The organism is Flavobacteriaceae bacterium HL-DH10 (genome assembly GCA_031826515.1).
GTDB lineage: Bacteria > Bacteroidota > Bacteroidia > Flavobacteriales > Flavobacteriaceae > Thalassobellus > Thalassobellus suaedae.
Genome location: CP134536.1, coordinates 57,672 through 115,342 on the forward strand (window position 1 = coordinate 57,672; position 57,671 = coordinate 115,342).

Annotated in this window: 39 protein-coding genes (2 of these 39 cut by a window edge); 23 read left to right on the forward strand and 16 right to left on the reverse strand. The window is 32.3% G+C overall.

The features are described 5' to 3' along the window. The 4 genes in view from RHP49_00175 to RHP49_00190 are tightly spaced (at most 18 nt apart) and all read right to left on the reverse strand, a layout consistent with a single transcriptional unit that may run on beyond the window. A protein-coding gene (locus RHP49_00175; GenBank protein WNH12690.1) for a glycoside hydrolase family 88 protein crosses the window boundary here: on the reverse strand, positions 1–131 show its 5' end (the start). It extends 991 nt beyond the left edge of the window; only the first 131 of its 1,122 coding nucleotides appear in the window; its start codon is at positions 129–131; its stop codon lies beyond the left edge, outside the window. An 18-nt stretch (positions 132–149) separates the two neighbouring features. Then, positions 150–2,891, reverse strand: coding sequence for a glycosyl hydrolase (locus tag RHP49_00180; protein ID WNH12691.1), 2,742 nt, complete (start codon positions 2,889–2,891; stop codon positions 150–152). Between the two features lie 9 nt (positions 2,892–2,900). Then, positions 2,901–3,617: an oligogalacturonate lyase family protein gene (locus RHP49_00185; protein ID WNH14445.1), complete on the reverse strand. Its 717-nt coding sequence runs from the start codon at positions 3,615–3,617 to the stop codon at positions 2,901–2,903. Then, the gene (locus tag RHP49_00190; protein ID WNH12692.1) at positions 3,617–4,162 is read right to left on the reverse strand and encodes a hypothetical protein; all 546 of its coding nucleotides are present in this window, start codon (positions 4,160–4,162) and stop codon (positions 3,617–3,619) included. The genes RHP49_00185 and RHP49_00190 overlap by 1 nt, the downstream gene beginning before the upstream one ends. Positions 4,163–4,585: 423 nt before the next feature. Between RHP49_00190 and RHP49_00195 the strand changes: the two genes are divergently transcribed. From RHP49_00195 to rhaM, 10 genes are all read left to right on the forward strand, one after another. Next, entirely contained in the window at positions 4,586–7,699 is a 3,114-nt protein-coding gene (locus RHP49_00195) for a TonB-dependent receptor (GenBank protein ID WNH12693.1), read from the forward strand. Positions 7,700–7,732: 33 nt separating this feature from the next. Then, a complete protein-coding gene (locus RHP49_00200) occupies positions 7,733–9,715 on the forward strand; it encodes a RagB/SusD family nutrient uptake outer membrane protein (protein WNH12694.1) in 1,983 nt (660 codons plus the stop codon). Between the two features lie 418 nt (positions 9,716–10,133). Continuing rightward, positions 10,134–13,103 (forward strand): TonB-dependent receptor, encoded by a 2,970-nt coding sequence (locus RHP49_00205; GenBank protein ID WNH12695.1) that lies wholly within the window; start codon positions 10,134–10,136, stop codon positions 13,101–13,103. A gap of 34 nt (positions 13,104–13,137) precedes the next feature. Next, entirely contained in the window at positions 13,138–14,739 is a 1,602-nt protein-coding gene (locus RHP49_00210; protein ID WNH12696.1) for a RagB/SusD family nutrient uptake outer membrane protein, read from the forward strand. A gap of 143 nt (positions 14,740–14,882) precedes the next feature. Beyond that, on the forward strand, positions 14,883–17,309 hold the full coding sequence (locus RHP49_00215) for a glycoside hydrolase family 31 protein (protein WNH12697.1): 2,427 nt from the start codon (positions 14,883–14,885) through the stop codon (positions 17,307–17,309). 348 nt (positions 17,310–17,657) lie between these two features. Next, on the forward strand, positions 17,658–18,935 hold the full coding sequence (locus tag RHP49_00220) for a DUF4861 domain-containing protein (protein WNH12698.1): 1,278 nt from the start codon (positions 17,658–17,660) through the stop codon (positions 18,933–18,935). A 12-nt stretch (positions 18,936–18,947) separates the two neighbouring features. Further along, positions 18,948–20,339 (forward strand): glycoside hydrolase family 88 protein, encoded by a 1,392-nt coding sequence (locus RHP49_00225; protein ID WNH12699.1) that lies wholly within the window; start codon positions 18,948–18,950, stop codon positions 20,337–20,339. Between the two features lie 22 nt (positions 20,340–20,361). Then, positions 20,362–21,729, forward strand: coding sequence for a sulfatase-like hydrolase/transferase (locus RHP49_00230; protein WNH12700.1), 1,368 nt, complete (start codon positions 20,362–20,364; stop codon positions 21,727–21,729). Between the two features lie 13 nt (positions 21,730–21,742). After that, the gene (locus RHP49_00235; GenBank protein ID WNH12701.1) at positions 21,743–22,750 is read left to right on the forward strand and encodes a family 43 glycosylhydrolase; all 1,008 of its coding nucleotides are present in this window, start codon (positions 21,743–21,745) and stop codon (positions 22,748–22,750) included. Then, the gene (gene rhaM, locus RHP49_00240) at positions 22,751–23,074 is read left to right on the forward strand and encodes an L-rhamnose mutarotase (GenBank protein WNH12702.1); all 324 of its coding nucleotides are present in this window, start codon (positions 22,751–22,753) and stop codon (positions 23,072–23,074) included. A gap of 51 nt (positions 23,075–23,125) precedes the next feature. Here rhaM and RHP49_00245 read toward each other — a convergent pair whose 3' ends face one another. From RHP49_00245 to RHP49_00270, 6 genes are all read right to left on the reverse strand, one after another. Beyond that, a complete protein-coding gene (locus tag RHP49_00245; protein ID WNH12703.1) occupies positions 23,126–23,509 on the reverse strand; it encodes a T9SS type A sorting domain-containing protein in 384 nt (127 codons plus the stop codon). A 127-nt stretch (positions 23,510–23,636) separates the two neighbouring features. Continuing rightward, positions 23,637–23,948 carry a hypothetical protein gene (locus tag RHP49_00250; GenBank protein ID WNH12704.1) on the reverse strand — a complete coding sequence of 104 codons (312 nt, stop codon included), beginning with the start codon at positions 23,946–23,948 and terminating at the stop codon, positions 23,637–23,639. Positions 23,949–24,139: 191 nt separating this feature from the next. Next, positions 24,140–25,642 (reverse strand): rhamnogalacturonan acetylesterase, encoded by a 1,503-nt coding sequence (locus RHP49_00255; GenBank protein ID WNH12705.1) that lies wholly within the window; start codon positions 25,640–25,642, stop codon positions 24,140–24,142. A gap of 20 nt (positions 25,643–25,662) precedes the next feature. After that, positions 25,663–28,527 carry a glycoside hydrolase family 2 TIM barrel-domain containing protein gene (locus tag RHP49_00260; GenBank protein WNH12706.1) on the reverse strand — a complete coding sequence of 955 codons (2,865 nt, stop codon included), beginning with the start codon at positions 28,525–28,527 and terminating at the stop codon, positions 25,663–25,665. Between the two features lie 7 nt (positions 28,528–28,534). Then, positions 28,535–29,842: a rhamnogalacturonan acetylesterase gene (locus RHP49_00265; protein WNH12707.1), complete on the reverse strand. Its 1,308-nt coding sequence runs from the start codon at positions 29,840–29,842 to the stop codon at positions 28,535–28,537. Between the two features lie 93 nt (positions 29,843–29,935). Next, complete coding sequence (locus RHP49_00270; GenBank protein WNH12708.1) at positions 29,936–30,982, reverse strand: GntR family transcriptional regulator; 1,047 nt, start codon at positions 30,980–30,982, stop codon at positions 29,936–29,938. Positions 30,983–31,245: 263 nt separating this feature from the next. Here RHP49_00270 and RHP49_00275 point away from each other — a divergent pair, with 263 nt between their 5' ends. The 8 genes from RHP49_00275 (at position 31,246) to RHP49_00310 (ending at position 43,577) form a co-directional block, all read left to right on the forward strand. Continuing rightward, positions 31,246–34,656, forward strand: coding sequence for a DUF4450 domain-containing protein (locus RHP49_00275; protein ID WNH12709.1), 3,411 nt, complete (start codon positions 31,246–31,248; stop codon positions 34,654–34,656). A 4-nt stretch (positions 34,657–34,660) separates the two neighbouring features. Continuing rightward, positions 34,661–35,734 (forward strand): glycoside hydrolase family protein, encoded by a 1,074-nt coding sequence (locus tag RHP49_00280; protein ID WNH12710.1) that lies wholly within the window; start codon positions 34,661–34,663, stop codon positions 35,732–35,734. A gap of 20 nt (positions 35,735–35,754) precedes the next feature. Then, positions 35,755–37,911: a hypothetical protein gene (locus RHP49_00285; protein WNH12711.1), complete on the forward strand. Its 2,157-nt coding sequence runs from the start codon at positions 35,755–35,757 to the stop codon at positions 37,909–37,911. A 150-nt stretch (positions 37,912–38,061) separates the two neighbouring features. After that, entirely contained in the window at positions 38,062–38,403 is a 342-nt protein-coding gene (locus RHP49_00290; protein ID WNH12712.1) for a galactokinase family protein, read from the forward strand. Continuing rightward, positions 38,331–39,209: a galactokinase gene (gene galK, locus RHP49_00295; protein ID WNH12713.1), complete on the forward strand. Its 879-nt coding sequence runs from the start codon at positions 38,331–38,333 to the stop codon at positions 39,207–39,209. Before RHP49_00290 ends, galK begins: the two co-directional genes overlap by 73 nt. A gap of 23 nt (positions 39,210–39,232) precedes the next feature. Beyond that, positions 39,233–40,252 carry a UDP-glucose--hexose-1-phosphate uridylyltransferase gene (locus RHP49_00300; GenBank protein ID WNH12714.1) on the forward strand — a complete coding sequence of 340 codons (1,020 nt, stop codon included), beginning with the start codon at positions 39,233–39,235 and terminating at the stop codon, positions 40,250–40,252. A gap of 237 nt (positions 40,253–40,489) precedes the next feature. Then, positions 40,490–42,055: a hypothetical protein gene (locus tag RHP49_00305; protein WNH12715.1), complete on the forward strand. Its 1,566-nt coding sequence runs from the start codon at positions 40,490–40,492 to the stop codon at positions 42,053–42,055. A 172-nt stretch (positions 42,056–42,227) separates the two neighbouring features. Beyond that, positions 42,228–43,577: an erythromycin esterase family protein gene (locus RHP49_00310; protein WNH12716.1), complete on the forward strand. Its 1,350-nt coding sequence runs from the start codon at positions 42,228–42,230 to the stop codon at positions 43,575–43,577. Positions 43,578–43,850: 273 nt separating this feature from the next. Here the strand turns inward: RHP49_00310 and glyA are convergent, their stop codons facing one another. Further along, complete coding sequence (glyA, locus tag RHP49_00315; GenBank protein WNH12717.1) at positions 43,851–45,122, reverse strand: serine hydroxymethyltransferase; 1,272 nt, start codon at positions 45,120–45,122, stop codon at positions 43,851–43,853. 203 nt (positions 45,123–45,325) lie between these two features. On the opposite strand from glyA, the gene fahA reads away from it, so the two are divergent. After that, positions 45,326–46,609 (forward strand): fumarylacetoacetase, encoded by a 1,284-nt coding sequence (gene fahA / locus RHP49_00320; protein ID WNH12718.1) that lies wholly within the window; start codon positions 45,326–45,328, stop codon positions 46,607–46,609. Between the two features lie 208 nt (positions 46,610–46,817). Then, positions 46,818–47,993, forward strand: a complete 1,176-nt coding sequence (locus RHP49_00325; protein WNH12719.1) for a hypothetical protein — start codon at positions 46,818–46,820, stop codon at positions 47,991–47,993. Between the two features lie 206 nt (positions 47,994–48,199). Here RHP49_00325 and RHP49_00330 read toward each other — a convergent pair whose 3' ends face one another. The 5 genes from RHP49_00330 to RHP49_00350 all read right to left on the reverse strand — a co-directional run bounded on the left by RHP49_00330 (position 48,200) and on the right by RHP49_00350 (position 53,597). Further along, entirely contained in the window at positions 48,200–49,201 is a 1,002-nt protein-coding gene (locus RHP49_00330; protein ID WNH12720.1) for a glycoside hydrolase family 43 protein, read from the reverse strand. Positions 49,202–49,285: 84 nt separating this feature from the next. Then, the gene (locus RHP49_00335) at positions 49,286–49,684 is read right to left on the reverse strand and encodes a gamma-glutamylcyclotransferase family protein (GenBank protein ID WNH12721.1); all 399 of its coding nucleotides are present in this window, start codon (positions 49,682–49,684) and stop codon (positions 49,286–49,288) included. A 23-nt stretch (positions 49,685–49,707) separates the two neighbouring features. Next, positions 49,708–51,486, reverse strand: a complete 1,779-nt coding sequence (locus tag RHP49_00340; protein ID WNH12722.1) for a DUF885 domain-containing protein — start codon at positions 51,484–51,486, stop codon at positions 49,708–49,710. 76 nt (positions 51,487–51,562) lie between these two features. Continuing rightward, on the reverse strand, positions 51,563–51,952 hold the full coding sequence (ytxJ, locus tag RHP49_00345) for a bacillithiol system redox-active protein YtxJ (protein WNH12723.1): 390 nt from the start codon (positions 51,950–51,952) through the stop codon (positions 51,563–51,565). Between the two features lie 37 nt (positions 51,953–51,989). Then, entirely contained in the window at positions 51,990–53,597 is a 1,608-nt protein-coding gene (locus RHP49_00350; protein ID WNH12724.1) for a family 16 glycosylhydrolase, read from the reverse strand. A 266-nt stretch (positions 53,598–53,863) separates the two neighbouring features. Here RHP49_00350 and clpB point away from each other — a divergent pair, with 266 nt between their 5' ends. The 3 genes from clpB to RHP49_00365 all read left to right on the forward strand — a co-directional run. Further along, positions 53,864–56,476 (forward strand): ATP-dependent chaperone ClpB, encoded by a 2,613-nt coding sequence (clpB, locus tag RHP49_00355; protein ID WNH12725.1) that lies wholly within the window; start codon positions 53,864–53,866, stop codon positions 56,474–56,476. A gap of 162 nt (positions 56,477–56,638) precedes the next feature. Beyond that, positions 56,639–57,235, forward strand: coding sequence for a TetR/AcrR family transcriptional regulator (locus tag RHP49_00360; protein ID WNH12726.1), 597 nt, complete (start codon positions 56,639–56,641; stop codon positions 57,233–57,235). Between the two features lie 29 nt (positions 57,236–57,264). Continuing rightward, on the forward strand, positions 57,265–57,671 hold the 5' portion of the coding sequence (locus RHP49_00365) for an acyl-CoA thioesterase (GenBank protein WNH12727.1). 91 nt of this gene lie beyond the right edge of the window; 407 of the gene's 498 nt are visible here — the first part of the coding sequence; it begins with the start codon at positions 57,265–57,267; its stop codon lies off the right edge, out of view.

Here is a 57,671-nt window from a genome sequence, read left to right on the forward strand (position 1 = left end):
TGCCATTTATTCATAAAATATTGATTAGCAAGTTGCATGTTTTCTAAAACTTTCTTCTTGTCTGAAATTTGACAAAAAGCTGTTTGTAAACTTAAAACTGAAAGGCAAGCAATTAATATGTGTTTTTTCATTTTATAAAAGTATGTAAATTAATTCATTTTTAAAGCTGTTAGTGTTACTGGACCAAGAATACCGGATGGCATAGGGTTCCATTTTGTAGCATCAAACTTATTATAGTCCTTATCTACCATATTTATTTCATAGAAATTTTTCCATTCTTCACCTCTAAGTTCTTTGGCACGAATTCTATTTGCTGATAAATTGGTAACTTCAAGCGTCATTTTGTTTTTGCCTTTTTTAAGTTTACCAATATTGATTTCAAATGGATTTGCCCATAATGTTCCCAAATAAGTATCATTAATCCAAACTTTAGCGCTTTCTCTAACATCGCCTAATTTAAGTAACCAATTTTCTGCAGTTGCATCTGGATTCTCAAATTCAATAGTGTATTTAGCCGTTCCAGAGAAATTTTCAGCGTCTTTACTTAAAGTAGTCCAAGATGTTAACTCAGAAATAACACCATTTTTTGGTAAAGCTGGACCACCTCTTAAAAATGAAATATTCCAGTTACCTTCAATATTATAAGAAGAATTACTTTCTTCAAAATAATTCCAATCCTTTACAGAAGTATTTTTGTTCGTTTTTAAAAATAAAGATTCGCCTGGTTTTATCTGTACTTTAACTAGCGTTGTGTTTCCTTCATTTTTTATTTTTGCTTTACCAAAAACAGACGAATTTGGATTGAAAATAATGACTTCTTCAAAGTTACCATTTATAGGAATAAATTGATTAACAGCTCGAGAAGTGTGGTTGACTAAGTAATAAATTTTATCACCATTATTATCGCGTCTAATAAATTTTAAACCAGTTTCTACTAATTTTTCTGGTCGAACATTAGCTTCATTTAAATCAGAAAAAATATCTTCTGAAGGATAAATAATAGATTTATTATCTGAAATCATTTTTTGCATGGCTTCATTCTGTTCAGCATAATTCTTAAATCCAGGAACCGATTTTGGAAGATTTTGAAAAATAATTTTAGCGCCTTGTTTCTTTAATTCTATTAACTTTTTTAAAGTAGCTAAAGGCATATTTGTTGAAGTAGGAACTACTAACGTTTTGTAATTTCCGCCTGGTAATTTTATTTTTCCATTTTCAAAAGTGGCTGTTTCAATAAAATTATCTGAAACAAAATCCAAACCATACCCTTTTTCCATAAGGCTTTTAGTGGTTTCATAAAAAGGTTGATTATGCAACCATTCATCTAAAGAATGTATTTTAAACTGAAAAAATAAATTGTTATTTAAATACGAATTCCAAACATCATAAATAGGCCAATACAATAGGTTTTCGTTATCAGGATTACCTGATTGTAAAAACGATTGACAATTGGCTATGTAGTTGAATAATTGACTTTCATCTTCACCTAAAGCAAGATTAGGATTGAAATTTACCGAAGCATAAAATTTCCACCCTGGCCATTGCGCGCGTTCTGGGGAATACGTTGTTCCATGCAAAAACACATGGTTTACACCGTTTAACAATAAATCTTCAACTTCTGGTTTACACTGTGATAACGCCACTTTAAAATGGTCACGCAACCAAGTAAAAGTTTCTGATGACGTTAAAGGTTTTCCTGAAATATGTGCCGCCGATGAAGAAAATTTCAGCATAACGGGATCTGCGTCGCCTTCTCTTATATCTTCTTTTTCTCTTCGTAAACCAGGAATGTCGTAGGGCATAGAACCGAAAGTTTCACATTCAGGAATATCAGCCGAAGCATATAAATCAATTAAATTACCTGGAGAACCATGTGCTTGTAATCTAGATTTAAAATTGTGTTTGTTTGCCCACTGCGTCCAAGGATTATCAAACTTATATAATAATAAATTTGATAAGGTTTCTCGGTAATCACTCTTAACTCTATTTCCCTCATTGGTATCTTCTTCAATTAATAATAATGGTAAATAGGGTTTTAAATCGTAACCTCTATAGTGTTCGAACGCTTCAAAAAATTTAGGTGTAAAATTGGTACCGTAAACTTCATAACTATCATTAAAAATAGAGCGAATTTTTCCATCGAAACCAACAAATGCTTCATCAAAAGACTTAACATATATATTTAATGCGTCTTCAGAATAATGATCTAAAGTAAACCCTTTAGCTCCTGGTGCTGCGCGTTTAACTTGCTGACCTGTTTTACCTGTAAAAACAGCATAAATAGTATAATTATCATCTTCTGCTTTCCAACTAATTGTATTGTCTTTTAGCAACGATGTTAAATCTATATAAGCACCTTTTTCTCCATAAGCCAAAAGATAATTAAGTGTTGCTGGTTGTCTTTCTTTAGGGTTTTCTACTTTAATTTCCTTTGAAAAAGTATGTCCTTTTTTTACATCATATTTTTGAGTGATGAGTTTTGTAGCTGCAAACTCTGGGGTAACTTGCGGTCCGCCATAAGGCCAACCAGTTCCCAAAGTTAAATCGACTTGCATACCCAAACTATCGGCAATTTTAGTAGTATAGCTTAGCATACTCATCCATTTAGGTGATAAATAATCTATAAAATTAGCTTCTTCGCCTTTAACACCATAAATAGGTGCTATTTCAACACCGCCAATGCCTACTTTTTGTAAATCAATTAAATTTTGTTTTATGTTAACCGAATCTACAGCACTTCCCATCCACCACCATCGCGTCCATGGTTTTTGTTGGTTTGTGATTTCTGATAACATTGAATTTTCAATATCGCTGCTACGCTCTTGAGATTTGGTGCAGGCAACTATTGAAAGCGTAAGTAAAATTAGAATAAAGTAATTTCTATTAAGCATCGTTTTAATTTAGTTTTGTTTTTTTATGTCGACAGCATATATCTGAGTATTCCCCTCAAAATTAGCTCTAAAAATAATTTGTTTTCCGTTAGGTGAAAAATGTACATTAGGTTCTAAATCATAATTATGATTTTTCATATTAACCAACTTAGTAGAAACCAAACTATCTCCCTTGGGTATAAAATGATAAAGCCACATACCATCTTCTGCATGAGCTACTTGACTTTCATCGCCACCATCGCCAGCAAACGTTTTCATATCTGGTGATATATTATAATGGATAGACCATTCATCTCTTTTTACCCCATAACGTTTTTCTTCTCCTGTTTTAAGATTTTTTCCTGCCAAATAGAATGTTTCTCCTCTTGGTATTTGTAAATCAAACCAAATAATTTTACCATCAGGACTAAAAAATTCATGACCAGCAATTTCTCTATGAACCGTTCTTTTGTGGATAAGTTGATTCTTTTTTGTTTTGATATTGATGTTCCAAATACGATCTACTTTATGCCATGGTCCTTCGTGGCAATACATTAAAATATCTGGGTCTGTTGGTGAAAACTGAATGTGATTTAACCAGGCATTTTCAGAATATATATTATTAAATTCTTTAGTATTTACATCTATAGTAATTAAACTTCTTTCAAGTTTTGCTTCATAAATTTTATCAAAATAACTCGATTTCTTTGGATTCTTTTTAAAAATCTCATTCTCTTCTTTTGTAATTAAAGCCCCCCTAAAAGGGTTTCATCAGCATTTAAACTAGTAACAGATCCAATAACATCATCATCAAATTTATAGATAAATTCTGTGTTGTGCGTATCGATATGAGTAGCAAATACACTATCTTTAATCATGTAAAATACTTTTCGTGTTTTAGCGCCAATTATTTCTCCTCTTTTATTTCCTTTTTGATCTGTTATTTGATCAATTTCTTTTGTCTTTAAATTGACCGATAAAAATTGATTGCCAGTTTCTGAACTTCCAGAAAAAATCATCAAATCGTCTGTACCGTTTTTTGATTTTAAAAATGGATTGTTATGAAAATAGAAACTTCTGTTACCTCCTACTCTATCAACTAATTTCTGTACTTTATGTCCTGTTGAAGCGTCAATCCAAATTTTAGTTAAAGAACTAGCTTTACTTGTTTCCTTTACAGGAATTTGTTCTTGCTCATTGGTTACTAAAACAGCCCCCCTATTTTTACATGAAAAGCACATAAAAAGAAAAGTAAAAAGCCCTATTTTTAAAATTTTTATACCAGAATTCATTTAATATCTACATACTATTCAGTAAAAATATTATCCTTTATTACAAATACCATCCTGTTGCATCCTGTGAACTAAAAATTATATCTAATTTAGATTTAAAAGTAAAATATTCAGTTAATCATATAAAAACAATAGTTTTTCTTTTATAAATCATACATGATGACCATTTCTATGAATTACTAAAATGACAATTTTATTAGATTTATTTTTAATATTTAATAAATTTCATGTATTTTTATTTCATAATGTATTATTTTTTTTCCATAACCCTTATAATATCTTAAATATGTGATTTTTAGAATTTTATAACAACAAAAACCGCAAACAATGATAAACACCTAATAATTAACAGGTAAGAGCAGGATGCCTTAATCATGTTTTATCTATAAGTTTGAAATAATTAACAACTAAACTAAATTTTTTATGAAAAACAAAGTTACTCTACTAATGAGTATAATTTTGTGTACTTTAATGTACACGTTCAGCTATGCTCAAGAAAAAAATGTAACAGGAACTGTTACAGATCAATCTAACCTCCCTCTACCTGGGGTTAATGTTATTGTTAAAGGAACTAGCCAAGGAGCAAGTACAGATTTCGACGGGAATTATAGTATAAGCGTAGCAACGGGTCAAACGCTTGTATTTTCTTACATAGGTTTTAAAACAACAGAAAAAGTAATAGGAAGCGAAAGCTCTTACAATATTGCTATGGAATCTGACAATGCGCAACTAGATGAAGTAATAGTTGTTGGGTATGGAACCCAAAAGAAATCGGATGTAACTGGTGCAATGGTTAGTGTAAGTGCTGAAGACATTACCTCTAGACCTGTAAATAATGCTGTGGAAGCCATTCAAGGAAAAGCTGCTGGTGTTGACATTAGTTCAAACGAAAGACCTGGACAACTTGGAAGTATTTCCATTCGTGGTGTACGTTCATTAACAGCATCTAATTCACCTCTTTATGTGTTGGATGGGATTCCATTAATAACAGGAGGAATTGAAAACGTAAACCCTCAGGATATTGAATCTATTGATATCCTAAAGGATGCATCGGCTACCGCTATTTACGGTTCGCGTGGTGCTAATGGTGTTGTTATCATTACAACTAAAAGGGGTAAAACAGGAAAAATGACGATAAGCATTAATAGTTCTTTACAATTAAATAAAAATCGTGAGTTTGCTCCAAGGATGAATGCCAGTGAATTTATTGATTATCGCCGTTGGGCTTATTATTATCAATCTTATAATGAGGAAACTGATACTTATGGACGACCTAGGGGTGATCAGCCAACTCTGGCTAATGATGAGGAAATATTCCCAGGTGATGACGTAGCTTTCGGCAATATTGAAAATGGATGGACAGGAGGAACCTGGGATCCTTCTGGAGTTATATCAACAGATTTTACTGATTTTATTACCCAAACAGCAATTACAACCCAAAACACCCTTAGTGTTAGTGGAGGAACAGATAAAATGAAAGCGTATGGGTCTTTTGGTGTTACTGATAATGAGGGTGTAATTGTAGGTCAAAGTTATAAGCGCTATAATGCTAATGTAAGTATTGACATTACACCTACTGATTGGTTTTCATTTGGTGGTAATATCAATGCAGCACAGGAAACCCAAGAATATGGTCAATCGACTTCTGGAAGTAGTGCGGTATCTGCTAGAGGTGGATTATACGATAGCGCCCTAAGCCTTTTTCAATATGCACTTCCTTATGATGCTAATGGTGATAGGGTTGAATTTCCTGGAGGGGATATTTCCTATAGAACGGTTATTGATGAGGAGAAATACTCTCAAGACCAACGTGTTTCGCTTAGGGCTTTTGGGAGTTTTTATGCCCAAGTAGATATAGGAGCCATTTTTCCTTTTTTAGAAGGTTTAAAATACCGTACAAATTTTGGTCCTGATATATCAAACTATCGTCGAGGTGTTTATGTTGATGGACAATCAGTAATTAGAACAGGTTCTAGTTATGCCTCTTTAGAAAAAAGACAAAGGGCTTCATATACATTAGATAACCTGTTATATTATGACAAGACCATTACAGACCATAATATTGGTGTTACATTGCTACAGAGTCAAACAGTATTTGATGAAGAAAGTAATTATATGGATGCGGAAAATATTCCTTTTGCAAGCCAAAAATGGAACGCATTAAACAATGATAATGTTACTATTGCTGGCTTCGATTCAGGTATTAGTGAAAGACAATTGTTGTCATACATGGCTCGTGTAAACTATAGTTTTGCTGACAAGTATTTATTAACTGTATCTGGCAGGTACGATGGGGCTTCCCAATTGGCCGACGGAAATAAATGGGCGTTTTTCCCAAGTGCTGCCCTAGGATGGCGTTTAGACAGGGAAAGCTTTTTGGAAAATTCCAGTTGGATCAATCAATTAAAATTACGTGCAGGTGTAGGTGTTACAGGTAATTCTGCAATTGATCCATATTCAACTCAAGGTGGGTTGTCACCGTTATTTTATGCTTTTGGAGGGTCAACTTCTGCTGGGATAACACCAGGTGTAACAAGAATTAATAATACAAATTATACACTTTTAGCAAATAAAAATTTGGGGTGGGAAAAAACAACCCAGTATAATTTCGGATTAGACTTTTCGTTATTAAATAGAAGGGTGTCTGGATCATTAGATGTTTATATGTCTAATACAACTGATTTGTTACTTCTAAAACAGATCCCAACAGTTACGGGTTATGATGCCACCTATGCCAACATTGGAGAAACAAAATCAAGTGGTATAGATTTAACACTTAGTACTGTTAATATTGAAGAGAGTGATTTTAAATGGTCAACCGATTTGAGTGCTTCGTACCAAACAAATGAGATTGTAGAATTATCTAATGGTAAGTTTGACGATATTAATAATGAATGGTTTATTGGTGAGTCTCAAAATGTTATTTACAATTATGAATCAAATGGTATTTGGAAAGAAGCGGATGCTGCCGAAATGGCTTTGTTTAATGCAAACGGGAGTAATTTTAGAGCAGGAAATGTTCGTCCAGTAGATCAAAATGGAGATTATATTATTGACCCCAATAACGACCGTGTTATTATTGGTAGTGAAATCCCTAAATATATTTTAGGTCTTACAAATACATTTAATTATAAAGGACTTGAATTATCTATATTTATGTATGGTAGAATGGGTTATACCTATAACGCAGGAGGCGAAGACTTAGGAGGTAGAGGAAATAATCGAAAAGTGGATTATTATACTGTAGCTGACGAGAATTCCGACTATCAAAGACCATTTTATACTCAAGGCAACGGAGATTCATATTCTTCGACTTTAGGATACCGTAGTGGAGATTTTGTGAAAATCAGAAACATATCTCTAGGCTACAATTTCTCTGATAGAATTACTAGTAAATTAGGTCTTTCTAAATTAAGAATATATGCCCAAGCAACTAATCCTGGATTCATTTTCAAAAAAGTAGATTGGATTGACTTGGATGTAAGAAGGTCAAATTCACTTAGAGGATTTACAACTGGAATTAATCTTGAATTTTAAGCTATGAATCAAAATAATTTTAAGAAAAAAAATATGAAAAATTATATAAAACATTTTAGTAAAGTATTCACTGCTTTAATTGTTATAAGCAGTGTACTTACCTCTTGTACAAAAGAGTCATTTCTTGATGAGGATTTACAAACTCAAAGAGGTAATGAATATTACAATACTGAACAAGGTATTTTAGAATTGTCAGTTGGTGCATATCAAAGAACTTTAGCTGATATTTTTTCAGGAGAAGAACAATTTGCAACCACCAATTATGGTGTCGATGAATTCCATGTTGGTGGTGATCAAACCAACGACCCATGGAATAATTATGATTCTAGATTTGGTCCTATTGTTCAAACAACTAGAACACAATCACAGCATGCTTGGGATAGATATTATGTTGCTATTGGGTTGACAAATCAATTAATTGAATCGGCCACTAATATTGAGTCTACAGACCCTCAAATTAAGAGTGTTGCACTTGGAGAGGGTTATTTTTTAAGAGCCTATAATTATTTAAAACTGGTTAGACAATATGGCGGTGTGCCATTAAAGCTTACCGTAAGTACTACACTTGAGTTGGAATTTACACGTGCAACAGCTGAACAAGTATTAGCACAGGTAATTGAAGATTTCACCCAAGCCTATAATTTATTGGATAATTCGGCTCCTGCTCCTCAAAAAATAACTAAAGATGCAGCTGCTCACTTTTTGGCAAAAGCATACTTAACACGTGCTAGTGAAATTAATGATTCTTGGAACTCTGCTACAAAAACTGCAGATTTACAGCAAGTGGTAACTTTAGCTGATCAAGTGATTGCCAATCATCCATTAGCATCAAATTTTCAAGAGATATGGGCATATACTGAACCTGATGGTCCTAACGAATTTTTGCCCGAATTAATTTTATCAGCTCAATTTAGTAGGACTATTCATGTTGCTTATAATAATTTTAGTCATGTTGCTTTTACGGCACGTTATGATGATTTAGGTGTGATGAAACGTGATCTTACAGGAATGCGTCCTTACAGTCGTTTAGCACCAACTTATTATACGTATGATGTTTACGACCATGTAAATGATTCTCGTTTCTGGAAAACGTTTAGAACTAAGCATAGAGTAAACAAAGGCGGTGATTTTGGTGACGATGAAACAATACCAAAAGTTAATTATACAGCAGGTGTTGATTTAGGAATACTATACATTATTAATGACCCTAGTGATACAAGATTTGCAAATACAAAAAATAATAACGATCCTAGTATTTTATACAACGGGAAAAGTATTCCGCATGTTTATGTTGCTCATGCTGCTGATGGTATTGGTTTATTGGCAGATCCAAGATTTCCTTCATTATCAAAGCATTTTGATTCTTCTAGAAACTCTGTAAACGATAATAGAGGTATGCGTGATGAGATTTTGGCACGTTCAGCTGATACTTATTTAATGGCAGCAGAGGCCAAAGTTCGTTTAGCAGCTGCAGGATCAGGATCTTATTCTGATGCTCTTACTTATATCAATAAAGTTCGTAATAGAGCTACTTATAAAAGTGGAGAGGATAGAGCCTATTACACTGATGGTGCCGAAGCATATCCAACTTCTACTTTTTCACAGCCTTTTGAATCTAATTCTTATATGAACGAGAATTCATATTACGAGTCTAATGACATTCCTGTAACTACTTCTACGACAGATTTAACAATAACAGATATTGCAAATTTACCTGCTGAAGATGAGGCTATTATTTCTACATTAGGTTATTCTAGCGAGTATGACAGAATGCTTTGTTTAGTATTAAATGAGCGTACTAGAGAACTTTGTGGTGAATGGCACCGTTGGGAAGATTTAAGTCGTACTTTAACATTGGTTGATAGAGCAAAAGCCTACAATCCTGGAGCTGCTCCTAATATAAAAGACTATCATGTTTTAAGACCTATTCCACAACCTTTCCTTGATGCTGTATATGCTAATGGAGAACCTCTGAGTGCTTCAGCAAAACAAGAAATGCAAAACCCTGGGTACTAAAAAAAATAGTTTGTTTTTTTAACTTGTTTAAGCGCTATAGTAAATATTTACTATAGCGCTTTTTTTAATTAGACTATAACTCATTATTAGTCTTTCTGATATAATATACTTGTACATATTAAAAAATAAATAAAAGTGTCCGATATCATAATAATTAAAAACATATTATACAAATCCAAATAAAATATCCAAAAATAAATTATTATCGATTATTAAGACTCTCTAATATAATCTATTAATTAAAAACATATTAATTTTAAAGTAAATTAATACTATTTTAAAATTAATATGTTACTGAAAACCAATTACTTATGTTATTAAAAAATTAACCTATTGATAATTAACAGGTAAGAGCAGGATACCTTAATTATGTTTTATCTATAAGTTTGGAATAATTAACAACTAAACTAAATATTTTATGAAAAACAAAGTTACTCTACTAATGAGTATAATTTTGTGTACTTTAATGTACACGTCCAGTTATGCTCAAGAAAAAAATGTAACAGGTATTGTTACAGATCTATCAAACCTCCCATTACCTGGAGTGAATGTAATAGTTAAAGGAACACAAAATGGAGCTAGTACAGATTTTGAAGGAAACTACAGTATTTCTGTAGCTACTGGAGAAACATTAGTTTTCTCTTATTTAGGTTTTAAAACTATTGAAAAAGTAGTTGGAAATCAAAATTCCTATAACATTTCAATGGAAGAGGATAATTCGGAATTAGATGAAGTTGTAGTTGTAGGTTACGGTTCTGTAAAAAGAAAAGATGTAACTGGGGCTGTGGCATCCATTAAGTCTGAAAGTTTTATTGATGCTTTACCTGTTAGTCCAGAACAACTTTTACAAGGAAAAATTGCTGGTGTTAACATTGTACAAAGCAGTGGACAACCTGGAGCCTCATCTACTATAAGAATTAGAGGAACGAGCTCAATATCAGCAGGAAACGATCCGCTTTATGTTATTGATGGTGTACCATTACAATTTGGAAGTGCAAATAATCAAGTTAGAACTGTAACTTCAGGATCTTCTCCTCTATCGGAAGAAGCTATTAATCCATTAAGCTTAATAAATCCAGCAGATATTGAAAGTATTGATGTTTTAAAAGATGCATCAGCAACTGCTATTTATGGTTCTAGAGGAGCTAATGGAGTTATTGTTATTACTACAAAAAACAAAGGCAAATATGGAGATTTCTTAACTTACGACTCTTATTTAGGAGTATCAAGTGTTCCTGAATTACTACCTTTTTTATCTGCAGATGAATATAGAGATTATGCAAATAGCAATGGTTTACCATTATCTGATCAGGGCGTTAATACAAATTGGCAAAAAGAAGTGTTTAGAACTGCTATTACACAAAATCATAACATTTCCTTTGCAGGAGGTTCATCCACTACAAATGTTACAGGTTCTTTAGGTTACAATAACCAAGAAGGGACAATATTGAATTCTCAACTTAAAAAATACACAGGAAGATTAAATGCTAATCATTCTGCTATTGATGATAGGTTAAAAATTGGTATCAATTTAACATATGCTAGCATCGATGATCAAAGAGCAGCTGTAAATTCAAACATTGCAGATGAAGGAGGTAATATATTAAAAGATGCACTTCGTTGGGCACCAACATTACCTGTTAGAAATCCAGATGGTAGTTATTACCAAATTGGTGCATTAAGAGTAAATCCTGTTTCTTGGGTTGATGTTTCAGATGAAAGTGATACGTCTTTATTATTAGGAAATTTAAATACTTCCTTTGAAATAATAGATGGTTTAAAATTATCATCTAACATAGGTCATTCAAGCGAAAATGTAAGTAGGTTTACAAATATTCCATCTACACATCCAGCTGGAGAAGGGCAAGGAGGCACGGCTTCTATTAGCAAATATAAAAACTCTAATGTATTAGCAGAAACAAACCTTACTTATGATAAGCAAATAAATGATGACAATCATATAACTATTTTAGCTGGTTATTCCTATCAGAGATTTGAAACAGAAAACACGTTTACTTCTGCCAATCAATTTGTAGCAGATGCAACACAATGGAATTTAATTCAGTCTGGTACCATACAGTCAAATACATCTTTTAAAGATGCTAATCGTTTGTCTTCTTATTATGGTCGTTTAAATTACAAGTTAAAAGATAGATATTTGGTTACTTTTACTTTAAGACGTGATGGTTCTAGCCGATTTGGAGCGAATAACAAATGGGGAACATTCCCTTCTGGAGCAGTTGCTTGGAATATAGCTGATGAAGATTTTATGGCTGATTCAAAAATTAGCAACTTAAAATTAAGAGTTGGTTATGGTGTAACTGGTAACCAAGAAATACCTAATAACTTATATCGAGAACAACTTTCTATTGCAGGTTCTGCTATTTATGTTTTTGGTGGACAAGCAATACCAAGTGTTTTACCTACAAATTTTCAAAATCAAGACTTAAAGTGGGAAGAAACAAGTCAATTAAATTTTGGTGTAGATTTTGGCTTATTCAATCAGAGAGTAACAGGTTCAGTTGATTATTATTTAAAGAAAACTAAAGATTTATTATTGCAGTTTTCTACAGCAGCACCTTCAGTAGTTCCTACACAGTGGGCAAATGTAGGAGAGGTTGAAAACAAAGGTATTGAGATAAACTTAAATGCTGATGTTATTGATAATGAAAATTTTAAATGGTCTACAAACCTAAATTTTGCAACAAATAAAAACGAAGTAATTAGTCTTTCAAATGCTAATTTTCAAAGAGATGAAATAAGAACCTCTAGTGGTTCTGGGGTTGTTGGTAATAATGCTAATACTCAAATAATAAAACCAGGATTACCTTTAAATACATTCTACGGATGGCAATTTACAGGTTATGATGCTGATGGATTGGAAACATATCTTGACGTAGATGGTACAGATGGTGCTGATGAAGTAGCAATTGGTGATGCTAATCCAGATTGGACATTTGGTTTCAATAACACTTTTAATTACAAGAAACTTGAGGTTTCTATGAATTTTAGAGGTGTTGTAGGTAATGATATTTACAACAATACAGCTGCTGAGTTTTCATATATTAGTCAAGCACCTGGAGTAAATGTTCTTAAATCTGCGTTAAATACTGGTGCAAGCAGAACACAAACTGCTCAATATTCTTCACAATGGTTAGAAGATGGTAGCTATTTAAGATTAGATAATTTAACTGTTGGTTACAATTTCGATGTAGATAAGGTTAATTTTATTAAAAAGGCTAAAGTTTATGTAACAGGAACTAATTTATTTGTTATTACAGGATATTCAGGCTATGACCCAGAAGTTAGAACGAGATCGATAGGTGTAGATTATCTTGTTTATCCAAGACCAAGAACTTTCCAAATAGGAACTAGTATAACATTTTAATTAGAAACCTATGAAAATTATAAAGAAATATAGTATGAAAAATATACAAAAAATAACAAAAAAGGTAAAATTACTTAGCTTTAGCTGTTTATTAGTGATTTTATCAGGATGCAGTCTAGAAGAGGAAGTATATTCTATATATACACCAGAAACCTTCTATTCAAATGAGACACAAGTTTTATCATCCCTATCTGGAATCTACCGAAACTTTGCTCGTACAACTGGTATGGGTGTTGAATATAGATGTTTAGAACTTCCTGGAGATCAAGTAGTAGTACATGAAAAGATCCAAGGTTGGTGGGGAGGCGCCAATTTTGCAGAATTAATGGAACATACTTGGACACCTAGCCATAGTTACATTGCTGGGGCTTGGGATTCTTATTTTAGAACCGTGGGACAAACTAATGCGCTTATAGCATCATTAGAGGGTTCTGCTTTATCAGAAGCTGAAATTGCTGGTCCACTTGCAGAATTACACTCTTTACGTGCTTATGCATACTTCTTCTTAATGGATTTATTTGGAAATGTTCCTATTTTTACACTTCCAAAAGTAGATGCGTTAAACTTACCTGAACAAAATACTAGAGCTGAGGTTTTTGATTTTGTTACTTCAGAATTAATTGCAGCTGCAGCAGATTTACCTACTAAAGCAGAAGCAGGTAGTAGCTATTATGGTAGGTTTACTCAAGAAGCAGCCTATGGTTTACTTGCAACAGTTTACTTAAATGCTGAAGTTTATACTGGCACGCCGCAATTTGATAAAGCTTATGATTATGCGCAACTAGTAATAGATTCAGGATCTTATCGTTTATTAGATAATTACTTTGATAATTTCACTTATAATAATGATAATAATGATGAGTTCATATTTGGTGCTGTTTACTCTCCGGACATCGCTGGTGGTGTTGGTCACCCTTTAGTACAAAAAGTACTTCCTGGAATTCAAGGTGGTTTATTCGGTTTACCATATACACCTCAAAACGGTTTCGGAACAAGACCTTCTGTTCTTGCTTTATATGAAGATGGTGATGATAGAAAAAATCTAATAATCCCTTATGGTAATTTAATTGATCCTAGAAACGGTGAAACTGTTATGGTAGAGCGTATTGTTCCTGATAACAATTCTAAATTATACGATCCAGAAGTTTCAACAGAAGGACCAGTGCCTTATGAAATTATTCCAGCTACAGGAATCCGATTACAACCAATGAATGCTGGTTTAAAATGGGTTAAATGGGGATTAGATCCTAATACTAATGGAGGTAATGCAGGTAATGATATTGCTTTCCTTAGATATGCAGATATATTGTTAATAAAGGCTGAAGCATTGGCTAGAGGTGCTAAAGGAGGTACTTTGGAACAGGCTAGAACAATTGTTAACGTAGTAAGATCTAGAAGTTATGGAAGTAATGTGGGTGATTTAGCTACTTTAACTTTAGATGATATTTTAGACGAAAGAGGTAGAGAATTAGCCTTTGAAATGCAAAGAAGAAGAGATTTAATTCGTTTTGGTAAATTTGGAGATGCATGGGAATTTAAATCCGCATCAGATTCTTATAGAACATTGTTTCCAATACCAAAAACAGCACGTGAGGCTAATCCTAAATTAAAACAAAACCCTGAATACCCACAATAATATTTTTTTAAGTTTAAAAAAAGCGTTATGATAAACTTATCATAGCGCTTTTTGCTTTTTAAACAAAAATACAGTATAGCACAGGATGCTTTTAAAATAGTAAACAAATATCTTTGAATTTAAACATTATTATTTTTTCTCATATGAAGTATATTTTTTTGATTATTACCTCCTTTATGATGCTTTTAATAACCATAAAAACTAATGCTCAAAAACATATAGGTAATTATGAGAATCTTATTTCTGAAAAAGAAAACATAATAAAACTACAGACAGAAAATGGATTGGTAATCATAGAACTTTGTACACCATCAATTATTAGATTTAGAACGAGCTGGGATAACACCTTTGAAGCTAACGAACCATGGATGGTTTCTAATTATAATTGGGAGGTTGTAAACTACAAATTAGAAGAGACTGAGTCTGTTCTTAACATTACTACTGCCCTACTTCAATTAAAAATTCAAAAACACCCTTTTAGAATTCAACTTTTCGATAAAAAAGGGAATTTATTATCATCAGAAACAAATAACAGTTTAGGCTCGTTTCAAGAGAACAAAACCATTAGTTCTATAAAACAACTACAACCAGATGAACATTTCTTTGGTTTTGGTGAGCGCATGGATTTCTTAGACAGGCGAGGAAAAAAAGTAAGATTAGATGTTGGTAGAGGCATTGGAAGACCTCATATTACTGGAGCATATAATGTGCTCAAAGCAAATTATTGTCCAGTACCGTTTTTTATGAGTACAAAAGGATACGGCATTTTTTTTCATAATGCACATCCAACTACTTGGGATATGGGCTTAACCAACTCAAATAATTACAGCTTTAGTGCTGAAGGAGGCGAACTCGATTATTATTTTATTTACGGACCAACGTTTACTAATATTTTAGATGGATATACTTCTATAACAGGAAAATCACCATTACTACCAAAGTTTGCTTTAGGACTTCAAGTTGGAACATATAGCGGAGGAACTTGGGGACATGAAGAAGAAACATCAACGGATTACGTAGTGGCTTTAGCCCAAAAATTTAGAGACTTTGAGATTCCACTGGATATTTTACATCTAGATTCAACATGGCGTATTTTTGGTGAAAATGGAGGAAAAGGAGCTACAACCTTCGAGTGGAGAGAAACCTTTAAAAACCCAGAAAAAATGTTTTCAGATTTATACGATTTAAATTTGAATATGGTAGGTGTGCATTTAAGACCAAGGTTTGATAATGGTAAAAAATTGCGGCTGCTAGATGCTGCAAGAAAAAAAGGATTTGTTTATCCTGAAGAAGATAACCCAGGTGAGTTTGTTAATTTTTTCGATCAGGAATCGGTAAACTGGTGGTGGGAAAATGGTGTTATGCGAGTAGCTGAACAAGGTGCTATGTTTTTAAAAACAGATGAAGGCAGCGCCTTTGGTAGAAAAGCAAACGAAAGCAATAAAACTGGTCCACAAGGCGAATCTATTAAAGCTTTACATAACCTATTTCCTATAGCTTATGCCAAAGCGCCCTATGAGAAATTTCAAGAGTTTAATAAAATACGAGGTATGAATCAAACTCGGGAAGGATATGCTGGTATCCAACGCTATCCATATATTTTTGCTGGAGATTGGCCTAGTGAATGGCAATATTTTGAACCTGTTATTAAAGCTGGATTAAATATTGGTCTTTCTGGTGTTGGCAATTGGTCTCATTGTATGGGAGGTTTTGAGCATGTTGCCGATCCTGAATTATATATTCGATGGTGTCAATTTGGATTATTAAGTCCTATTGCGCATTTATTTGGAATGGAACACCCTAACTATAAAGAGCCTTGGAATTATGGAGACGATGCGTTACGTATTTTTAAACAATACGATAAAATGCGTTATAGCCTAATCCCGTATTTATATAGCTATTTGTATGTAAATCATAAAAAAGGAACGCCATTAATGCGTGCTTTAGTATTGCATTATCAGGATGATGAAAACGTTTATAACATCACAAACCAATACATGTTAGGTGAAAGTTTAATGATTTGTCCGGTGACTGAAAAAGGAGCACAAACTCGGGTGGTCTATTTACCAAAAGGACTTTGGACAGATTACTGGACAGGAAAAACCTTTGAAGGTAAAAAGCACTACAATGTGTTATGCCCAATTGATAAACTTCCAATTTTTATAAAAGAAGGCGCTATTATTCCAACTCAAGAAACTTTAAATTATATAGGCGAAAAAGAAATTAAAAAATTAATTTTAGATGTGTATCCTAATGCTTCAAACACATTCACTTTATACAATGATGATGGTAAAAGTTTAGCATATCAAAATGGTTATTTTAACACCACAGATATCGCAACTCAAGTTTCAGAAAACAACATTATATTAAATATTAATGCTGCCAAAGGAGAATTTAAGGGTAACGAAATAACCTATACCATAAAATTTCATTTAGATAAAAAACCTACTTCTGTTCTTGTAAATAATAAAACCTATTTGATGAAAGACAACCAGTTTCAGGATGGCGTGTTAACAATCTCCCCAAAAACAACTAATAACGATAAAATCACAATCTATATTAATAAATAAATTGTTTTTTAGCTAATACTAAATAAACCATTATAAGTTTTTGTTATGATTACTAAACCAAAAATATTTGCAGTCATTTTGCTTTTCATATGCTTAATATCAAAAGCTCAAGAAATAGAAAGTATAGAAACTAGAAATTTTCAAGTTTTTCAATTCCCTTCAAATATGATTCCTAGAATAGACGGTGATACTAAAGATTGGGAAATAGTACCAGAAAATTATTCTAAAAGATGCAGGGAAATATGTTGTAGTACTAGAAATATAAGGACCAAAAGGAACATCTAAATTGTCAAAAGTTTGGAATGTAGCAGTAAAATAATTTAATTATACAACTAATATAAATAACACATGAAAAGAAACATTATCTCATTAATAGTTATTGCGCTATGCTTTTTTGCTTGTAAAAAAGAACATTTAACAGAAATTATACTATCCAATAATTCTGATTTTGATTTAACGGATAAACCCATTTCTATAAAAAGAGACCGCTTATCTACAGACAGTATTAATAATTATCCTTTACTAATTAATGTTTTAGATACTATACCGTCTCAACTTAATGATTTAGATGAAGATGGTAATTGGGATGAACTATTTTTTGTTGCCAATTTTTCGGCTCAAGAGGAAAAAAAATTAACACTTAAATGGGTTAATAAAAAACCTAATTATGTAGTTAGAACAAGTGCCCGGTTTGGCAAAAGAAACTCTTCAACCACACCTGTACAACCAAAAACTTCTGAAACAATGTTAGCTAACGAATTACCAAAAAGTTTAGGCTATCAACAATATCAAACAGATGGTCCTTCTTGGGAAAATGACAAAGTTGGTTTTAGGCATTATCTAGATGGGAGAAACGCAAAAGACCTCTTTGGAAAAAAAGTATCAACGATGTCTCCAGAACACGTTGGTATTAATGCAGAAGGTGCTGTAGAAGACAATTACCATGTTATGGGAAATTGGGGTAGAGATATTTTAGCAGTAGGAAATTCAATTGGTATTGGTGGATATGCATTAGCCACAGAAACAGAATTAATGAGACTTGGTGTTACTGTAGACGATTCTATAAACAACATTGAAAAAACGACATTTAAAATTCTTGTAGAAGGTCCGATAAAATCTATTTTAAACTATAACTATGAAAATTGGAAACCCAACGGAGAGAATAGAAATTATTCTGTAGAAGAATACACTACAATTTTCCCTGGTATATATGGATATAAAAATACGGTATCTATTTCTGGTATTCAGGGTGATGAAAATCTAGTAGTTGGTCTGGTAAATATCAATAATGACAAACCACTATCTATAATTGATGAAAATGAAAATTACATCGTACTTTACACACATGATAAGCAAACCTATGATAAAAAGTGGTGGTTAGGAATGGCATTAATTGTTCCTAAAGAATTATATCTTGGTTATACTGAAGCCCCAAAAACAGGACCACTTTCCAATACTTATTTAGCAAAACTTAAAGTTGAAAACAAACAACCTGTAAGTTATTATGCTATTGCGGGTTGGGAACTTAGTGACACACGTTTTATTGATGAAGCCTATTTTATAAATTATTTAAAAAAACTAACCAATCAACTTTCTGTAGAAGTAGACATGATAATAACTAACTAAAAACTAAAAAAAATGAATCTAAAAAAATTTTCAAATAACATAATACAAAAAAAGAGTCTAATATTTTTATTAGCAATATGTTTTGTTTCCTGTACAACGTCAGTAAAAAAAGAAGAACATGAGCCTCAAAATGACACGACTGCTCCATTACATGCCCTGCAACCAGATTACCCAACACCATATGGTGTTAAATCTGCTACAGATATTAAAACAACTTTAGATAGAGTATATTCATTTTTAGAAACAAATACGGCTTCTAAACTTATAGATAGTAAAACAAATAAGGAAATAACTAATATAGAAAACCTTAGTGAAACTACTATTTTTGAGACAGGTGCTTTTAGACTTACTAGTTATGAATGGGGTGTTACCTACGCAGGAATGTTAGCTGTAGCAGAGGCTACAGGAGATAAAAAATATGCTGATTATACAAATAAAAGATTACAAATTTTTTCGGATATAGCTCCTTTTTACACAAAACAACTAGCAAATAACCCCGAGTTTTCGTCTCCAATAAAACAATCTCTAAAGCCTCATGCTTTAGATGATGCAGGTGCTATTTGTGCGGCAATGATAAAAGCAAAAAGAAATGGTCTTGATGCTGAATTACAACCATTAATTAATAATTTTATAGACTATATTAGTAATAAACAATTTCGTTTACCTGATGGAACCTTAGCAAGAAATAGACCGCAACCAAATACATTATGGTTAGACGATTTATTTATGGGAGTTCCAGCACTTGCTCAAATGGGAAAACTAACAGGAGATGTTAAATATTATGATGATGCCGTAAAACAAGTTCGTCAATTTTCAGAGCGTATGTTTAATTCAGAAAACGGATTATATATGCATGGTTGGGTACAAGCTATGGAAGAGCATCCTCAATTTCATTGGGCACGAGCAAATGGTTGGGCAGTCATGACACTTGTAGAATTATTGGAAGTATTACCTAAAGAGCATGAAGGCTATAATGATGTATTAAAACAATTGCAAGCCCATATAAAAGGTCTCGTTAAATATCAAGATGGTACAGGCTTTTGGCATCAACTTATAGATAGAAATGACACCTACTTAGAAACGTCGGCAACAGCTATTTATACTTACGCAATTTCAAGAGCTATAAATAGAGGTTATATCGATAAAATGGTATATTCACCAATAGCATTATTAGCTTGGAATGCTGTTTCTACAAAGGTAAACACAAAAGGTCAAGTAGAAGGAACATGTGTTGGCACAGGTATGGGCTTCGACCCTGCTTTTTATTATTATAGACCTATTAATGTTTATGCTGCACATGGTTATGGCCCTGTATTATTAGCTGGTGCTGAAATTATATCTTTATTGAAGCATAACGAATTTGAAATAAATGACAGCTCACTTCAATTAAAAATTAAAAATTAAAAATTATTTAATATTAATGTTAATGTTAAAATCAATTAATTATCTTTTTCTTTTACCATGCTTATTGGTATTAAATTGTAACCAAAAGACTGTACAAAAAACTAAAAAAAAGAATCCTAATATTCTAGTCATTATAGCAGATGATGCAGGCTGGAATGATGTAGGTTATAATGATTCGGAAATTAATACTCCTAATATCGATTGGTTAGCTAATAATGGCATACAACTTAGTCGGTTTTATGCCAATCCTACATGCTCACCATCAAGAGTGTCTCTTTTAACTGGAATGCCAGCAAGCAGAATTGGTATCGTAGCACCTATTAGCGGAAAAAGCAAAAAAACACTTCCTGATTCTATTACCACATTACCTCAAGTATTAAAAAAGCATAACTATGAGAATGCGTTATTCGGAAAATGGCATTTAGGATTGGATATTTCAAACGGACCAAATGCCTTTGGTTTTGATTATTCATACGGATTTCTTCATGGGCAAATAGATCAATATACGCATAGATATAAGAATGGCGATGCTAGCTGGTATAGGAATGACAAAATGATTGAAGAAGATGGTCATACTACCGATTTATTAACCAAGGAAGCTATTGAATGGCTAACGAAGAAACGTGATACCACTAAAAACTTTTATGTACAATTGGCTCATAGCGCACCTCACTTCCCCTTACAAGAAGAAGATAAATGGAAAACACCTTATTTAGAAACTATAAAAGATAGTTCAAGAAGAGATTTTGCAGCCGCCATGTCACATATGGATCATAGTATTGGAAAGGTTTTAAAAACATTGAAAAAGCTAAACTTAGAGGATAATACTTTAGTGATTTTTATGAGTGATAATGGCGCTATGGAAAATTGGTTTCCAACGTATCAATATAACGGCGCACATGGGCCAAATCCAGTATTAGGAAGTAATAAACCTTTACGAGATTGGAAATCATCCAACTATGAAGGCGCCATTCGCGTACCCGCAATTGTATATTGGAAAAACCATTTAGACTCAGAAAAAAACTCAAATTACATGTCTGTTTCAGATGTTATGCCAACTATACTTTCACTAATTAATGCAGAAATACCTAAAGATGTTGAAGGCGTTAATTCATGGTCTTCAATTTTAAATCCTCAACAAGAAACAACACATGATATTTATGTTCGCGGACATAAACAAGAAAGTTTAATACATAAACCTTGGAAAATTATTAGAACTCGTCATAAAGATAATTCTCCTGCAACATATCAACTTTATAATATAGATTTAGATCCTGAAGAAAAAGACAATAAAATTGATGAAGAAACTTCCATTTTGGCAAAAATGAAAATATTACTCCAAGGTCAATTTATCAAAGATGATAAAACAGTAAATGTTGAATTAAAATAAGCTTGATGATTGAATGAAATTAAAATTCATCTATTTAATATTACTATTAATTTGCTTGTCTTGTAAAACAAATAATACTAATAACAAATATAAAATAGCAGATAAACCTTTGTTTCGAGACCCTATTTTTGATGGTGCTGCCGATCCTTCAATCATTTGGAACAAAAAGGAAAAGAAATGGTTTATGTTTTACACTAATAGACGTGCAAATGATAGCTCTGCAAGTGGTGTAGCATGGGTACATGGCACTAAAATAGGCATTGCAGAATCTAATGATGGTGCCCATTGGAAATATAAAGAAACTTGTAATATAAATTATGATATAAAAGAAGTCACGTATTGGGCTCCCGATGTATTAGAATATAATGGAATATATCATATGTATTTAACTATTGTTCCAGGTGTTTTTGAAGATTGGTACCACCCACGACATATAATTCACCTAACGAGTAAAAACCTTATTGATTGGGAGTTTCAATCTAAATTAAAATTAGCTTCAGAACGTTGTATAGATGCCGATGTATTCCGATTACCAAATGGTACATGGCGTATGTATTACAACAACGAGAATGATGGAAAATCAATTTATTATGCAGATAGTGAAGATTTATATCATTGGTTAGATAGCGGAAAAAAAGTAATAAAAGATCGAGGAGAAGGACCAAATATGTTTTACTGGAAAGGGAAAAACTGGATGGTTAATGATGCATGGAAAGGATTAGGTGTTTATTCTTCTCAAGATTTTATAAATTGGAAACGTCAAGAAAAAAATATTTTACAAATTCCAGGAACTGGAAAAGACGATATGGTAAAAGGTGGTCATCCAGATGTTATTGTTCAAGGAGATAAAGCCTATGTGTTTTATTTTACACATCCCGGACGAACACCAAAAAATGCAGAAATAGACTCTTACGAAACAAGAAGAAGCACTATTCAAGTTGCCGAATTAGAATACGATAACGGAGATATTATTTGCAACAGAAATAAACCCGTATATATTAACTTAAAACCATCTGAGTAAATGAATGATACAATAAAAAATGCTTTCAAAATGAAATTAAAACCTGGTTTTGAAGCAGAATATAAAAAACGACACGACGAAATATGGCCAGAACTATCTGCTTTACTTTCTGAAACGGGAATACAAGATTACAGCATCTATTTAGATGAAGAAACATTAATTCTTTTTGCTGTTCAAAAATTAAGTAAAAGCTTTGATAAAGATTATTTACCCAACCACCCTATTGTAAAAAAATGGTGGGCATATATGTCAGATATAATGGAAACTAATCCTGACAATTCGCCCATTGAAAAACCTTTAAAAGAGGTTTTTCATATGGACTAATAATCAATAAAATATTTAACAGTGAAACACTTAATGTTTAAGAACTCTAAACTAATCAATACTAATTATTTTGCTAGTTCTTTGTGTATCCCTTCCGTTTAAAACTAACAAATAATTACCTGATGCTAATTTATTTCTACTTAAACTAATCGCATTTCTGCCTTGTGAATAAGTCTTTTCAGGAATACTAAATACCTTAACTCCCATCATACTATATACTGACAATTTTATTTTAGAAGCTTGATTTAAATTAAAAACAATATTGGTTTCACTTGAAAAAGGGTTCGGATAATTAGAAACACCTTCAAACTTATTAATATCATTTACGCTTAATGTTGAAGATTCAAAAGGTCCTATATCTGGTGCAGGGCCATTAAATAATAACCCAACATCTACTCCACTATCAATTAAATCACTACCTGGAACAAGTTTCATAAAATCAATGTCAGGCAAGCTACCATCAGCATTCTCTAGAGTAGAATCTGCATTATAAAATGAATCACAATTTAAAATGGTGTTTTTTACTAGCTCCTGTTCCTAATTGCAATCCTGTGTCTTTACATTAGCTAAACGCACAAAACTCAACTAAATTATTATGTCCATTAATAAACATCCCGTTATCTCCATAACCAAAAACATCAATTCCTTTTATATACCAATATGAGCCTGATAATGATATATCACGATTTGATGAACTTTCGGCCATTGAAGAAAAATCAAATAAGGGTTTTGATGTATTGTCTGGATGTGATAAAAAAGAAATTAAATTTCCGTTTGAACCATTTCTAGTTATTGAAAACTTTGAATAAAATGTATACGTTCCTTCTAAAACATAAATAACATCGCCTGCTGAGGCACTTGAAAGAGCTGACAAAACTTGCTGAGGATTACTTACAGTAATTTCAGTTGTGGATACTATAAAATAATTAAAAAGAATTACAGTAATTAATAATTTATCTTAACCCTTGTTTTTTTTATTATCTATTTATAAATAGTTAACACTAATAAGTTTACTGTTTTTTTGACAATAAGTACTTTTTAAAACCAATAAATAACTATATTAAATTACTTATTAATATAAACACAACCTCGTAATCCAACCTCTTTATGTTTTTTTAGTATTTCAGCAAAAGTTTTTGCTGTAAAGGTTGCACCCTCTAAACCAGTATGCGTGTGGTCTTTTGGAAAAAACGCCTTAACTTTTTCTTTTCCTAATTCTTGATACTTTTGTGCAACAGCATGACTCAAGTCAATAAAAATGGCATCTTCCTTTTCTGCTGCTTCTTTTGACCACTTAATATAAGTATCATGTCTTTGCTCCACGACTCCATTTGGCCATTCATTTCTGGGCGTTAAACTTAAAACAACAGGAAGCGCTCCTTTTTCTTTAGTTTCTCTAATCATTTTTTTCATGTACCACCCGTAAGTATGTACTATTTCTAAAATACTATCTCTTTGAACTTCCTGCGTTTCATCTCCCATGCCTTTCAAAGAGCCTCTAAATTTTGCTTTATCAATATTTCCTGCATCATTATGTCCAAATTGAATAAAGACAACATCGCCTTTCTTAAATTCTTTTTTAGCAGCATCCCACAAGCCTTCAAATTCAAATGTTCTAGTGCTTCTTCCTCCTCTTGCCTTGTTAATAATATTTACTTGCATGGTATCACAAAATTGAGGAAAAGCCATGCCCCAACCTATGGCGTTAGGATTACTACTATTTGCCATTGTTGAATCGCCTATTAGAAAAATATTTTTCTTTTTTGGTAATACAACTCTAGGAGTTTCAAGAATATATTCTTTTAAAGGATTACTTGTTTGCTTTAATTCATCAGCAATAATTGATGCCGCCATTACAGCGCCTCTTGCAGATGTATGTGTATGATCGCGTTTATAAAAAAACGTACCAGTGACATTATCTTCTCCGTATTTTTCTAATTCGGATGCCATTTTATCATTTAAATCAATAAAAGTGACGTCATTTCTTTCGGCAATTTGTTTTGCCCATAATCCATAAGACTTGTTATTTCTAGGAACTTTACCTTCTTTCCAATCGTTTCTTGGAATAGGCGACATAATTATTGGAATAGCTCCTTTTGCTTTAGCGTCTTTTACAATTTTTTCTATATACCAACCATAACTATGTACAATTTCATGGTCGCCTGTAATCATATTATCAATCTCTTCAGTTTCATTACCAACGCCTTTTATAGTGCCTCTAGCCCTAATAGTATCGTTTACAGGTCCATTATCATTATGTCCAAATTGAATTAACACATAATCTCCTTTTTTAAGTTTGTTATTTACAGTATCCCATAACCCTAAATTTTGATAGGTTCTGCTACTTGTCCCCCCTAAAGCGTGATTTTCTACTTTTACTTTTGTTGAATCTAAAAACTGACTAATAAAATCTCCCCATCCCCAAAGACCACTGTACCCATCTCCTTTTCCGTTTTTCACCGTAGAATCACCTACAGTATAAACGGTTGGTTTTATTTTACTTTGTTGTGCACAATTAGAAAATGAAATTGTAAAAAAAAGAATAGCTAAAAACTGAAATGCTTTCATAAATAAATTATAATGTTTAATTAATTATCTCTAAAATCGAACCAAAGTGTCATTGGAATTCCATCGTCGCCACTTTTGATTCTAATATTGGTTGGTTGACTTTCGGGTCCTTGATGTTCTAAAGGTTTAAAAGCTCTCATAGCAGGTATCTCATACATAAATGAAATATTTCCTTCTGGAAATTTAGGCTGAGGAAACGTTTTTGAAATGGCTTTTTCAGGAAGATCTGGTGTAAATAACCTTAAAAACAATTTATCATTTTCACTAAAGAACCTAAAATTTCCATTTTGAGTTTTAAGGTTTCCTGCAATAAAATTAGCATGATACCCTTTAAATTCAGGATATACCAAATTCTCAAAACTCTCTCCTGTTATTGTTTTATTATAATCTTTCTCCCAAAGTCCAAGTGTTGTTCCTTTAATTCTGTTTTTCCAAACGTGATATGGTCCATTACCAAACCACTTCATGCCTTCTACACCTTCTTCAGGAAAATCGAACGTAACACCAAATTTATTAATAGCCCCTTCAAAAAATGCCCCGTCAAAACCATTGGTTCGTCCTGCATTTTTTAATAGGATTAATTCTAATTTTAATCTTCCATCATTAAAAAGTGTCCACTTTGCTGAATGAATACCTCCTGAATATTTAATATTACAAATGGCTGCTTCTTCATTCTCTTCAATAGTAACGTCTTCAACTTCCGCTTTCATACCAATAGGCTTTGGTCCATTTACAAAAGGTACATTGCCATTTTTATTTTCAATATTTAGGATTTTACCAGAAGTCGCACTCAACTTTACGGTAATACTTTTACTCTCTAAAAGCACTTCATTATTAGATTTAGAAGCTTTAGCAGATTTTTTGACTTTTTCTTTAGTAATAAACTTGTTTGCTAAATATGGTGCATGATGTATAGGCCATGACCAAGTATAAATGTCTCTACCGTGTTTATCTTGCGCTGTTATCTCTAACCAATCACCTTCAAAGAAATTTTCTGGAACATCAAAATGAACTTTTCTGGTTTCTCCTGGCTCTATACTTGCTATTGAAATTGGTTTTGAAGCTATTACTTCTGCTTTTTCATCAGTATATAAAATACTTTCATTGGCTTTTAGAACGCGGTATTCCAATTTACAATCTTCAAGATTTGTATAAATATATTCGTTTGTAATTAAAAACAATCCATCAAATGTTGATGTTATTAGTTTAGGTTCAAATTGAATAGGCGACCATACTTCTTTTACTGTAAAGAAACTTCCCTCTTTTTCTCTATGCGGTCCTAAAACACCATCGGCTGCTAAGTTTCCTTTAGAATCATATTTTTGTTCACCGGTCCAATCGCTTCTTAAAACAGCTTCATCAAGCATTGCCCAAATAAAACCACCTGCAAATAATGGACTTTGCTTATACCGCTTCCAAAAATCTTCTAATCCTGCTCCTATTCCATTATCATAAGTACCATGCATAAACTCGGTTGGAAAAAACACATTTTCACCATTATTAAAACGATGCATACCTGTTAAATAGGTTGGGTAATGATGAGTGTCCCAACCATTAAAATCTGACCAAGGGTGAATAACAATTCTTTTTTGCGGATCGTAATCATGAAAAACATGGTCTATTTCGTAATTCCATCCACCTTCATTACCATGATCCCAAATGATTACAGATGGATGATTCACATCTCTTTGTACCGTTTCCTTAATTAAGTTAGTCCCCGTTTTAGTATCATACCCATTTTGCCAACCAGCTACTTCGTTTAAAACAAACAAGCCCAAAGAATCGCAAACTTCTAAAAAGTGAGTGTCTGGTGGATAATGAAATCGAACCGCATTCATATTCATATCTTTAAGTAAATTAACATCTAACTCACTAATAGCCTTATCTGTACTTCTGCCAGATTCAGGCCAAATGGTATGCCTGTTAATCCCTTTCATGATAATTTTTTTACCATTAACGTAAATACCATCTTTTTTAAGAAACTCTAGAGTTCTAAAGCCTATTTTTGTTTTAGAGGTATGAAGGCTTTGTCCATTATTTTTAAGTGACAAGGTTAAAGTATATAAATGAGGTGATTCTGGATTCCATGCTTTTACATCATCCCATTTGGCTTCAATAGTTTGAAAATCTTCATCATCTTTTAAAGAAATTGTAACCGTTTTAAAGGTTTCATTACTTCCAATCGGACTTATATTCGCTTCTATTATTGAATTATTCGGAATATTTTTTAAATTCAAATCCGCTCTCAATGAACCATCCATTTTAGCATCAACAGCTACATGTTTTATAAAAGATTTAGGAGAGACTTCTAACCAAACAGGACGATAAATACCTCCAAATAACCACCAGTCTGTTTTTCGTTCTGCATTGTTTACAGACCCATTACTTGAGTGTTTTGATACATGAGCCTCCAAAAGGTTTTCTCCACCATAATTTACCAATGATGAAATATCATATTTGAATTCATAAAAGCCACCTTGATGAATGTCTCCTGCCGATTTTCCGTTAATTTTAACTTCGGTATCGGTCATGGCGCCTCCAAAAACGATAACAATATTTTTTCCTCTATAATCCTCTGGGATATTGAATTTATATTTATAAAACCCTTCTTCTTTACTCGGTTCTTTTTGATTTAATTCTTTATACCATCTACCATAAGTATACTCACCAAAACCTTCTAATTCCCAGTTAGACGGCACATTTATAGTACTCCAAGTTTTACTATTATTACCATCGGTACACATAAACTCCCATTGTACTGGGTTTTTAAAATCTTTACCCGATAAGTATATTTTTTTTGTTTCTTGAGCAATCCCGTTCCAACATAAAAGTATGGATACAAGAGTGAGTAAAAATTTGTTTTTCTGTGTGTTTTGTTCTATCATAATTTCTTTAATTACCGTCTGGTTTTTTAATTTCAAATCTTGAACTCATTGGCACCGTCCAATCACTTATATTATCTGGTTTCTTTGGATTATAATCTGGAATATTGGGTTTTAAATATTTTGCAAGTTCTAAATTTAAGTCTTTAATACCTTGTACAACACTTTTAGCAATTTCATTAGCTCCAAAACTATTAAAGTGGGTGTTATCTTCTAATGCTTTTATTTGCCTTGGAAATGTAAGCGCAGGGTACTGAACAAAAGCCTTTCTTGAAGGTTCCACTCCCCAACTTTCGTACATATAAGTTGTCATTTTTGTAACATCTATTAAAGGTACTTGCATTTCTTTTGCTACTTTTCGCATAGCATCAGGGAAATCGCCATGGGTAGGTTTTAATGTCCCATTTTTATTAAAAGCTCTTCGTTGTGTGGGCGTTACTAACACAGGTATACCTCCTTTATTTCTTGCTTCTGTAATATACTCTTTTAATAATTTACTATAAGATTGCCAAGGCCCAATGCCTTCACCTCTTTGTTTTTCATCGTTATGTGCAAATTCTATAAAAAGATAATCACCTGTTTTCATTAAAGACACTATTTTCTCTAATCGTTTTACTCCTTTAAAACCACTTAAAGAGGAACCTGACTCGGCATAATTAGCAATGACAACATCCTCTGAGAAATAATTGGTAATAAATTGTCCCCATGAAGCCCAAGGTTCTACATCTTGATCTGTTACTGTAGAGTCTCCAGCTAAAAAAACAGTTTTAACAGCTGTAACAGAACTGATTTTTAAACTTTTAACGCTAGGTGCTCCTAAAAACTCTAGCGTTAATTTATCATCCCAATTCAGCTGGTTTTTATCTCGATCTTTTACCTTTATTGATGCCTGTTTATTAATTTTTGGAGATCTAACATTTACTGTAAAAACATGTTTAGAGGTTTCATTTTTTTTCAATTTTATTTCTTTAAGCATTAACCTTCTAGATTCAGCTTTTATTGAAGTATTTGAACTTTTTTTACCACCAATAACAACTTCTATTTTATAATTTCCTTCTGGTAATTTTACTGAAAAATAAACAGACGTATCACCTGCTATAGATTTCTTATTAAAAACAACGTTTTCTACAGATTGATAATCAAACCCATAACCCAATGCATTATTATACAAGATAGGCTTATCAATAATGGTTCCTGAGGTTTCACAAAGCTTTTTTCCAAAATAAAAATTTTTAGTTATATCGTTAGTTTGAGCAAACATATTATGAGATAAAACAAGACAGAATAGAAATAAAATACTATTGTTAATGAATTTCATAGATTAATTTTCGACTAAAATATCTCCAAAAAAAAAAAAGATCCATCCTGTACTATGATGAATCTTTAATATTTTATTTAAAAATTTTATTTTTTAAACAGAATTTCTTTCAATATATTCAAAAATATTTTTAATTTTTTCTTTCTTATTATTCAATACTAAATCAGCTGCAGATTCGCCCATAGCCTTAAATCGAGTACTGATTACATTTATTCCTAAAAGATCTTTTAAAGACGTATCATTGTATGAGATTATACCAACATCATTTCCTAAAGTTAAATTCTTTTTACGTATTTGTCTTACCAAATTAACCAGATCATTTTCTTCGATAATGACATAAATATCTTTACTATCAAGATCCATATCGTCATACACTTCATTTAAAATTTCAAAATCAAAATTATATTTTGAGCAAAACTTTCTAAAGCCATGAACAATCCTTTTAGGATAAGGATAAACCGATTTAAAAGGATATACCAATACTAACTTATCATATTTTCTAAATTTATCTACACCTTTACTTAGTGCCTCATAAATATCTTCTTGAAAATCCTGATATACAGCTCCGTAATTTCCTTTAATTTCTAATTTATCATTATCTAAAATCACCAATTTATCTTTGGGGATTTTTTCAATAGCATTTTGTACTATACTTGTTGTACTTACATGATTAGAATCATCAGTTTTAAAATGCGGCATGATTATATAATAATCATAAGCACCAAGGTTCTTTTCTAAAGTTCTAGCAAAAATAGATTCTTCACAGTGATAGACAGATAAAGTAACATGTCCGTTTATTCCAATGCTATTTACAAATGAATTAAAAATCATCATTTTATAAGAACTTAGCTTATTTATCATGAAGAAAATTTGAATCTTAGAAATCAAATCTGTTTTAGCTGTATAATATCCCTTTCCTTTAACAGAGATAATCACTTTTTGTTCTTTGAGTATTTTATATGCTTTTTCTACAGTATCTCTAGATAAATAACAAGATTCACTTAACTCATTTATAGACGGTATTTTTTCACCAATTTTTAATTTCCCTTTAGAAACATCATTAATTACAGAATCTACAATTTGCTTATATTTAGGTATACGGGATGATTCATTAATTTTTATTTCAATTAATTGAGACATAAATTATAATAGTAATTAGTTGTAGTTTTAGTTGCAGCCAATATAACAAAACTTATATGAAATTGTTGTCGATTCCATAATTAATAATCCGTTTTCTTAAAAAATAAACATCAATTTATGTGATTGTCATTTATATAATATAATAAGACGTAATAAAAAGTATTTCCTGAAATTTTGTTAACATGTAAAAGCATGTATGTACAGGATACTCAACTATTTCTAATATTTTAACTTTATCGTTATATTCCTAAAAGAAATTGTTAATGCGTCTTTATAAAAAACTTTATTGTTTACTTTTTTTTCTTCTAATTACATTAACATCATCTACCCAAGAGGTAACAACCAATTCTAAAAAGATTCACTATGCTCCAGATGGTGACAATTTTATTTTAAAAAATGGTGCTAGAAAATTCAATAGAGCTTTGTATGGTACTAATACTGGTTTTAGAGTAGAAACTGGTGATTTACCAGAATTTGCACTTTACATGCCTAAAATGGGTGGTAATTTTAAATTAGGAATTGCAACCAGATCTACAAGTAAATGGATTACAGAAAGTGATTCTATTACAACGTGTTATAACTCTGGAACCATGCTATATGAAATTCATGATACTTTATTACAAAAGGGCGTTATTAAAATACAAGTTGTTGCTCATGCCGAAAACGAAGCCATGATTTTAAAAGTTGAAACTGAAAACATACCTAAAAACACTACACTAATTTGGCTATTTGGAGGTGCTAGCGGAAAACGGTTTCATAGAGAAGGTGATATTGGAGCAGATCCAGAATCTGTATTTTATTTAAAACCTGAATATTGTACAAATAATCAATATACGATTCAAAAGGATGGTTTTCTTTTAAATTATGGCTCAGAAAACAACAAAGAAAAAACAGGAAATAATAGAACTATTGTTGGAAGCTTTCCAAAATCGGAAGTCAAACTTGTGGAAGCTCACCTTCAGAAATCACCTAATGAATTATTAAATTCTGAAGCAAAAAAAGCCCCTGCTATTTCTGGCAGAATCCCATTAAGCAGCCAAGATGAGTTCATTTGGAAAATAGAAAAAAATGACACATTTATTTCCACAAGTCAAAAACAATTAGAAACAGAATTTAAAGAAGGCATACAAAAAGTTAAAACTTTAGCTGCAAGAGTTAAGCTAAAGACGCCTAATAAATACATAAATACTTTAGGAGGCGCTTTAGCTATTGCGGGTGATGCTATTTGGGAAAGTCCAGCCTATTTACATGGTTCAGTCGCATGGCGCATGCACTTAAATGCATGGCGTGGTGCTTATGTTGCCGATCCTCTAGGTTGGCATAATAGAGCTGAAACGCATTTTAAAGCCTATGGAAATTCGCAAATTATAGAACCCGAATCAGGTCCTGTTGTATTAGATAGTTCTAGAAATTTTGCTAGACAAAAAGAAATATTAGGAACCGCCATGTTTAGTCGCGGTTATATAAGCAGACACCCAAACAAAAATACGGTAGCACATCATTATGATATGAATTCAGTATTTATTAATCAATTACTAAGGCATTATCAATGGACCGGTAATTTAGATTTCATGAAAGAAATATGGCCTGTTGTTCAGCGTCATATCGCATGGGAAAAACGAAATTTTGATGCTGATAACGACGGACTCTATGATGCCTATGCTGCTATATGGGCAAGCGATGCTTTACAATATACAGGTGGTGGTGTTACATACGCTTCAGCTTATAATTATTCTGCAAACTTGTTAGCTGCAAGTATTGCTAAAGTATTAAATGAAAATCCAGAACCTTATATTGAAGAAGCTAATCATATTAAAGCAGCTATTGAAACAAAACTATGGGTTGCAGAAAAAGGCGTATTTGCCGAATACAAAGATTTATTAGGCAATCAATTAGTGCATGATAACCCTGGTCTTTGGACTATTTATCACAGCTTAGATGAAGGTATTGCAAATGCATTTCAAGCCTATCAATCTTTAAGATATGTTGATACAGAAATTCCGCATATTCCTGTAAAAGCAGAAGGGTTACCTTATACCGATTTAGAATTAGTATCCACTTCCAACTGGCAGCCCTATACATGGTCTGTAAACAATGTAGCTCTAGCAGAAAATTTACATGCCTCTTTAGCTTATTGGCAAGGTGGCAGAAATGAGGAAGCTTTCAAATTATGGAAAAGTGCTTTAATTGAAAGCATGTATTTAGGGGCATCACCAGGTGGTTTTCAGCAATTATCGGCTTATGATGCTATTCGAGGTGAATTGTATCGCGATTTTGCAGATCCTATTGGTATGGCCGCACGTTCTTTAGTAGAAGGTTTATTTGGAATACAACCCAATGCTATAAAAAACATGTTGACTATAACTCCTGGTTTTCCTAAAGATTGGAAAGAAGCGTCTTTAGAGGTTCCAGATCTTTCTATCGCTTTCGCGGAAGAAGAAAACGTTTCGAAGTACCATATCGTTTCAAAATTTAAACATGAAATGACACTTCAATTGTGTTTCAATGCACCCTATGAAGCGATTAACTCTATTACAATCAACAATGAGAATGTATCGTGGAAATTAAATGAATCTGCCATCGGAAGTCCTAAAATCAGTATTGAAAGTCCATATCAGGAAACATACAATATTGAAATAAACTGGAAGGGTGAAACAATAGAAACCCCAACATTCGAATTCGTTGGAGCTTATGGAAAACCTCTTCAGTTTAAAACTTCAAAGGCTAACATTGTAAAAATTTACGATCCGCAAGGTTCTATTTTAGAAATAAACAGAACAAATCAACAATTAGATTTCAAAATAAATGCTAAAGAAGGACATAAAACCGTCTTCATTCAGCTAAAACAAAACAACATGCTTTGGTGGCAACCTATACATTTAAATGTTAGTCCTAAAGCAGACAAAAATTCTAATTTTCAAAATTGGAATCATAAGCTTCCAACAAGTACCAAATTTGAAATGATTCCATTAGAATCCATTTTCAATAGCAAAATAACCGATATTTTCGAACAACAATATTTAACACCAAGACCAACATCTCCTACGCTTCAATTACCAACTCAAGGTATTGGAAACTGGTGTTATCCTTATATAAAACCTATTATTGACGATTCTGGATTGCGAGCAAAAGCAGGCGAGAACAATATGATTATTAGTCCGCAAAACATTCCGTTTCAAACCCCTTCCAAAATCAGTAAAAACAATATTGCTTTTGTGTCTCAATGGGATAATTTTCCAAAATCCATAGAAATTCCGCTTTCAGGAAAAGCTTCTCATGTCTATTTTATGATGGCTGGAACAACTAATCCCATGCAAAGTAGGTTTACAAATGGTATTATAGAAATATCATATACCGATGGAACTGTTGAAACTTTAGAATTAAAAAATCCAGAAAATTGGTGGCCTATAGAACAAGATTATTTTGTAAACGGATTAGCCTTTACAACCGATGCACCAAAACCTCCCAGAGTATATTTAAAAACAGGTGAAATTAGTAGAACATTTAAAAATTTTAAAGCTATAAAAGGCTTTAGCGATTACGGAATAGAAGGAGGTGCAGCAACCCTTTTAGATTTACCTTTAGATCAAAATAAAACATTAAATTCACTTAAACTTAAAGCTATTGCAAATGAAGTTGTTATTGGCTTAATGAGTGTAACGTTAGTTAAATAATAAAATGAAAAGGAAGGATTTTATTTCTACAACTATACTTGCAACTTTGGGTGTGACAATACCCATGCAGGCATATCCTTTTCTTGATATTAATCAGAAAACCCCAAAGCTTTCTGATTTTGAAAAAAGGTTAACCCCAGTTGGTAGAGCATTAGAGTTTGAAGGTTATTATGTTTGGTGCAACAGTCCAATTCAGGGTCCAGATGAAAAAACCCATGTGTTTTTTTCTCGTTGGCCAAAAATTAAAAGTATGAGCGGATGGACAAATAGTTCTGAAATAGCTCATGCTGTAGCAGATAAACCTGAAGGCCCATATAAATATGTAAGTACTGTTTTAGCACCTCGTGGTAAAGGGTTTTGGGACGCTACAACATGTCACAATCCAAGTATTCATTTTGTAGATGGCAAGTATGCTTTATTTTTTATGGGAAACTCTAACAGAAAACTAAATACACAACGTATAGGTTTAGCAACTGCCGATTCTCTTTATGGTCCATGGAAAAGACCAGATGAACCATTATTAAATCCAGGAAAAGAAGGTGAATGGGATGACCATTGCACAACCAACCCTTCTTTTTTAAAACATCCAAATGGAGAATATTGGATGTACTACAAATCATTTGATACTGAAGGATATATTCATCCAAAATTTAAAATTAGAGGCAATAGAAAGTATGGATTAGCCATTGCAAAAACACTTGAAGGTCCTTATATTAAATATGATGGTAATCCAGTTATTGATTATCATAAAATGGGAAATAACCAACAATGTGAAGATGCTTTTGTCTGGTATGATGGTAAGTTTAAAATGCTTGCTAGAGATTTGGGTGTTTATGGTATTGATAAAGGACTTTATATGGAATCAAAAGATGGCAAAAACTGGTCTGAACCACAAATTGGCTATCAGGAATTAAAAAAATATGTAAAACAACCTCCAGCTCCTAAACATTTAAATCGCTACGGAAGAGCAGAACGTCCACAAATATTATTTCAAAACGGAAAACCAACCCATATGTTTACAGCGTCACAGGGTGGTAAATATGAAACCTCATCTGGTTTTATTTTTAAAATAAACTAAATAATAAAATAATTAAAATAATGAAAAAAACAAATCTCCTTTTTCTTTTAACCCTTGCATTTATAAGTATTTATTCTTGCAACAAGAGTGTTAAAACACCTCAAAAAATAGATAGAAAAGCAGTAGTTACAAGACATAATGTTCAAATAAAGCAAATAGATACTCTAGGTTCTTTATCTGTTGGTAATGGTAGATTTGCTTTTACAGTTGATGCAACTGGGCTACAATCTTTCCCCGAGCATTACGCTTTAGGAGTTCCATTAGGTACCCAATCAGAATGGGGTTGGCATACCTTACCTAATTCTGAAAACTTTGAATTTAGTGAGACTTTAAAAGGTTACGATTTTAATGGAAACCCTAACAGTTTGTATGCGATTCAAAATAGAGAAGTTGAAAGAAATATGGCTGCTGCCGATTATTTTAGAGCTAACCCACACCGTTTACAACTGGGAAATGTTGGTTTAGAAATATTAAAAGAAAATGGTGCACTTGCAAAACCTGAGGATTTAAAAAACATAAATCAAGAACTAAATTTATGGACTGGTAAAATTGAAAGTCGTTTTACTGTAGAAGGTGTCCCTGTAAAAGTTATTACTTACGGAAACTCTAAAACAGATGGTATTGCTACAAAAATTGAATCTCCCCTATTACAAGAAAAACGCATTAAAGTAAAATTACGATTTCCATATCCAACAAATCAATTTGCAGATCGAGGTGTAAATTACTCAAATAGTGATATGCATCAAACCAATGTAGACAAAAAAGAATCAGGCAAAGATTTTGTTTTTAATAGAACTTTAGATAATGACACCTATTTTGTTGAAGCTAATTTTAACACCAAAGCAACGGTAACAAAAATTGAAGATCATTATTATACGCTATTACCAGATGCTGAAAATAGCTTTGAAGTTGCAGTTAATTTTTATCAAAATAAAGAACAGTACGTTTTAACATATAATGAAACCGAAGAAAATAGCATCACAGCATGGGAAACATTTTGGCAATCTGGAGGCGCAGTAGATTTTTCTGAATGTACAGATTCAAGAGCTTTCGAACTTGAAAGACGTGTAGTACTATCACAATATCTAACACGTGCTCAGTGTGCAGGAAACTATCCAGTGCAAGAAACAGGATTAACCTATAATAGTTGGTATGGCAAACCGCACATGGAAATGTATTGGTGGCATGCAGCTCATTATCCGTTATGGGGCAGAACACCTTTACTAGAAAATAGCATGGGTTGGTATTTTTCTGCTTACGATAATGCTAAACTAATTGCAGAAAGACAAGGTTATAAAGGCGTGCGTTGGCAAAAAATGACCGATCATGATGCTGGTGAAGCACCATCAAATGTTGGGTCGTTTTTAATATGGCAACAACCTCATGTTATTTATTTAGCTGAAATGATATACCGTAACAATCCTTCAAAAGAAAATTTGGAAAAGTATCAAAAATTAATTTTTTCTACCGCAGAGTTTATGGCTTCATATCCAAATTATGATGCTGAAAATGACAGATATATTTTAGGAAAAGGCGTTATTCCCGCTCAAGAATGTTTTAATAAATTAGAAACTTTTAATCCACCTTGGGAATTAGCATATTGGAAATGGGGATTACAAACAGCTCAAAAATGGCAAGAACGATTAGGTTTAGAACCTCAAAAAGATTGGCAAAAAATTATTGATAAATTGTCGCCAATGGCTCAAAAAGACGGTGTGTATTTAGTTGCCGAAAGTGTTCCTAATTCGTATGATTCTACTAGCGAGCATTTAATTGATCATCCTGCTGTATTAGGAGCTTTAAGTGCTTTACCACATAATAATTATGTCGATTTAGAAGTTATGAACAGAACATTTGATTTGGTAGATAAAGTTTGGACATGGAATCATACTTGGGGATGGGATTTTCCGCTTGAAGCTATGGCTGCAACACGTTTAAATAGACCTGAAGATGCGATTAAAGGGTTATTAAGAGATGAAATTACAAACACCTATTTGCCAAACGGACACAATTATCAAAATGAAAGACTTACATTATACTTACCAGGAAATGGAGGTATTCTTTCTGCTGTTGCTCTAATGTGTGCTGGTTATGATGGAAATACTATTACAAACCCTGGGTTTCCAAAAGATGGGACTTGGAATGTAAAATGGGAAGGCCTACACCCTATGCCTTAACAACAAATCACATATAATCATTAATCAAAAAGCTACTAAAAAGAGTAGCTTTTTTTAGATTTTATAGAAAACATTTATTTTAAATAAACGTATTAATTACATTTATTATTATATTTGCATAGAAAAGTTATATCAACTACATTAATAAAAATGAACAACGCACTAATTAAAAAAGTAAAAGACAGCTTTATTAATACATACAATTTAGAACCGATTATGGTTTTTTCTCCAGGTAGAATTAATATTATTGGTGAACATACTGATTATAACGATGGATTTGTCTTTCCTGCTGCAGTTAATAAAGGTATTGTTGCTGCGCTTCAAAAAAGTGATTCTAATACGTCTAAAGCAAGTGCATTAGATTTAGATGAAACTATTCAATTTTCAACTGAAACTATTAGTCCGTTAGAAAAAGAAAGTTGGGGAAATTATATATTAGGAGTCATTTCGGAAATTCAAAAAAAGGGATTACCGTTGATAATTTCAACATAACTTTTAGTGGAAACATTCCTGCAGGTTCTGGTATGTCATCATCTGCTGCTTTAGAAAACGCAGTTGTTTTTGGCTTGAATAAATTATTCGATTTAGGATTAACAAAAACTGAAATGATTATAATTTCACAAAAAGCTGAGCATAATTATGTAGGTGTTAATTGTGGTATTATGGATCAATATGCCAGCATGTTTGGTATAAAAAACCATGCCTTACTTTTGGATTGCAGAACCATTAAAGCAACACCTTTTGAAATTAATTTCGAAAAACATGAGCTTATGCTAATCAACACCAACGTAAAGCATAGCTTGTCTGATAGTGCTTATAACGATAGGCGTTCGGTTTGCGAAAAGGTATCAAGCATGTTAAACATTAAAGCTTTAAGAGATGCTACTGAAGCAGATTTAGAAAAAGTAAAAGATACTATTTCTAACGAAGATTTTCAAAAAGCACTTTTCGTTATTGAAGAAAACAAACGTGCAGAAAATGCTTCTAAAGCGATGACTGATGGTGATTTAAAAACATTAGGAGCTTTAATTTATAGCTCCCATGATGGCTTACAAAACCAATATAAAGTAAGCTGCGACGAGTTAGATTTTCTTGTACAACAAGCCAAAGAAAATCAAGATATATTAGGTGCGAGAATGATGGGTGGCGGTTTTGGTGGCTGCACCATAAATTTAATTGCAAAAACAGCTGTAGATCAATTTAAAACATCTGTTTCAAAAGCATATAAAGCAAAGTTTGATAAAGACTGTTCTATCTATTCTGTTGAGCTTTCAGATGGCACACATCTTATAAAATAATTAACAACGTATTTTCAAAAATCATGAATTCAGATTTACAAGATTATTCACATAAACGCTATAATATATTAACTGACGAATGGGTTTTAGTATCACCTCATCGCGCAAAAAGACCATGGCAAGGACAAAATGAAGCGGTTTCTAATGAAGTCAGACCATCACATGATGCGAGTTGTTATTTATGTGCTGGAAATACAAGAATTAATGGTGAAATAAATCCGGATTACAAAGATGTTTTTGTTTTTACGAATGATTTTGCAGCACTACAAACCGATTCAAAAACTTTTTCAGTAGATGATGGTTTATTAAAAGCACAAAGTGAACAAGGTATTTGTAAAGTGATTTGCTTTAGTCCAGACCACTCAAAAAGTTTAGCAGATATGGATGCTAAAGACATTGAAAAAGTAGTTTTCGCATGGCAAAACGAATACAAAACACTTAGCGAAAATGAACTTATAAATTACGTGCAAATTTTTGAAAACAAAGGTGCTGTTATGGGGTGTAGTAATCCGCACCCACACGGACAAATATGGAGTCAAACCACCTTACCTAACGAAGTTTATAAAAAAGACACACAACAATTAGCTTATTATAACAAAAACAAGAGCAGTCTTTTAGGAGATTACCTAAAACAGGAATTAGAAAAAAACGAACGTATTATTTTTGAAAACGATGCCTTTGTAGTGCTTATTCCATTTTGGGCAGTATGGCCTTTTGAAGCTATGATTGTACCTAAATCTCATAAAAGAAGTATTTTAGAATTAGAAAATAATGAATCCTATCTGTTTGCCGAAGCCATTTCGGTTTTAACAAAAGCCTACGATAAATTATTCAACACGTCGTTTCCGTATTCTAGCGGAATTCATCAAGCACCAACAAATGGAGAATCTAATAATCATTGGCACTGGCATATGAGTTTTTATCCACCTTTATTACGAAGTGCTACCGTTAAAAAATTCATGGTAGGCTACGAAATGTTTGGATCGCCACAACGAGATATTACTGCGGAAATTGCAGCTAAAATGATACGTGATTTGGTTTAACAATCCTACTTGTTTTTTCATTAAAATTTAACCGTCTTGTCGAAATGAGCTAAGATTCATACATCACAGTATTTAATGATGCAATTTTTTATATGTGTTCGAAATGACTTATAATATTTAATAAATTCCGAAGTGTTTCACTCGGATTGATGCCTTAAATTAATAAGCATCATACTAATTCATAATTTTAAAAGTTATATTTTTGATAATTCATACAAATAATACAACTAGTCAGTAATGAAGCGCCTCATATATTTAGTTTTTTCTATCGGATTTTTAATGCTTTGGAGTTCTTGCCGTAAAGATTTTGATTTTACACCAAGTACAGGACACTTAGAATTCTCCAAAGATACCGTGTATTTAGACACTGTATTTAATAAAATAAGTTCTAGCACCTATAATTTAAAAGTATATAACAGAAGTAATGATGATATTATTATTCCTTCAATAAAATTAAGCACTGGTGAAGCTTCTAGCTACCGATTAAATGTTGATGGATTAGCAGGAAAAAGCTTTGAAAATATTTCAATATTAGCAAAAGACAGTCTCTATATATTTATAGAAACTACTGTAGATACTAATAATTTCCCTAATACAGATGGTACTTTTTTAAATACAGATCAAATAGAATTTGACACCAATACAAACCTTCAAAAAGTAGAATTGGTAACGTTAATACAAGATGCTATTTTTATTTATCCAGATAGAGATAATACCACTAAAGTTATCGAAACACTAACACTTAATGTTGGTGGCGAAGTATTCGAAACCGATATAAATGGTCGCGAATTATTACCAAGTGAACTTACTTTTACAAACACAAAACCTTATGTTATATATGGTTTTGCTGCGGTTCCAAATAACGAAACTTTGACCATTGAAGCTGGTGCCCGTATTCATTTTCATGAAAACTCTGGCTTAATTGTTAACGAAGGCGCTTCACTTCACGTAAATGGTAGCTTAAGTACCGATCAAGATGTATTAGAAAACGAAGTTATTTTTGAAGGCGACCGCTTAGAACCTGAATTTTCTGATGCTCCTGGGCAATGGGGTACCATTTGGCTTTTTGAAGGCAGTATAAATAACAGCATAAATTACGCAACCATTAAAAATGCCATTGCTGGTATTTTATGCGATGGCAACCCCAACGACAATAACGATAAACTTACCATTACAAATTCGCAAATATATAACTCAAGTAGTTTTGGGATTTTAGGTAGAAACACCTCTATTACAGCAGAGAATGTAGTAATTAACAATAGCGGTCAAGCATCATTTGCAGGAACACTTGGAGGTAAATATAATTTTACACACAGTACCCTTGTAAATTATTGGGACAACGGCTTTAGACAATTCCCTTCTTTATTATTAAATAATTTTATTTTAGATGAAGAAAACAATGCAACACTAGCTGATTTAACCGAAGCTAATTTTAATAATTGCATTATTTATGGAAACGATAATCCTGAAATTTTGTTAGACGAACTAGAAGATGATAACGTTATTTTTAACTTTAAATTTACAAATTGCCTCATCCGTTTTAAAGATGATAATAACAATTTTACAGGTCCTAATTACGATTTAAATGACACCTCTAAATACGAAGGAAATATTTTTAATGAAGATCCTAATTTCCTTGATACTTCACTAAATAAATTGATGATTGGAGAAGAATCGGCAGCTATAAACAAAGGAAACGCAACATTTGCAACGCAAGTACCAGTTGATATTTTAAACGTAAATAGAACCGCTTCACCAGATTTAGGTGCTTACCAACATATTACATTTCCTGATGAGGAATAATTCATTTTTCCAAGCTTGAATTTGTCAGAAAAAAAACGACAACTTCGTTTAACATTAGATATGAAATATTAAAACGATTTCATATCATGTCGTTGTGCGCTATGCGAAAAATCTTGATTATTAACAATTTTATTTTTAACTTGTTACTTTTAGATATAACATATTCCAAGATATGAAAACAATATTATTAACGGTATCGATTTCTCTTTGGGTAACAGGTTTTACAATAGCTCAGCAGAATTCAGCAATAATAAATGATAAAGAAGTTATTTCCTGGCTAAAGCAAAACGCAGTTCCTATCAAAACCATTGAATCAGGAAATAGCTTCAAAGACCTAAAACTGCTAAAAAAAACATTGAAAGATGCTAAAATTGTTGCTTTGGGTGAGTCTACACACGGTACAAGTGAGTTTTTTAAAATGAAGCACCGGCTTATAGCCTTTCTCGTTAAGGAGATGGGCTTTACGCAATTTGCCATGGAAGCTCCAATTGCGTCTAGTGTGCCCATTAATGAATATATCTTATATGGTAAAGGTGATCTTTATTCTGTAGTTTCAGGTCAGAAATATGACGCCTGGGATATGGAGGAATTTGCAGATTTGATCGAATGGCTGAAAGATTACAATTCAAAGGTTCCCGATAATAAGAAAGTGCATTTTTTTGGATTGAGCATGGGATATAATGATATAGGAAGAGAAAGAACCATAGCATATTTAAGGAAAGTAGCCCCCGAAAAAATCCCAACAGTGGTTTCCCTTTTTCAGATTCTTGCCAAAGAAGAAGAAAAGGTATTTATCGCCCAAAAGGAAAGCGTAATGCTTCCTTTGTTAAAGCCTTATCAACAATTTCTGAGTGAATTTATAGCTGAAAAAGATAAGCTCATAGCCAATACTTCTATAACAGAATGGGAAACAATCTATCAATACCTCAAGGTGATGGAGCAGAGTATTTTGCAAGCAATAAAATCTCCCCAGTCATCTGTTACGACCATACAATCGAATAGAAATACATATATGGCGCTTAATTTACTGAATAAGATAGAACAGGAAACTACCGACGCAAAATATATTGTTTGGGCGCATGATTATCATATAGGTGTAGCTGGTAAAAATAAAATGGGATATCTGCTGAGAGAGAATTTTGGAAGTCAGTATTATTCAATGTCATTTGAGTGTTATAGGGGCAGTTTCCAGGCCATGGTTCTTAATCCTGATAAGAGTTTTGGTCCACTCAGAGCGGAAAACATATCTACTGAGGAAAAAAATATCGACTGGTATTTTTATCGTACAGGTTATGATAAACTGTTTGTTGATTTACGTGAGGCCCATAAAAACATGGATATGAACACCTGGATGGAAACTCCTCAAAAGAAGGTACAAGGTGGTTGGCCTTATGGTGGGAAAGGAGCAATAAAAGTAAAAGTTGTATTAAAGGACAGATACGATGGAATCTTATTTATTGAAGAATCTACTCCTACTCATCCAACAAAGGCTTTGAAAAGAAGAGGCACATTTGATAATTAAAAATGACTAATATTATTAAGCACATGTGCATAACAACATGTATAAACCATTGCTTGGTCTGTGCTCATCTGGAAAATTCCTGCGGAATTTTCACGTAGATTTGTACTTAAAATGGTTCGGCAATCACACGCAACGATTCATACACAAAAACGTTAAACGAACTAGAATACCCACATTAAAGATTAAGTCCCAATAGCTATTGACAGTGGTAAAAACAAAAAATCCCACTTAATAAAGCGGGATTTTTCAATTTAATATATGGTTTGTTTTAGCTTATACAAATAATGGTTTTCCTGCCATCATCGCATTTACTTTTACTTTAACAGCTTCTAAAACAGCTTCATCTTCAAAGTTATTAATAACTTCATCAATTAAATCGACTATCGCTATCATTTCTGCTTCTTTTAAACCTCTTGTTGTAATAGCAGCAGCTCCAATTCTAATTCCTGAGGTTACAAATGGTGATTTATCATCAAAAGGCACCATGTTTTTGTTTACAGTAATATCAGCTTTTACTAGAGCTTGTTCTGCATCTTTACCAGATAAATTTTTGTTACGTAAATCTATTAACATACAGTGGTTATCGGTTCCGCCAGAAATTATGTTATAATCTTTTGCAACTAATGCTTCAGCCAAAGCTGTTGCATTTTGTTTTACTTGTAATTGGTAATGTAAAAAATCATCAGTTAATGCTTCACCAAAAGCAATCGCTTTAGCTGCAATAATATGTTCTAATGGTCCACCTTGATTTCCAGGAAAAACAGCAGAATCTAATAAAGAAGACATTTTACGTAAGTTGCCATTTTTTAATGTAATACCAAATGGGTTATCAAAATCTTGTCCCATCATAATCATACCACCTCTAGGACCTCTTAAAGTCTTATGAGTTGTGGTTGTTACGATATGACAGTGAGGAAGCGGATCGTTTAAAATACCTTTAGCAATTAATCCTGCAGGATGTGAAATATCGGCCATTAAAATAGCACCAACACTATCTGCAATAATTCTAAAACGTTTAAAATCGATATCGCGAGAATAAGCCGAAGCACCAGCAATGATTAATTTTGGTTGCTCTTTTGTAGCTATCTCTTGTATTTTATCATAATTTAAAACACCAGTCTCCTGCTCTACTCCATAAAATACAGGATTGTAAAGTTTACCAGAAAAGTTTACTGGCGATCCGTGTGTTAAATGTCCGCCGTGAGACAAATCGAATCCTAATATTTTATCACCTGGCGTTAAACAAGCGTGATACACTGCTGTGTTTGCTTGACTTCCAGAGTGTGGCTGTACATTTACGTATGCCGCCCCAAACAATGCTTTTGCTCTATCTATAGCAATTTGCTCTACTTCATCAACCACTTCGCAGCCTCCATAATAGCGTTTACCTGGGTAACCTTCGGCATATTTGTTTGTTAATACCGATCCGGCAGCTTCCATAACTTGTTCGCTTACAAAATTCTCTGAAGCAATCAATTCAATTCCATGTAATTGGCGCTCCTTTTCAGCTTGTATAAGTTCAAAAATTTGTTCGTCGCGTTGCATATAAAATATAGTTCTAGTTAAATATTGCGCAAAAATAACAAATAGATTATTTATATTCATCAAAAAACATTTATTTACCTTTAAGTTTTCAACCATTTTATCAACGTTTGAAAGAATTCTATTTTTTAGGCTTTTTTTTCTGTTAAAATGAAAAAAATGTGTAGGTTTGAATATAATTCAACAAAATTTAAACTCTTTAAGTTATGCCGTTATCAGCTAACAATCCAGATAGAAAGTCGTGGTTACACGTAGATAAAAACTCCGATTTCCCAATTCAGAACATCCCATTTGGTGTGTTTTTAACTCGTGATGATATTATTACCATTGGAACACGTATTGGTGACACCGCTATAGATCTAGGCGCTTTACATCAATTAGGATACTTTGCTGGTATCCCATTAACTGATGATATTTTTCTTCAAGATACTTTAAACGATTTTATTGCAGATGGCCGTAAAACTTGGCGCGCTGTAAGAAATAGAATTTCTGAAATTTTTGATGCCGAAAACAAAACATTAAAAGAAAACACCAAACATAAAGAGATTGTATTATTTCGTTTAGATGAAATTGAAATGCAATTACCTGTACATATTGGTGATTATACCGATTTTTACTCAAGTAAAGAACATGCTACCAATGTAGGTACTATGTTTAGAGATCTAGATAATGCTTTATTACCAAACTGGTTACACATTCCTGTGGCGTATCATGGTAGGAGTTCTTCTATTATACCTTCGGGAATCCCTATACACAGACCACAAGGGCAAACCCTTCCTGGAGATGCAACCGAACCTGTATTTGGCCCAAGTAAATTAGTAGATTTCGAATTAGAAATGGCTTTTATAACCACAGATGCTAACGATTTAGGAGAACCTATTCCTATTGAAGAGGCAGAAGAATATATTTTTGGGTTGGTATTATTTAACGATTGGAGCGCCCGCGATATTCAAAAATGGGAATATGTTCCATTAGGACCATTTTTAGCTAAGAATTTTGCGTCTTCTATTTCACCTTGGATTGTAACTCTTGACGCTCTTGAACCCTACCGAGTTGAAGGTCCTAAACCAATTAAACCTCAACTTCCTTATTTACAATATAAAGGAAAGAAAAGCTATGATATTAATTTAGAAGTGGCTATTCAGCCAAATGGTGCAAAAGAAACTGTGGTTTGTCACTCTAATTTCAAACACATGTACTGGAATATGTCTCAACAATTAGCACATCATACGGTTAATGGTTGTCCTATAAATTCTGGAGATTTAATTGGTAGTGGCACTATTTCTGGTCCTACACCAGATTCTTACGGTTCTATGCTAGAATTATCATGGAAAGGTGAAAAACCTCTTAAAATGAAAGATGGTAGCGAACGCAAGTTCATTAATGATAACGATACTGTGATTATGCGTGGACATTGCGAAAAAGATGGTACCCGTATAGGCTTTGGTGAAGTTTCTACAAAATTATTGCCTGTTTATAAAAAGAAGTAAGATTTAACCTCTTTACTGATTTATACATTATTGTTTCATCGGATTTATTAGCATTTTATCCATATATTTTATATTTTGGCACCACTATTGAAATAGTAGACCAATAACAAAATATTTAACCTAAGAAATGAGTCTTTACAATTATTAATATCCAAAAAAATACGTAAAGACACACATCTGACAGTTAAAAATGATAAAATTTAAACAGATGAAAAAAATATTACTTTCTACAATAATTGCAATTTCATTAATAGCGTGTAGCACGAGTAAACAAATTGAAAAATCGCTAAGTTATGGTAATTACGATCAGGCGATAACGGATGCTATTAGTAAATTACGAACTAATAAGAATAAAAAAGGAAAAGCCGATTTTATTATCATGCTTCAAGAAGCATTTAACAAAGCGAATGAGCGTGATTTAAATGATGTGGATTTTCTTAAAAAAGATAACAATCCAGAAAATTATATTCGCATTTATGATATGTATGTTGGTTTAAACAACAGACAAGAGCGAATTAAACCATTACTTCCATTATATGTAAATGGTAAAAAGGTTGTTTTCAATTTAAAAAATTATGATAATCAAATTATAAATTACAAGAATAATGCTTCTGAGCAAATTTATATAAATGCCACAACACTATTAAAATCTACTAACAAATTAGATTATAGAGTGGCTTATGATGAATTAAAAGAAATTGAAAACATAAATCCAAATTATAAAGATGTGCGTCAACTTATGGAAAGTGCGCATATTAAAGGCACCGATTTTGTTTTGGTAGATATGATTAATGATACACAAAAGGTGATTCCGAAACGCTTAGAAGATGATTTATTGAATTTTAGTAGCTACGGACTTAATAATTTTTGGTCTGTTTATCATGGCACTCCAGAAGATAAAATCACTTATGATTATAATATGCGTGTTAATTTAAGAGACATTAATATTTCGCCTGAACAAATTAAAGAGCGTGAAATTATAAAAGAGAAACAAATTGTTGATGGATGGCAATATTTAGTTGGTGAAGATGGTCATGAAGTAAAAGACAGCCTTGGCAATAGTATTAAAGTAGATAAATTGAAAACCGTAAGATGTACCTATTACGAGTTTAAACAGTTTAAAGCGACACAAATTACAGGTAATGTAGAATACTTGAATACAAAAACCAACCAATTGGTAGACGCCTTTCCTATTACGAGTGAGTTTGTTTTTGAACATATTTATGCCAACTCAAGAGGAGATCGTCGTGCTTTAGACAACAGCCTATTACACTTTTTAGAAAAACGTGCTGTTCCCTTCCCTAGCGAAGAACAAATGATTTATGACACAGGTGAAGATTTAAAGCTACAACTTAAGAATATTATTAATTCTTATGCATTATAAAAAACAAAAACTCCCAAATATTAATTTGGGAGTTTTTGTTTGTATTTATTTCTTGATAAATTACTTAATATTCTTAAAGAAAACCTAGTAATTCTCTTTATGTGATTTCTCTTATCGCCCAAATGACTTACAACTACATTTGAAACTTTCTATCCTCAATTACTAACATAACAGGTTCTTGATTATATGTGATATACAAAGAGCTACTAATCTCCACTTTGTTGCAAAAAGTCTGGAAAACCAGTTTCTGTCCATTCAACAACACGAGCTCGAGTTGCACGATTAGGATCTGATAATTCATTACCTATAATCTCTTTATAATCGCGAGCGTGATAAATTAAAATCACGGTTTCTCCATCTTCGGAAGTCGTAAAAGAATTATGCCCTGGACCAAATCTTTTTACTTCTTCATTTGTAGAAAAAACAGGTGCTGGAGATTTATACCAGTTAGACGCTTCTAATAAATTAGCCCCTTCATCTATAGATAATAATCCTATGCAATAATTATGGTTGGTAGCGCTAGCAGAATAAGTTACAAACACTTTTCCGTTTCTTTTTATAACTGCTGGCCCTTCATTAACATTATACTTTATTTTTTCCCAGCTAAAGTCTGGCTCTGTTAAAACTACTTCAGGACCTTTTAAAGTGGTAGGGTTTTCCATTTCTGAAATTAGCAATCCTGTACCATGCTTCTTTTCTGAAAGATTTTGTGCCCAAATTAAATATCGTTTGCCATTATGCTCAAATGTTGTAGCATCTAATGAAAACGAATCGCGTTGCGTTTTTATCTGGCCTTCTTCCTTCCACTCGCCTTCCATTGGGTTTTCGGAATCATTTGATAGCACCCACATTCTAATATTCCAAATGTTTTCAGCTTCACCAGCGGCAAAATAAATATACCATGTACCATCTATTTTATGTAATTCTGGCGCCCAAATATGATGCCCCATAACACCAGATTTATGCTTAAACCAGACGTTTTTTTCTTCGGCAGATTTTAAACCATTTATACTATTTGCTTTTCTAATGACTATTTTATCATATTCAGGAACTGACGCTATTAAATAATAAATCCCATCATCCGTTTTATAAACCCAAGGATCGGCACGTTCCTCTGCAATAGGGTTTTCAAATTCAATAGTTTGAGAAAAAATAGTATTGCTAATAGACATTACTGTAGCGAAAACAAAAAAGCGTAATACGTTCATTTTTAAAATTTATTTATAATAATTGTAAATATAACAATCAATATGATTTTTCACTCTTATCTGAAACTTTAAATATTGATATAATTAATTAAAAAAATCTCCAGAAATAATTTGCTCTAAATCTGTAACTCTATGATTATAAATATAAACCCAAGTTTTAAGAGTTAAACCATTATCAAGATAAGCTGTAACTGTATCTTTTTTATATAAATTAGGCTTAGGATAATTTTCTCCAATACCTTCATAATCATCTAAAACTTTAAAAACAGTTTCAGAATTGATTAATTTAAAAACAGAACCATATACCTTATCTAAAGCATTAGAACTTATAATAGCTCCAGGGAACCAAGACACCTTATAAAGCTTTCCATGAAAATAACCTTTTGCTACAAGTATGGCATGTTTAGACAAAAACTTAGACATATCATTATCTATATCCTTCTGTAAGGTACCGTAAACAAATAAGTAATCTGAAGTCTCCATGATATCAGTCAGAAAAACAACTTCTATTTATTAACAGCAATCCAATTATCAATTTTATTTTCCAATAATTGTAGTGGAATACAACCTGTTTCTAATACTTGATTATGAAATTCACGTATATCAAACTTATCACCTAAAGCTTTAATAGCCCTTTCTCTTAATTCGATTAACTTTAACTGACCAATTTTATAGGATAAAGCCTGACCAGGATTTGCCATATAACGTTCAATTTCACTTATAATACTTGCTTCTTCTTCAGCTTCATTTTCTAATGAGTATTGTATAGCCTGCTCGCGTGTCCAACCTTTAGTATGCAAACCTGTATCAACTACTAATCTAATAGCCCTATGGATTTCGCTACTCAACATTCCGAAATATTGATATGGATCTTTATACAAACCTAATTCTTCTCCCATCCTTTCTGTGTAAAGTGCCCAACCTTCACCATAAGCACTATACCATAATGTTTTTCTAAAAGCAGGCAACTCTTCATTTTCTTGGGCCAATGAGACTTGAAAATGATGCCCAGGTATAGCTTCGTGCAAAAACAAATCTTCTTTATCAAAAACATTATAAGTTTCAACATCTGGAATTGGTGTATAAAAAATTCCTGGTCGTGTTCCATCTAAAGACCCTGAATTGTAATTCGCAGCTGCCGATTTTTCTCTAAATGGTTCTGTTCTTCTAACTTCAAAAGGTGTTTTTGGTTGTTTCCCAAAAAGTTTGTCTAGTTGCGGTTTCATTTCATTGTGAATGCTATCATAAAAAGCTATTACCTGAGAACGTTCTCTAAAAGGCATTAAATCTTTATTTGTTCTTACATAATCAAAAAAAGCATTTAGATCACCTTTAAACTCAACTTTTTCCTTAATAGCGTTCATCTCACTTCTAATACGAGCCACTTCATTTAAACCAAGTTGATGGATTTCATCTGCAGTCATATTAGTAGTAGTATATTTCTTTATTTGATGCGAATAATATCTATCTCCTAGAGGCGTAGAGGCAGCTATACCAAAATCTTCAACTCCTGCAGGCAAATATTCATCCTTTAAAAATGTAACCATTTCTGCATGTGCTGGTATAATTTTATTGGCAACCATATTTTTATAAGCCTTGGTAAGTTTGTCTCGCTCTTCTTGGGTAAACGAATCTGGAAATAAATTAACTGGCGAATAATATAAGTTGTTTTCTACATCTCCAATTACCAATACTTCAAATTGTGGAATTACTTTTTCGATTAAAGATTTAGGCAATACGTAACCTGTTTGTATACCTTTTTTCATGTTAGCTTTTGCTGAAACAAGCCAAACTAAATAAGCATCAACACGTTTTAACCAATTGTTATAATCTTCAACGGTATTAAATGGTTGTGAAGTAGTACCACTAGCCCATTGATTAAAATCTAAATTTGCTGACCATATTTGGTCTATAGGCATTATTTTTTTTTGAAAAGTAAGAGCTTCCAAATTTATATCACATTCCCATAACAATACAGATTTACTCATTTTTTCAGTATCGTTTAATAGGGAATCTGGTATTGCAAACAACTCATTTTTATACTTAGTATAACAAGCTTTTACTTTATTATTGAATTCGTCAGATAAAGAATTAGGGTATTCATCGTTATAGCCATCAATGCCAGCGTTAGTAGCTTTTTCTGGGTATAATTCATAACTATCTTTACTAAAATTATAAAGTAGTGTATTAAACTTTTCTTTGATTAAATCTGATTTATTTTCAGTTTCTTGTTTGCATGAAACCAAAATGAATAAAACAAAACAGAATGAAAGTGATTTTTTCATAAGTTATTTATAATTAATTCTAGTAAATATACGTAGATATTAACTATTACCAAATCATGAATGAAATGTTACTTATTTAAACAAATCGAGTTAAATCAATCTCATTAATACTACCATGCGAAGCATGATTAATAACAACCCCATTTTTAATTATTAATAATTGTGGAGATTCATGCATAACTTGAAATTTATATTCGACTTCGTTAGACACATCTCGGTATTTCAACAAATCTAAAAAATATAAATCTAGGTCTTCTTCTTCCAAATCATAAGCATCTACAAACTGATTTACAACCATTCTACTAATTCCGCAACGAGTAGAATGCTTAAAAACAACTTGAGTTTTTATACTCGATTTTTCTTTTATATCATCTAATTGAGATAGTGCATTTAAAGCAATCCAAGGCAAAACCTTTTCTTCTTTATTTTCAATTGTACTACCAAATATTTTATTTATTAATCCCATGATGTAAAAGTCGGATAATGTTCAGAATCTTACAAACTTATTTTTTTACGAATTTATGTGTAGATAATTTACCATCATTAAACTTAAGGCTTAAAAAATAAATACCTTGTTTTAGAAATGATGTATTAAATTCAAGGCTTCTATTATTTATGGTATAATCTTGTTTAAAAACCAAACGGCCACTAACATCTATTATCTGTAATTCCATATCAGCATTAGAATAATTTTCCATAAGTACATTCAATCTATCGCTTACAGGATTAGGATATAATTTTATTTTCGAAGTAGAAATATCATTGGTTACAGACAAAGCACCTTGCTGATAAACCCTAATGTAGTCAATTTCCATGGTGTCATTATTAAACCCACTATCAATATTTCCGCCTAAACTTCCTCCCATAGCCACATTAAGTAATATAAAAAACTCCTGATTAAAAGGCTCTACAGTAGGCATTTCATTTATTAAATTGTTATCCATATAGATCTTCATTGACGTAGCATTCCATTCTAATACGTAATCATGAAAATTTTGAGATGTATCAATATTATTTGCCTGTATACTTTTACTATTAAGCATGTATCCTTCTCCATTATTCCAATGCCATGTTCCTAAAATTTCTGTTTTTGCTACATTAGGCTCCATAATATCTATTTCACCACACCATGGCCAACCAGTAGTTCCAAATCCTTGGTTATCCCAATAAGCTCCATCTTCATTAATATTCTTTCCTAACAACCAAATAGCAGGCCAGGTACCAGAAACTGATGGCAATTTAGCACGAACTTCAATTCTTCCATATTTAAAAGCAAATTTAGAGTTCAGTCTCGCTGATGTATATTGTTTTGTAACATTTTGGTCTGTAAAAGATTCTCTTATAGCTTTTATTTTTAGTGTTCCATTATCTGTATAAGAGTTCACCTCTCTATTAGTATAATGCTGCTGTTCTCCATTTGCCCAACTATTTCCAGCTATAAATTTAGTTTGGTGAAACCATTTCGTGTTATCTACCGCTCCTGTATCATTAAACTCATCAAACCAAACTAATTTATCATAAGTAAAATCCTCATTTATCGAACTATCATTATAAAAATCATCTATATAAGCTAAAACATGGTCTGTGTTATTTTCTCCATTAATTTGAATAACAACTCTATTTAAATCATTACGCTGGTTTGGAGGCAGTGAATTACTATTTAAATTAATGTATGAATCATTTTTAAAATCAAAAGTTAATTCTTGCCATTCATCTATTTTAATAGGTTTTATAATTTCCGTTTGTGTAGTCCAAGCTTCCGCTAAGTCAACATTTTGAAGTTTCAAAGACACCTGACTTGTCTGGTTTCCTGTTAAATTAATTGAAGAAACATAAATTTTAAAAACAAAAACATTTCTATTAGCCATATCAAGATTAATAGGATTATCAAATCTTACATTTGCATATTTACCGCCTCTATCTTCATACTTTAATACTTTATTAGACGCATTAATTCCCTGCTTATGGGGGTTAATAAAATTAGTATTAATAATACAATCATCACCATACCATGATGATATTGTTCCACTGCCCTCAAAATCATCTTGAATAACTTGAGCTTCAATTGAAGAAATAAATAACACTAACAGAAGCAGAGAAAAAATACGCATAAATTACATGAATTAGTCAGAGCAAAGCTAGAGTCTTTTATTATAAACAACTAAAATTCAACCTATACATAAACCATACATAGAAATTATAATCTATACAGAGAAAAACAAGAAGTGACATAAAGTCATTAAAAACAAGACGTTAGAAGACATTTTGTCTTTGTATTGGTGTTGGTAAGATTATTGTCCTAAACCTCATGTAAAAACAAATTAATAATAACATAAAGATTCCTTCTTAGGAGGGAATGATAAAAAAATATATCCAGATGAACTTGAATAATTATACAATTAAATCGCAAGAAGCCATACAGCAAGCACAACAAATTGCTCAAGGCTATGGACACCAACAAATAGAAAATGAACATATTTTTAAAGGTATTTTTGAAGTTGATGAAAACGTTCTTCCATTCATTTTAAAAAAATTGAATGTAAACATAGCTATTCTAAAACAGGCTTTAGACAAACAATTAGAAAGTTTTTCTAAAGTAACGGGTAGTGAACTCATGCTATCTCGTGAAGCTGGGAAAACACTTAACGAAGCAGCTATCATTACTAAGAAAATGAAAGATGATTATATATCTATTGAGCATTTAATCTTGGCTGTTTTTAAATCGAATAGCAAAATAGCTCAGATGTTAAAAGATCAAAGCATCACAGAAAAAACACTTAAAGCTGCTATTGAAGAATTGCGTAAAGGCGAAAATGTAACCTCTCAAAGTCAAGAAGAAACTTATAATTCGCTTAATAAATATGCTAAAAACTTAAATCAGTTAGCTAAAGACGGTAAGCTAGATCCTGTTATTGGTCGTGATGAAGAAATACGCAGAATACTGCAAATATTATCTCGTAGAACCAAAAACAACCCGATTCTTGTTGGAGAACCTGGTACTGGTAAAACAGCTATTGCTGAAGGTTTAGCACACAGGATTGTTGATGGCGATATTCCTGAAAACTTAAAAGACAAGCAAATTTTCGCGCTTGATATGGGTGCTCTTATTGCTGGTGCTAAATACAAAGGTGAATTTGAAGAACGCCTAAAAGCTGTAATTAAAGAAGTTACCGATAGTGAAGGCGACATTGTACTCTTTATAGACGAAATTCACACCCTTGTTGGTGCCGGTGGCGGTCAAGGCGCTATGGATGCTGCAAACATTTTAAAACCTGCTCTAGCACGTGGTGAACTTCGAGCTATTGGAGCAACTACATTAGATGAATATCAAAAATACTTTGAAAAAGATAAAGCTTTAGAGCGTCGTTTTCAAAAGGTAATAGTTGATGAACCAGATACCGAAAGCGCTATTTCTATACTTCGAGGTATTAAAGAAAAGTACGAAACACACCATAAAGTTCGTATTAAAGACGAAGCTATTATTGGTGCGGTTGAATTATCACAACGGTATATCACCAACCGTTTTTTACCAGATAAAGCGATTGACTTAATGGATGAGGCGGCTTCTAAACTACGCATGGAAATAAATTCTAAACCAGAAGAATTGGATGTTATGGATAGAAAAATCATGCAGTTAGAAATCGAAATTGAAGCTATAAAAAGAGAAAAAGACGAAAGCAAATTAAAATCGCTTCGTTCCGATTTAGCTAATATAAAAGAAACCAGAAACGCCCTTAATGCTAAATGGAAATCTGAAAAAGAAGTCGTTGAAAATATTCAAAATACAAAACAGGATATTGAAAACTTCAAATTAGAAGCTGAAAAAGCAGAACGTGAAGGCGATTACGGTAAGGTAGCAGAATTACGTTATGGTAAAATTAAAGAAGCTCAAGAAGCACTTGAAGCATTTCAGACCACGCTTTCTAAACAACAAGCTAACAGCAATAGCTTAATAAAAGAAGAAGTGACTTATGATGATATAGCCGAGGTTGTTGCAAAATGGACGGGTATTCCTGTAACAAAAATGATTCAAAGCGAACGTGAAAAACTTCTAAAACTTGAAGATCAATTGCACAAACGTGTTGTAGGTCAAGAAGAAGCCATTGAGGCGGTTAGTGATGCTGTAAGAAGAAGTCGTGCAGGGTTACAAAATCCTCAAAAACCGATAGGAACCTTCCTGTTTTTAGGAACAACGGGAGTTGGTAAAACAGAACTCGCTAAAGCATTAGCTGAATATTTATTTGATGATGAAAGTGCTATGACACGTATTGATATGAGCGAATATCAAGAACGCCATGCAGTAAGTCGATTAATAGGAGCGCCTCCAGGGTATGTAGGTTATGATGAAGGTGGGCAACTAACAGAGGCCGTAAGACGCAAACCTTACTCTGTAGTGCTTTTAGATGAAATTGAAAAAGCGCACCCTGATACTTTTAATATTCTATTACAAGTATTAGATGAAGGCCATTTAACGGATAATAAAGGACGTGTTGCCGACTTTAAAAACACCATTATCATAATGACCTCTAACATAGGAAGTACCATTATTCAAGATCGTTTTGATGCAACTAAAGATATAGACTCTGCAATAGAAGCTGCAAAAATTGATGTATTAGCGCTATTAAAACAAAGTGTTAGACCCGAATTTTTAAACCGTATTGACGATACCATTATGTTTACACCATTAAATAAAGAAAATATAACTGCTATTGTTGGTTTGCAATTAAAAGGTATTACCAAAATGATTGCAGAACAGGGTATCACTTTTGATGCAACACCACAAGCTATAGAGTATTTAGCAAACAAAGGTTACAATCCAGAATACGGTGCGCGACCAGTAAAACGAGTCATTCAAAAAGAAGTATTAAATGCTCTGAGCAAAGAAATATTAGCTGGTAAAGTCACAACAGATAGTATTATTTTATTAGATGCCTTTGATGATCAATTAGTATTTAGAAACCAAGGGGACTTGGTAACTGATGATATTTAAAAAAAATGATATCATGTTGTAACAATTCAACATGAATATCGTCTTATAATTGGTTGGTTAGTGAAGAGCAGCATGAATCTCGTAATGAGATAATTGTTGCTTTTTTTTATTTACCAAAACAAAATATACCGATTGGTATATTTTTTATATATTTGTACTATTATGACAACAAAAGCAGCATTAACATCGCAACATATTATTGAAGTTTCAGCACCTATTTTTAATAAGAACGGTTATGCTGCAACTAGTATTAGTGATATTACCAAAGCAACAGGATTAACCAAAGGCGCTATTTATGGCAACTTTAAAAATAAAGAAGAATTGGCATATGCGTCATTTAAATTTATGGTTAAATCTTTAATGAAACCCCTAGCAGAGTATTTAGAATTAAGCGATTCTCCCATTCAAAAATTATTTTTAATAGCAGATTTTTATAGAAACTACTATCCTTTTAGTAAGCCATTAGGCGGCTGCCCAGTTTTAAATATTGGTGTTGATGCCAACAATAGTAATTCAGAATTACTTAAAAAAGTTAGAGATGTTGTACAACGTATTCAAGATCAGCTATGCAATATTATAGAAGATGGTATTGAAATTGGAGAAATATCAACCGAAATTAATGCTATGCAATATGCAAAACGCATAGACACCATGATACAAGGTGCTATTTTTATGACCTACACTATGGATGATGAATTATACATGAAAGACACCATGAATCAAATAGATCAATTAATACATAACGAATTAAAGATTTAATTCATTAAAAGCGAAAAAAAATATAATTCATGAATCAATTACCTAAAATACTAGCAAGTAAAACAAAAATTAGATTTCAAGATTGCGACCCTTTTAATCATTTAAATAATGGAAATTATACAAACTATTTTATGAATCATCGCGAAGATGCACTTATAGAAAATTACAATTTAGATATTTATAAAATAGCAAAAAAAGAAGGAAAAAGCTGGGTATCTAGTAGCAATCAAATTGCCTATTTAAAACCAGCACTTTTAATGGAAACGGTTATTATAGAGTCTCAATTAATTCATTATAACACTAGTGAAATACATGCAGAAATGCGTATGTATAATGAAGACAAAAGTCATTTAAAATCGGTTATTTGGTGTGGTTTTGTTCATTATAATCTACTGGAACAAAAGCGGGAAACACATACTGAAGATTTAATGACACT

Coding starts and splice junctions, on each gene's coding strand:
- RHP49_00180 (WNH12691.1), bottom strand. CDS start 2,891: ATGCTTAATAGAAATTACTTTATTCTAATTTTACTTACGCTTTCAATA.
- RHP49_00190 (WNH12692.1), bottom strand. CDS start 4,162: ATGAATTCTGGTATAAAAATTTTAAAAATAGGGCTTTTTACTTTTCTT.
- RHP49_00195 (WNH12693.1), top strand. CDS start 4,586: ATGAAAAACAAAGTTACTCTACTAATGAGTATAATTTTGTGTACTTTA.
- RHP49_00200 (WNH12694.1), top strand. CDS start 7,733: ATGAAAAATTATATAAAACATTTTAGTAAAGTATTCACTGCTTTAATT.
- RHP49_00205 (WNH12695.1), top strand. CDS start 10,134: ATGAAAAACAAAGTTACTCTACTAATGAGTATAATTTTGTGTACTTTA.
- RHP49_00210 (WNH12696.1), top strand. CDS start 13,138: ATGAAAAATATACAAAAAATAACAAAAAAGGTAAAATTACTTAGCTTT.
- RHP49_00215 (WNH12697.1), top strand. CDS start 14,883: ATGAAGTATATTTTTTTGATTATTACCTCCTTTATGATGCTTTTAATA.
- RHP49_00220 (WNH12698.1), top strand. CDS start 17,658: ATGAAAAGAAACATTATCTCATTAATAGTTATTGCGCTATGCTTTTTT.
- RHP49_00225 (WNH12699.1), top strand. CDS start 18,948: ATGAATCTAAAAAAATTTTCAAATAACATAATACAAAAAAAGAGTCTA.
- RHP49_00230 (WNH12700.1), top strand. CDS start 20,362: ATGTTAAAATCAATTAATTATCTTTTTCTTTTACCATGCTTATTGGTA.
- RHP49_00235 (WNH12701.1), top strand. CDS start 21,743: ATGAAATTAAAATTCATCTATTTAATATTACTATTAATTTGCTTGTCT.
- rhaM (WNH12702.1), top strand. CDS start 22,751: ATGAATGATACAATAAAAAATGCTTTCAAAATGAAATTAAAACCTGGT.
- RHP49_00245 (WNH12703.1), bottom strand. CDS start 23,509: ATGAAACTTGTTCCAGGTAGTGATTTAATTGATAGTGGAGTAGATGTT.
- RHP49_00255 (WNH12705.1), bottom strand. CDS start 25,642: ATGAAAGCATTTCAGTTTTTAGCTATTCTTTTTTTTACAATTTCATTT.
- RHP49_00260 (WNH12706.1), bottom strand. CDS start 28,527: ATGATAGAACAAAACACACAGAAAAACAAATTTTTACTCACTCTTGTA.
- RHP49_00265 (WNH12707.1), bottom strand. CDS start 29,842: ATGAAATTCATTAACAATAGTATTTTATTTCTATTCTGTCTTGTTTTA.
- RHP49_00270 (WNH12708.1), bottom strand. CDS start 30,982: ATGTCTCAATTAATTGAAATAAAAATTAATGAATCATCCCGTATACCT.
- RHP49_00275 (WNH12709.1), top strand. CDS start 31,246: ATGCGTCTTTATAAAAAACTTTATTGTTTACTTTTTTTTCTTCTAATT.
- RHP49_00280 (WNH12710.1), top strand. CDS start 34,661: ATGAAAAGGAAGGATTTTATTTCTACAACTATACTTGCAACTTTGGGT.
- RHP49_00285 (WNH12711.1), top strand. CDS start 35,755: ATGAAAAAAACAAATCTCCTTTTTCTTTTAACCCTTGCATTTATAAGT.
- RHP49_00290 (WNH12712.1), top strand. CDS start 38,062: ATGAACAACGCACTAATTAAAAAAGTAAAAGACAGCTTTATTAATACA.
- RHP49_00300 (WNH12714.1), top strand. CDS start 39,233: ATGAATTCAGATTTACAAGATTATTCACATAAACGCTATAATATATTA.
- RHP49_00305 (WNH12715.1), top strand. CDS start 40,490: ATGAAGCGCCTCATATATTTAGTTTTTTCTATCGGATTTTTAATGCTT.
- RHP49_00310 (WNH12716.1), top strand. CDS start 42,228: ATGAAAACAATATTATTAACGGTATCGATTTCTCTTTGGGTAACAGGT.
- glyA (WNH12717.1), bottom strand. CDS start 45,122: ATGCAACGCGACGAACAAATTTTTGAACTTATACAAGCTGAAAAGGAG.
- fahA (WNH12718.1), top strand. CDS start 45,326: ATGCCGTTATCAGCTAACAATCCAGATAGAAAGTCGTGGTTACACGTA.
- RHP49_00325 (WNH12719.1), top strand. CDS start 46,818: ATGAAAAAAATATTACTTTCTACAATAATTGCAATTTCATTAATAGCG.
- RHP49_00330 (WNH12720.1), bottom strand. CDS start 49,201: ATGAACGTATTACGCTTTTTTGTTTTCGCTACAGTAATGTCTATTAGC.
- RHP49_00335 (WNH12721.1), bottom strand. CDS start 49,684: ATGGAGACTTCAGATTACTTATTTGTTTACGGTACCTTACAGAAGGAT.
- RHP49_00340 (WNH12722.1), bottom strand. CDS start 51,486: ATGAAAAAATCACTTTCATTCTGTTTTGTTTTATTCATTTTGGTTTCA.
- ytxJ (WNH12723.1), bottom strand. CDS start 51,952: ATGGGATTAATAAATAAAATATTTGGTAGTACAATTGAAAATAAAGAA.
- RHP49_00350 (WNH12724.1), bottom strand. CDS start 53,597: ATGCGTATTTTTTCTCTGCTTCTGTTAGTGTTATTTATTTCTTCAATT.
- clpB (WNH12725.1), top strand. CDS start 53,864: ATGAACTTGAATAATTATACAATTAAATCGCAAGAAGCCATACAGCAA.
- RHP49_00360 (WNH12726.1), top strand. CDS start 56,639: ATGACAACAAAAGCAGCATTAACATCGCAACATATTATTGAAGTTTCA.